Raw genomic sequence first — 56,705 nt, forward strand, 5'->3', positions numbered from 1 at the left:
TTGGAATCATGTATATGATCAAACTGGCTCACATGGTTGACGATAAACTTCACGCACGTTCAACTGGACCATACTCACTTGTTACGCAGCAGCCGCTGGGCGGTAAAGCACAGTTTGGTGGACAGCGTTTCGGAGAGATGGAAGTATGGGCACTTGAAGCTTACGGTGCAGCATATACACTTCAAGAAATCTTAACTGTAAAATCGGATGACGTTGTGGGTCGTGTGAAAACATACGAAGCGATCGTCAAAGGGGATAACGTACCTGAACCAGGTGTCCCTGAATCATTCAAAGTATTAATTAAAGAACTTCAAAGTTTAGGTATGGATGTGAAAATTCTATCTGGCGATGAAGAAGAGATAGAAATGAGAGATTTAGAAGACGATGAGGAAACGAAGAAAGCAGACGGATTAGCGTTATCTAATGACGAAGATGCTGCAGACCTCGCACCTGTCGATCTTGAACGTGACGCAGTCACAAAAGAATAGCAGAAACGATTAGAGCAAGTGACTAGGGTATAACCCGAAGATTAAAAGGGAGGTAGGCCCCTTGCTAGATGTGAACAATTTTGAGTATATGAACATCGGTCTCGCATCACCTGATAAAATCCGTTCTTGGTCTTTTGGTGAAGTGAAAAAGCCTGAAACGATTAACTATCGTACACTGAAACCGGAAAAAGATGGTCTCTTTTGTGAACGTATCTTCGGACCGCAAAAAGACTGGGAATGTCATTGTGGAAAGTATAAACGCGTTCGTTATAAGGGTGTTGTATGTGACCGTTGTGGTGTAGAAGTAACACGGGCAAAAGTCCGTCGTGAGAGAATGGGGCATATCGAACTGGCTGCCCCAGTTTCCCACATTTGGTATTTCAAAGGTATCCCAAGCCGTATGGGTCTTGTTCTAGATATGTCACCACGTGCGTTAGAAGAAGTGATTTACTTCGCTTCTTACGTCGTGACTGATCCGGGCAACACACCGCTTGAGAAGAAACAACTTCTTTCTGAGAAAGAATTCCGTGCTTATTTAGATAAATACGGTAACACCTTCCAAGCAGCTATGGGTGCAGAAGCAATTAACAAACTTCTTCAAGATATCGATCTTGTGAAAGAAGTAGATACACTCAAAGAAGAGCTGAAAACAGCTCAAGGACAGCGTCGTACACGTGCGATCAAACGCCTTGAAGTGTTGGAAGCTTTCCGTAACTCAGGAAACAAACCGTCTTGGATGATCCTTGATGTGCTTCCGGTTATTCCACCAGAATTACGTCCAATGGTTCAGCTTGATGGCGGACGTTTTGCTACTTCTGACTTGAACGACCTTTATCGTCGTGTCATCAACCGTAACAATCGTCTGAAACGTTTATTAGATCTTGGCGCGCCAAGCATCATCGTACAGAACGAGAAGCGTATGCTTCAAGAAGCTGTCGATGCCTTGATTGATAATGGACGTAGAGGCCGACCAGTAACAGGACCAGGAAATAGACCATTGAAATCTCTTTCTCACATGCTGAAAGGGAAACAAGGACGTTTCCGTCAAAACTTGCTTGGTAAACGTGTTGACTATTCTGGACGTTCCGTTATCGTCGTTGGACCACATTTGAAAATGTATCAGTGTGGACTTCCGAAAGAAATGGCTCTTGAACTATTCAAACCATTCGTGATGAAGGAGCTTGTTGAAAAAGGATTAGCTCACAACATTAAGAGCGCGAAACGTAAGATTGAGCGCGTGCAGCCGGAAGTTTGGGATGTTTTAGAATCAGTAATTCGTGAGCATCCAGTTTTACTAAACCGTGCACCAACTCTTCACAGACTTGGTATTCAAGCGTTTGAACCTACACTTGTGGAAGGACGCGCAATTCGTCTGCATCCACTTGTATGTACTGCCTACAACGCTGACTTTGATGGTGACCAAATGGCGGTTCACGTACCATTATCTGCTGAAGCTCAAGCTGAAGCTCGTATCTTAATGCTTGCTGCTCAAAACATTTTGAACCCGAAAGATGGAAAACCTGTTGTTACGCCATCTCAGGATATGGTGCTAGGTAACTACTACCTTACACTTGAACGTAAAGGTGCTATCGGAGAAGGTATGGTCTTCAAAGATACGAACGAAGCCCTTCTAGCTTATCAAAATGGGTATGTGCATCTTCATACACGTGTAGCTGTTGCAGCTAACTCGTTGAAAAATGTGACATTCACTGATGAACAGCGTTCTAAATTGTTGATTACAACAGTTGGAAAACTAATCTTTAACGAAATCTTACCGGAATCATTCCCTTACATGAATGAGCCGACAAAGAGCAATATTGAAGAAAAAACGCCTGACCGCTTCTTCCTTGAAAAAGGTGAAGATGTCAAAGCTGCGATCGAGAAACAAGAAATCAATGCGCCGTTCAAAAAAGGTATTTTAGGTAAAATCATTGCGGAAATCTTTAAGAGATTCCATATCACTGAGACATCTAAAATGCTTGACCGCATGAAAAATCTTGGTTTCAAATACTCTACTAAAGCGGGTATTACGGTTGGGGTGTCTGATATCGTCGTATTAGATGATAAACAGAAGATCCTCGAAGAAGCGCAAGCAAAAGTAGATAACGTCATGAAGCAATTCAGACGTGGTTTGATTACAGAAGAAGAGCGTTATGAGAGAGTCATTTCAATCTGGAGTTCTTCTAAAGATGTCATCCAAGGTAAACTGATGAAGTCCCTTGATGAAGTCAACCCAATCTACATGATGAGTGACTCTGGAGCGCGTGGTAACGCATCTAACTTCACTCAGCTGGCTGGTATGCGTGGTCTGATGGCCAACCCGGCTGGACGTATCATTGAACTTCCGATTAAATCTAGTTTCCGTGAAGGTTTAACAGTATTGGAATACTTTATTTCCACTCACGGAGCGCGTAAAGGTCTTGCCGATACAGCTCTTAAAACAGCTGACTCAGGTTACCTCACGCGTCGTCTCGTTGACGTTGCGCAGGATGTTATCATCCGTGAAACAGATTGCGGTACAGACCGTGGAATCTTGGCGAAGTCCATTAAAGAAGGAAATGAAATTATTGAGAAACTTGAAGAACGTCTTATCGGACGTTTTGCAAGAAAACCAATTGTTCATCCTGAAACGGGCGAAGTCATTGTTGGCGAAAACGAACTAATTGATGAAGATAAAGCACTTGAAGTAGTTGAAGCAGGAATCGAGGAAGTATGGATCCGTTCTGCATTTACATGTAACACGCCTCATGGTGTATGTAAACGATGCTACGGCCGTAACCTTGCAACTGGTACTGACGTTGAAGTCGGTGAAGCAGTTGGAATCATCGCTGCACAATCGATCGGTGAGCCAGGAACACAGCTTACAATGCGTACGTTCCACACCGGTGGGGTAGCAGGAGACGATATCACTCAAGGTTTACCTCGTATCCAAGAGTTATTTGAAGCGCGTAATCCGAAAGGGCAGGCAACCATTTCTGAAATTGATGGTGTCGTTGCTGAAATTAACGATGTTCGTGACAAGCAACAGGAAATTGTGGTTCAAGGCGAAGTTGAAACTCGCTCTTACACAGCTCCTTACAATGCACGTCTGAAAGTTGTTGAAGGTGACAAAGTCACTCGTGGTCAAGTACTGACAGAAGGTTCAATCGATCCGAAAGAACTTCTTAAAGTGACTGATATGACAGCTGTTCAAGAATATCTGCTTCATGAAGTACAAAAAGTATACCGTATGCAAGGGGTAGAGATCGGAGATAAGCACGTAGAAGTAATGGTTCGCCAAATGCTTCGTAAAGTGCGTGTCGCTGATGCAGGGGATACAGATGTATTACCAGGCACACTTCTTGATGTACACCAATTCACAGAAGCGAACAAAAAAGTACTATTCGAAGGCAAACGTCCTGCAACAGGCCGTCCAGTTCTTCTTGGTATCACAAAAGCATCGCTTGAAACAGACTCATTCTTGTCTGCAGCATCCTTCCAAGAAACGACTCGTGTCCTAACAGATGCGGCGATCAAAGGAAAACGTGATGAACTGCTTGGCTTGAAAGAGAATGTCATCATCGGTAAACTTGTTCCTGCTGGAACTGGAATGCCAAACTACCGTAAAGTTAAGCCGGTTTCACAAGTGCAGCCGTCTGACGATATGGTTCCTGTAGAGTAATCTTTCTCTTAAGATTTCTATAAAAATCATCAAAAAATGGTGAAGGATGTCAAGATTATCTGTCAAACGATATTGACATCCTTCTGCCATGATGATAATATAACCAAGGTGCTCAAAATAAAACCTGTTACTTTGGAGGATATTCGATGTCTTATGATAAAGTATCACAGGCTCAATCCATTATTATTGGTACGAAGCAAACAGTAAAAGCTCTGAAACGAGATTCAGTGAAGGAAATCGTCGTAGCGAAAGATGCTGATCCTACTTTAACTGCTAGTGTAATGAAACTAGCGCAAGAGAAGGGTGTAGACATTTTAGTGGTAGATTCCATGAAAAAGCTCGGCAAGGCCTGCGGAATTGAAGTTGGGGCAGCAGCTGTTGCCATTATGTTATAGCGTACTTGTTTTGTTTTTGCATGCTTAAAATGCAAAAGCATTGTTTTTTGCCTTTTGATGAACCACCTGGGTATGTGGGTTATAAAAAAAGTAATGAAGGGAGGAATAACAACATGCCTACAATTAATCAGCTAATACGCAAAGGACGCGTGAGTAAAGTTGAAAACTCAAAGTCTCCTGCACTTAACAAAGGATACAACAGTTTCAAAAAAGAGCACACTAACGTAACATCTCCACAGAAGCGCGGGGTTTGTACTCGTGTCGGTACAATGACACCGAAAAAACCAAACTCAGCACTACGTAAATATGCTCGTGTACGTTTGTCTAACCTGATTGAGGTAACAGCTTACATTCCTGGTATCGGACATAACCTACAAGAGCACAGTGTAGTACTTATCCGTGGCGGACGTGTAAAAGACTTACCGGGTGTACGTTACCACATCGTTCGTGGTGCGCTTGATACTGCCGGAGTTGACGGTCGTATGCAAGGACGTTCTAAATACGGAACAAAACGCCCTAAACAAAGCAAATAATATAAACAAACATAAGGGTTTTTAGAAGTTGAGTTCAGATCAGTGGAGTCAGGCAGCTGACAATGAAATTGAGATGAAAGACAGATAGAAATCCTTTTAAAAGAGAAGGGAGGCTATTCAGATGCCACGTAAAGGTCCTGTAGCAAAAAGAGACGTTTTGCCAGATCCAATTTACAATTCTAAACTTGTATCTCGTTTGATCAACAAAATGATGATCGACGGTAAAAGAGGAAAGTCACAAACTATTCTCTACAAGTCATTTGATATCATCAAAGAACGTACTGGTAATGAAGCGATGGAGGTTTTCGAACAAGCCTTGAAAAACATCATGCCAGTTCTTGAAGTTAAAGCACGTCGTGTAGGTGGAGCTAACTACCAAGTTCCTGTAGAAGTTCGCCCAGATCGTCGTACGACTTTAGGTCTTCGCTGGTTAGTAAACTACGCTCGTCTTCGTGGAGAAAAAACGATGGAAGAGCGTCTTGCTAACGAAATCCTTGACGCAGCTAACAACACTGGTGCTGCTGTTAAGAAACGTGAAGATACACACAAAATGGCAGAAGCGAACAAAGCATTCGCTCACTACCGCTGGTAGGATTTATACCAAACTAAAAAAACTATTCCCTAATAAGGAAGGAGAAATTACCCAATGGCAAGAGAGTTCTCCTTAGACAAAACTCGTAATATTGGTATCATGGCTCACATCGATGCCGGTAAAACGACAACGACTGAGCGTATCTTGTACTACACTGGTCGTATCCATAAAATTGGTGAAACTCACGAAGGAGCTTCACAAATGGACTGGATGGAGCAGGAGCAAGAACGTGGTATTACAATCACTTCTGCTGCTACTACAGCACAATGGAAAGGTTACCGTGTAAACATCATTGATACACCAGGACACGTAGACTTCACTGTTGAAGTTGAACGTTCTTTGCGTGTACTTGATGGTGCGGTTGCTGTTCTTGATGCACAATCAGGTGTAGAGCCTCAAACTGAAACAGTTTGGCGCCAAGCAACAACTTACGGAGTACCTCGTATCGTATTCGTTAACAAAATGGATAAAACCGGTGCGGACTTCCTATACTCTGTAAGCACATTAAGAGATCGTCTTCAAGCGAACGCTCATGCAATTCAATTGCCGATCGGCGCTGAAGATCAATTCGAAGGAATCATCGACCTTGTAGAAAACGTAGCATACTTCTACGAAGATGACCTTGGAACTCGCTCTGATGCACAAGAAATCCCTGCTGAGTATAAAGACAAAGCTGAAGAGCTTCGCAGCAGCTTAATCGAAGCTGTCGCTGAGCTTGATGAAGAGCTTATGGAAAAATACCTTGAGGGTGAAGAAATCACAATTCCTGAATTGAAAGCTGCAATCCGTAAAGGAACGTTGAATGTTGAATTCTACCCAGTTCTTGTTGGATCTGCTTTCAAAAACAAAGGTGTTCAGCTTGTACTTGACGCTGTGCTTGACTACCTTCCTGCACCAACTGATGTTGCTGCAATCAAAGGTACATTGCCAGATACAAATGAAGAAGTTGTACGTGAGTCTACTGATGACGCACCATTCGCAGCTCTTGCATTTAAAGTTATGACTGACCCTTATGTTGGGAAACTAACTTTCTTCCGCGTATACTCTGGAACACTTGATTCTGGTTCTTACGTGAAGAACTCTTCTAAGAACAAGCGTGAGCGTGTTGGACGTATCCTTCAAATGCACGCAAATAGCCGTGAAGAAATCTCTACTGTATATGCAGGGGATATCGCAGCAGCTGTTGGTCTTAAAGATACATCTACTGGTGATACTCTTTGTGACGAGAAAAATCTTGTTATCCTTGAGTCTATGGAATTCCCAGAGCCAGTTATCGATGTAGCAATCGAGCCTAAATCTAAGGCTGACCAAGATAAAATGGGTATCGCTTTAGCTAAACTAGCTGAAGAGGATCCAACATTCCGTACACAAACAAACACTGAAACTGGTCAAACGATCATCTCTGGTATGGGTGAGCTTCACCTTGATATCATTGTTGACCGTATGAAGCGTGAGTTCAAGGTTGAAGCTAACGTAGGAGCTCCTCAAGTTGCGTACCGTGAAACATTCCGTTCTAGCGCAAAAGTTGAAGGTAAATTCGTACGTCAGTCTGGTGGACGCGGTCAGTTCGGACACGTTTGGATCGAATTCGAACCAAACGAAGAAGGCGCAGGCTTCGAATTCACAAATGCAATCGTCGGTGGGGTTGTTCCACGTGAATACATTCCAGCAATTCAAGCAGGTCTTGAAGATTCACTAGAAAATGGTGTATTAGCTGGATTCCCATTAATCGACATCAAAGCAAAATTATTCGATGGATCTTACCACGATGTTGACTCTAACGAAATGGCGTTTAAAATTGCTGCATCTATGGCATTGAAAAATGCTGTCAGCAAATGTAACCCAGTTCTACTTGAGCCAATGATGAAAGTGGAAGTCGTTATCCCAGAAGAATACATGGGAGACATCATGGGTGATATCACATCTCGTCGTGGACGTGTAGAAGGTATGGAAGCTCGCGGTAACGCTCAAGTTGTTCGCGCTATGGTTCCACTTTCTGAAATGTTCGGATATGCAACTGCACTCCGTTCTAACACACAAGGACGCGGTACTTTCACTATGCACATGGATCACTACGAAGAAGTGCCTAAGAGCATCAGTGAAGAAATCATCAAAAAAAATAAAGGTGAATAATTGATTTTGCCTTTAAACTAAAGTATAACTACTATTGAAGATCAGAAAGTGGGAGGTAACTCTTCACTTTCTATCACTCATACCAAATACAATGAACCTTTAAGGAGGATTTTTAGAATGGCTAAAGAAAAATTCGACCGTTCCAAATCGCATGCTAACATTGGTACAATTGGACACGTTGACCATGGTAAAACAACTCTAACTGCTGCTATCTCAACAGTTCTTCATAAGAAATCTGGTAAAGGTACAGCTATGGCTTATGACCAAATCGATGGTGCTCCAGAAGAGCGCGAGCGTGGAATCACAATCTCAACTGCACACGTTGAGTACGAAACTGAAACTCGTCACTATGCACACGTAGACTGCCCAGGACACGCTGACTATGTTAAAAACATGATCACTGGTGCTGCTCAAATGGACGGCGCGATCTTAGTAGTATCTGCTGCTGATGGTCCAATGCCACAAACACGTGAGCACATCCTACTTTCTCGTAACGTAGGTGTTCCATACATCGTAGTATTCCTTAACAAATGTGACATGGTTGACGATGAAGAGTTACTTGAACTTGTTGAAATGGAAGTTCGTGACCTTCTTTCTGACTATGACTTCCCTGGTGATGATGTACCAGTTATCAAAGGTTCTGCTCTTAAAGCTCTTGAAGGTGATGCTGATTACGAAGCAAAAATCTTCGAACTTATGGATGCGGTTGATGAGTACATCCCAACTCCAGAGCGTGACACTGAGAAGCCATTTATGATGCCAGTTGAGGACGTATTCTCAATCACTGGTCGTGGAACAGTTGCTACTGGTCGTGTTGAGCGTGGACAAGTTAAAGTCGGTGACGAAGTTGAAATCATCGGTCTTCAAGAAGAAAACGGTAAAACAACTGTTACAGGTGTTGAAATGTTCCGTAAACTTCTTGACTATGCTGAAGCTGGTGACAACATCGGTGCACTACTTCGTGGTGTATCTCGTGAAGATATCCAACGTGGTCAAGTACTTGCTAAACCAGGTACAATCACTCCACATAGCCGTTTCAAAGCTGAAGTTTATGTACTTTCTAAAGAAGAGGGTGGACGTCATACTCCATTCTTCACTAACTACCGTCCGCAGTTCTACTTCCGTACAACTGACGTAACTGGTATCGTACATCTTCCAGAAGGTACTGAAATGGTAATGCCTGGCGATAACACTGAGATGGAAGTTGAACTTATCTCTACTATCGCTATCGAAGAAGGAACTCGTTTCTCTATCCGTGAGGGTGGACGTACTGTAGGTTCTGGCGTCGTTTCTACTATCATTAAGTAATAACTGATAAAAGAGACTCCTTGCAAAAGGGTCTCTTTTTTTGCTTTTCCAGTGCATAACGGCTACTATAAGCTATAGAATCTAAATGGAACCGAGAGGATCACTGGAATGGCGAAGACAATGTTGAAAAAGTGGCTGATTGGCGGGCTTGATCAATGGATTATGATAAAAGAAGATCAAGCAGAAAAAACAAAACCTGTTTTATTATTTTTACACGGTGGCCCTGGCTCAGCTCAAATGAGTTATATTGATTCCTTTCATAAGGAACTTGATCAAGACTTCACTGTTGTCCATTGGGACCAGCGCGGTGCAGGACTGTCTTATCAAAAAAACATTCCTGAGTCTTCTATGACCATTGGGCAATTCGTAGAGGATACGATTGAGCTTACAGAAAAACTGCTTTCTTATACTGATGAAGCGAAAATATACATTGCAGGTTATTCATGGGGATCATTAATTGCGATACAAGCTGTACATAAACGCCCAGATTTGTATCATGCCTATTATGGAATTAGTCAGGTGGTTGATGTATTAAAAGAGGATATTGTGTCGTACGAACTTCTCCTTAAAAAGTATCAAGGAAAGCATTTCTTCACTCGATGTCTAAGATTGCTGACACCACCCCCTTGGAAACGCACCTCTGCTCATGCTTTGTTCTCTCTATATAAAGAGTTCGCAAAAGTAGGGCTCACGCATAGGTGGAAGCCAATTTTTCAAATGCTGTTTGCATTTCTCGTTAGTAAGCATTATCAGCTAGTAGATAAGTGGAAATTCCTTATGGGACAGAAGTATAGCCAGGATATGCTGTGGGATGAGCTGATGAACGAAAGCATTCAATACCGAGTTTCTTCTATATTAATACCCTGCTACTTTATCATTGGGGAACATGACATGATTACACCAGCTGCTGTATCAAAACCATATGTTGATCAACTTACAGCACCAATAAAAGAATGGTTTACTTTTAATGAATCTGCGCATTCTCCGCATATTGAAGAGCCAGAAAAATTTATTCGTATCGTCAGGAAGACAGCTACACATCATCTTCAGGGAAAGCTTGATTTATAGGCTGAACCCCTGTATAATATGAAAAGTGTGCAAATCATAAATTTATCCGATTTATTATTGCAACACGCAGGCCAATTTGGTACAATAGTGCATGTTGGTCTTTGACTGCGATGAAGTGAGAGGTTGCTGACACACCCGGCCGCTTTGCCATGGCAAGGTGATCAGGTTTTTCTCACGGAGAACTGTCTAACGTAAGTAGGCGAAAAGGAGGGAAAATAATGGCAAAACAAAAAATTCGTATTCGTTTAAAAGCATATGATCATAGAATTCTTGATCAATCTGCTGAGAAGATTGTTGAAACGGCTAAGCGTTCTGGTGCTAGTGTATCTGGTCCAATCCCGCTTCCAACTGAAAAATCAGTTTACACAATCCTTCGTGCGGTGCATAAGTACAAAGATTCTCGTGAGCAATTTGAGATGCGTACTCACAAACGTCTAATCGACATCGTGAATCCAACTCCGCAAACAGTTGATGCACTTATGCGTTTAGATTTACCATCTGGTGTAGATATCGAAATCAAACTTTAATTCAAATAGAAAACACATATTATAGGAGGTGTGACTAATGACCAAAGGAATCTTAGGTAGAAAAATTGGTATGACGCAAGTATTCGCAGAAAACGGTGATCTTATCCCTGTAACTGTTGTTGAGGCTGCTGCTAACGTTGTTCTTCAAAAGAAGACTGTTGACACGGATGGCTATGAAGCAATCCAAATCGGTTTTGATGACAAACGTGAAAAGCTTTCTAACAAACCAGAGAAAGGCCACGTTGCTAAAGCGGAAACTGCTCCTAAGCGCTTCGTAAAAGAATTACGCGGTGCGGAGTTAGATGCGTATGAAGTTGGTCAGGAAGTCAAAGTTGATATTTTCGCAAATGGAGATATCGTAGATGTAACAGGAACATCAAAAGGTAAAGGATTCCAAGGGGCTATCAAACGCCACGGACAATCACGCGGACCAATGACTCACGGTTCACGTTATCACCGTCGTCCTGGTTCAATGGGACCTGTTGATCCAAACCGAGTATTCAAAGGTAAACTTCTTCCAGGTCGTATGGGCGGAGAGCAAATCACTGTCCAAAACCTTGAGATCGTTAAAGTTGATGCAGAACGCAATCTTCTATTGATCAAAGGTAACGTACCAGGAGCTAAAAAATCTCTAGTAACTGTAAAGAGTGCAGTTAAATCTAAATAACTCTCTTAGGAAAGGAGGAAACAAGTCATGCCAAAAGTAGCATTATTTAACCAAAACGGTTCTACTAACGGTGAAATCGAATTAAACGCTTCTGTGTTTGGTATCGAGCCAAACGAAAGCGTAGTATTCGATGCTATTCTTATGCAAAGAGCTTCCTTACGTCAAGGAACTCACAAAGTAAAAACTCGTTCTGAAGTACGTGGCGGAGGTCGTAAACCTTGGAGACAGAAGGGTACAGGTCGTGCTCGTCAAGGTTCTATCCGTTCACCACAATGGCGCGGAGGCGGTATCGTATTCGGTCCAACACCACGCAGCTATTCTTATAAATTACCTAAAAAAGTTCGCCGCTTGGCTATCAAGTCAGTATTGTCTTCTAAAGTAATCGACAACAACATCATCGTTCTTGAAGATCTTACTCTTGATGCAGTGAAAACGAAAGAATTCGCAGGCATCCTTAAAGGGTTATCTGTTGAGAAGAAAGCGTTGATCGTCACTGCGGATGCAAACGAAACAGTTGCTTTATCTGCTCGTAACATCCCTGGAGTAACAGTTGTTGAAGCTAACGGTATCAACGTTCTTGACGTTGTCAACCACGACAAACTTCTGATCACTAAAGCAGCGGTTGAAAAAGTAGAGGAGGGACTTGCATAATGAAAGATCCTCGTGATGTTCTAAAGCGCCCTATCATTACTGAACGTTCTGCTGATCTAATGACAGAGAAGAAGTACACGTTCGAAGTTGATATCAGAGCTAACAAGACAGAAGTGAAAGACGCTGTTGAAGAAATCTTTGGAGTGAAAGTTGAGAAAGTCAACGTTCAAAACTACAAAGGAAAATCTAAACGCGTTGGACGCTACACTGGTATGACTAGCCGTCGCAGAAAAGCGATTGTGAAATTAACTGCTGACAGCAAAGAAATCGAAATTTTTGAAGCGTAAATCTTAAAAAGAAGGAGGGAAATTCAAAATGGCGATTAAAAAGTATAAACCAACCAGTAATGGTCGTCGTGGCATGACTACTTCAGATTTTGCTGAAATCACGACTGACAAACCAGAAAAATCGTTGCTTGCACCGCTTCACAGAAAAGGCGGACGTAACAACCAAGGTAGATTGACTGTTCGTCATCAAGGTGGCGGTCATAAACGTCAATACCGTATCATCGACTTTAAGCGTGATAAAGACGGTATACCTGGACGCGTTGCTACAATCGAGTATGATCCAAACCGTTCAGCGAACATCGCTCTTGTAAACTATGCAGATGGTGAGAAACGTTATATTCTTGCTCCGAAAGGAATCCAAGTTGGTACTGAAGTTACTTCTGGACCAGAATCTGACATCAAACCAGGTAACGCTCTTCCACTTATCAACATCCCAGTTGGTACAGTTGTGCATAACATTGAATTAAAACCAGGTAAAGGTGGACAATTAGTTCGTTCTGCTGGTACTTCTGCTCAAGTTCTAGGTAAAGAAGGTAAATACGTTCTTGTACGTTTGAACTCTGGTGAAGTACGCATGATCCTTTCTGCTTGCCGTGCGACTATCGGTCAAGTTGGAAACGAACAACACGAACTAATCAACATCGGTAAAGCTGGACGTTCTCGCTGGAAAGGCGTACGCCCAACAGTTCGTGGTTCTGTAATGAACCCTAACGATCACCCACACGGCGGTGGTGAAGGACGCGCTCCAATCGGACGTAAATCACCAATGTCTCCATGGGGTAAACCGACTCTTGGATTCAAGACTCGTAAGAAAACCAACAAGTCTGATAAATTCATTGTACGTCGTCGTAAAAACAAGTAACGGGGTTGTCTACGGTTCATTTAGGACCGTAGTTCAATCACGAAGGGAGGTTCCACAATGGCTCGCAGCTTAAAAAAAGGACCATTTGTTGATGATCATTTGATGGCTAAAGTCGAGAAATTGAATGAAACTGACAAAAAGCAAGTCGTAAAAACTTGGTCTCGTCGTTCTACAATTTTCCCACAATTCATCGGTCACACAATCGCTGTCTATGACGGACGCAAACATGTACCTGTTTTCATTTCTGAAGATATGGTAGGTCACAAATTGGGCGAATTCGCACCAAGCCGTACTTACAAAGGTCATGCTAGTGACGATAAAAAAACAAGACGCTAATGAGAGGAGGCTTTTAAATGCAAGCTAAAGCTGTCGCAAGAACAGTCCGTATTGCTCCTCGTAAAGCACGTCTAGTAATGGACCTGATCCGAGGTAAGCAAGTAGGAGAAGCAGTTTCTATCTTAAACCTTACACCTAAGGCTGCTTCACCAATTATTGAAAAAGTATTAAAATCTGCTATCGCAAATGCTGAGCACAACTACGAGTTGGACGCTAACAGCCTAGTGATTACTCAAGCATTCGTTGACGAAGGTCCAACACTTAAGAGATTCCGTCCACGTGCTATGGGTCGTGCGAGCGCAATTAACAAACGTACTAGCCACATTACAATCGTTGTATCAGAAAAGAAGGAGGGATAATCCGTGGGTCAAAAGGTAAATCCAGTAGGTCTTCGTATTGGCGTCATTCGTGATTGGGAATCTAAATGGTTCGCAGGAAAAGATTACGCTGACTTCTTACATGAAGACTTGAAAATCCGTGAATTCATCAGCAAGCGTTTGTCTGACGCGTCTGTTTCTAAAGTAGAAATCGAACGTGCTGCAAACCGCGTAAATATCACAATCCACACGGCTAAACCAGGTATGGTAATTGGTAAAGGCGGATCTGAAGTTGAAGCACTTCGTAAAGCTCTTAACAGCCTAACTGGCAAACGTGTACACATCAACATTCTTGAAATCAAGAGAGCAGATCTTGATGCTCAGCTAGTTGCTGAAAACATCGCTCGTCAACTTGAAAATCGTATTTCATTCCGTCGTGCACAAAAACAAACAATCCAACGCACAATGCGTGCTGGAGCACAAGGAATCAAAACAATGGTTTCTGGTCGTCTTGGCGGTGCAGATATTGCTCGTTCTGAATATTACAGTGAAGGTACTGTTCCATTGCACACACTTCGTGCTGACATCGACTATGCTACTGCTGAAGCTGATACTACTTATGGTAAGCTTGGCGTAAAAGTATGGATCTACCGTGGAGAAGTCCTTCCAACTAAGAAGAATACTGCGGAAGGAGGAAAATAATATGTTATTGCCAAAACGCGTGAAGTATCGTAGAGAACATCGTGGAAAAATGCGTGGTCGTGCAAAAGGCGGTACTGAAGTACATTTCGGTGAGTTCGGTATCCAAGCTCTTGAAGCTTCTTGGATCACTAACCGTCAAATCGAAGCTGCTCGTATTGCTATGACTCGTTACATGAAACGTGGCGGTAAAGTTTGGATCAAAATTTTCCCTTCTAAGCCATACACAGCTAAACCTCTAGAGGTCCGCATGGGTTCCGGTAAAGGTGCTCCAGAAGGCTGGGTAGCTGTAGTAAAACCGGGCAAAGTTTTATTTGAAATTTCTGGTGTGTCTGAAGAAGTTGCTCGTGAAGCTCTTCGTCTTGCATCTCACAAGTTGCCAATTAAAACGAAGTTCGTAAAACGTGAAGAAATTGGTGGTGAATCAAATGAAAGCTAATGAAATTCGTGACCTTACCACTGCTGAAATTGAACAAAAAGTAAAGTCTCTTAAAGAAGAACTTTTCAATCTTCGTTTCCAATTAGCGACTGGGCAGCTTGAAAACACTGCTCGCATTCGTGAAGTGCGTAAATCAATCGCACGCATGAAAACTGTGATTCGTCAAAGAGAAATCGCTGCTAATAAATAATAATTAGAGGGGAGGCCCCGCAAACATGAGCGAACGTAACCAACGTAAAGTGTATCAAGGTCGTGTTGTTTCTGACAAAATGGATAAAACCATCACTGTTGTAGTTGAAACATACAAAAAGCATTCACTTTATGGCAAACGTGTAAGATACTCTAAAAAGTTCAAAGCACATGATGAAAACAACCAAGCAAAAATCGGAGACATCGTAAAGGTCATGGAAACTCGTCCATTATCTGCGACTAAACGCTTTCGTCTAGTTGAAGTTGTCGAAGAAGCTGTTATTATCTAATAAAGTTCGGATTTCTTTTTCCGAAGGGAGGTAACATTAATGATTCAACAGGAGACTCGTTTAAAAGTAGCTGACAACTCTGGCGCACGCGAAGTACTAACGATTAAAGTTCTTGGTGGCTCTGGACGTAAGACGGCTAACATCGGTGATGTCATTGTTTGTACGGTTAAACAAGCAACACCAGGAGGCGTTGTCAAAAAAGGTGAAGTTGTGAAAGCAGTTATCGTTCGTACAAAGAGCGGAGCTCGCAGAAACGATGGATCTTACATCAGTTTTGATGAAAATGCATGTGTCATCATCCGTGACGACAAGAGCCCACGTGGAACTCGTATCTTCGGACCAGTAGCACGTGAACTTCGTGACAACAACTATATGAAAATTGTTTCTCTAGCACCAGAAGTACTTTAATGAATACAATCCGCGACTCAAGGAGGTGCGATTAAATGCATGTTAAAAAGGGCGATAAAGTAGTGGTTATCTCTGGTAAAGATAAAGGTAAACAAGGTGTCATCCTTGCTGCTTTCCCTAAAAAGGAACGTGTTTTAGTAGAAGGTATTAACCTTGTGAAAAAACACTCTAAACCAACCCAAGCTAACCCTCAAGGCGGAATTTCTGAACAAGAAGCGCCGATCCACGTATCAAACGTAATGCCGCTTGATCCTAAAACGGGTGAAGTGACACGTGTTGGGTATAAAGTTGAGGACGGAAAGAAAGTCCGTGTAGCGAAAAAATCTGGGCAAGTTCTAGATAAATAGTAAATAAGGAAGGGAGGTCTTTCTCATGAACCGCCTTAAAGAAAAGTATGTAAAAGAAATTACACCTGCATTAGTTTCTAAGTTTGAATACAAATCAGTAATGCAAGTGCCAAAAATCGAAAAAATCGTGATCAACATGGGTGTTGGTGACGCCGTTCAAAACGCTAAAGCAATCGATACTGCTGTTGAAGAATTAACGTTTATCGCTGGTCAAAAACCTGTCGTTACTCGTGCGAAGAAGTCTATTGCTGGATTCCGTCTACGTGAAGGAATGCCAATCGGTGCGAAAGTAACACTTCGCGGAGAGCGCATGTATGATTTCCTTGATAAACTTATTTCTGTATCTTTACCACGTGTACGTGACTTCCGCGGGATTTCTAAGAAATCTTTCGACGGTCGTGGAAACTACACGCTTGGTATTAAAGAACAGTTAATCTTCCCAGAAATTGATTACGATAAAGTAACAAAAGTCCGCGGTATGGATATCGTTATCGTTACGACTGCCAATACGGACGAAGAAGCACGTGAGTTATTAACTCAAGTAGGTATGCCGTTCCAGAAATAATCAATGAAAGGGAGGCGAAATCGTGGCTAAAAAGTCTATGATTGCGAAACAACAACGCAAACAAAAGTTTAAAGTTCAAGAGTATACGCGCTGCGAACGTTGTGGACGTCCACATTCAGTAATTCGCAAGTTTAAACTTTGCCGTATTTGTTTCCGCGAACTTGCATATAAAGGACAAATTCCTGGCGTTAAAAAAGCCAGCTGGTAATCCCCATAAATGGGAAGGAGGTTATTAAATAATGGTTATGACAGATCCGATTGCAGATTTGCTGACTCGTATTCGCAATGCGAACATGGTACGTCATGAGAAGCTAGAAGTACCGGCTTCAAAAATCAAAAGAGAAATTGCTGAAATCTTAAAGCGTGAAGGTTTTATCCGTGACGTTGAGTACGTCGAAGACAGCAAACAAGGAATTATCCGTTTGTTCCTTAAATACGGCCAAAACAACGAACGTGTTATCACTGGTCTTAAAAGAATCAGTAAACCTGGTTTACGCGTATATGCGAAATCAAATGAAGTACCACGTGTACTTAACGGACTTGGAATCGCAATTATTTCTACATCACAAGGTGTTTTATCGGACAAAGAAGCCCGTGCTAAACAAGCTGGTGGAGAAGTACTTGCTTACGTATGGTAAAAAAAGTTTAAGATGAATGGAGGTGCTTGGCATGTCTCGTATAGGTAAAAAGCTAATCGAGATCCCTTCAGGAGTAACTGTGACAAACAACGATAACACAGTGACAGTAAAGGGACCAAAAGGTGAACTAACTCGTGCATTTCACCCTGATATGGAAATTAAAATTGAGGACAACGTCTTAACTGTAAGCCGTCCGTCTGAAAATAAAGAACACCGTGCATTACATGGTACAACACGTAGCTTAATTGCAAACATGGTTGAAGGTGTATCTAAAGGTTTCGAAAGAGGTTTAGAACTAATCGGTGTCGGTTACCGTGCAGCTAAATCTGGAAACAAACTTGTTCTTAACGTTGGATACTCTCACCCAGTTGAAATCGTTCCTGAGGCTGGAGTTGAAGTAGAAGTTCCATCTCAAACGAAAGTAATCGTTAAAGGTATCGATAAAGAGCGTGTGGGAGCTCTAGCTTCTAACATCCGCGCTGTCCGTTCTCCAGAGCCTTACAAAGGTAAAGGAATTCGTTACGAAGGTGAATTCGTTCGCCGTAAAGAAGGAAAAACTGGTAAGTAAGATCGCTTAATGTGAAGAAAGGAGTGACTCGGATGATTACGAAAACTAGCAAAAACGCTACTCGTCTTAAAAGACACGCTCGTGTTCGTGCGAAACTTTCAGGTACTGCTGAAAGACCTCGCCTAAACGTTTTCCGTTCTAACAAGAACATCTACGCTCAAGTAATTGATGATGTTAACGGTGTAACACTTGTAAGTGCTTCTACTCTTGATAAAGAGTTAAAGATCGAGAATAGTTCTGACGCTGCAGCTGCTACTAAAGTTGGCGAACTTGTTGCAAAACGTGCTGTTGAAAAAGGCATCTCTAACGTGGTATTTGACCGCGGAGGATACTTATATCATGGACGTGTAAAAGCTCTAGCTGAAGCTGCTCGTGAGGCTGGACTTAAATTTTAATAAAAGAAGGAGGGACACATCCGAATGAGTCGTATTGACCCAAGCAAATTAGAGTTAGAAGAACGCTTAGTTACGGTTAACCGGGTAGCGAAAGTTGTTAAAGGTGGACGTCGTTTCCGTTTTGCAGCTTTAGTTGTTGTCGGTGACAAAAACGGTCATGTAGGATTCGGTACTGGTAAAGCACAAGAAGTACCAGAAGCGATCCGCAAAGCTGTTGAAGACGCGAAAAAGAATTTAATTGAAGTACCAATGGTTGGAACTACAATTCCACATGAAATCATCGGTCGATTCGGTGCAGGAAACGTTCTATTGAAGCCTGCTTCAGAAGGTACAGGAGTTATCGCTGGAGGCCCAGTGCGTGCGGTACTTGAGCTTGCTGGTCTAGCTGATATCCTTTCTAAATCTCTAGGTTCTAATACACCGATCAACATGATCCGCGCAACACTTCAAGGTTTAAGTGAACTTAAACGTGCTGAAGATGTAGCGAAGCTTCGTGGAAAATCTGTAGAAGACCTGTTAGGATAAGGAGGGAACAATAATGGCAAATAAATTAGAAATTACCCTCAAACGCAGTGTAATCGGTCGCCCAGAAGATCAGCGTGTCACTGTTCGTACTCTTGGTCTAAAGAAAACAAACCAAACAGTCGTACATGAAGACAATGCAGCGATCCGCGGCATGATTAACAAGGTGTCTCATTTAGTTTCTGTTAAAGAACAATAAAACATTTTTAATCGATAAGGAGGTGCCCAAATGAAACTTCATGAATTGAAGCCTTCAGAAGGTTCACGTAAAGTACGCAACCGTGTTGGTCGTGGTATTGGATCAGGTAACGGTAAAACTTCTGGTAAAGGTCATAAAGGTCAAAACGCTCGTTCTGGCGGCGGTGTACGCCCTGGATTCGAAGGTGGTCAAATGCCTTTATTCCAACGCCTTCCAAAACGTGGTTTTACAAACATCAACCGTAAAGATTACGCGGTAATCAACTTAGACAGATTAAACAGTTTTGACGAAGGAACGGAAGTCACTCCTGAACTTCTTCTAGAGACTGGTGCAATAAGCAAGTTAAAAGCAGGAGTAAAAATTCTTGGCAACGGTAAATTAGAAAAAAAATTAACTGTAAAAGCCAATAAATTCTCTGCTTCTGCTAAAGAAGCGATTGAAGCTGCTGGCGGTACAGCCGAGGTGATCTAACTTGTTTAAGACAATCTCCAATTTTATGCGCGTGAAAGATATACGGAATAAGATTATATTTACACTTTTAATGTTAGTCGTCTTTCGTATAGGTGCTTTCATCCCTGTGCCTAATGTGAACGCCGAAGTTCTCCAGGCACAGGATCAAATGAGTGTTTTCGGAATCCTCAACACGTTTGGGGGCGGGGCACTTTTCCAATTCTCCATTCTTGCAATGGGGATTATGCCGTATATCACTGCTTCGATCATCATCCAGCTCTTGCAGATGGATGTTGTACCGAAGTTTACTGAGTGGTCAAAGCAAGGAGAGGTTGGCCGCCGAAAATTAGCACAATTCACAAGGTATTTTACAATTGTTCTAGGATTTATCCAGGCGTTAGGAATGTCATATGGATTTAACAATATGGCAGGAGGCTTGCTGATTGAAAACCCAGGTGTTTCAACGTATCTCTTAATTGCGGTCGTACTCACTGCGGGAACAGCATTTTTAATGTGGCTGGGAGAGCAGATTACTGCTCACGGTGTTGGTAACGGTATTTCGATTATTATCTTTGCCGGTATCATCGCAGGTATCCCTCAAACATTAAAGCAAGTGTACGCTCAGCAATTTGTAGGTGGAGATGGACAGCTGTTCATGCAAATCCTGAAAATTGCCCTTATTGTGATTGCTATTCTTGTCATTGTTATCGGTGTTATTTACATTCAAATGGCAGTGAGAAAGATTGCGATTCAATATTCAAAAGGAACTGGCCGTGCACAAATGTCTGCTAGTCAAGCAACGCACCTTCCATTGAAAGTGAATCCAGCAGGGGTGATTCCAGTCATCTTTGCCGTTTCGTTCATTATTACTCCGCAGACGATCGCATCGTTCTTCGGAACAAATAATGTGACAACCTGGATAACTAACAACTTTGACTATACTAAGCCAATCGGTATGACGATTTATGTAGCACTGATTGTTGCTTTCACATATTTTTATGCCTTTGTCCAAGTAAACCCTGAACAAATGGCTGAAAATCTGCAAAAGCAGGGTGGCTATATCCCGGGAGTTCGTCCAGGGAAAATGACTCAAGATAGAATTACGAGCATTTTGTACCGACTCACGTTTGTGGGCGCCATTTTCTTAGCCGTGATTTCAATACTTCCTATCTTTTTCATTCAATTCGCTGGATTACCTTCCGCTGCACAAATTGGCGGCACAAGTCTTCTCATTGTTGTAGGTGTTGCACTTGAAACAATGAAACAGCTTGAAAGCCAATTAGTGAAACGAAACTACCGTGGATTTATGAAATAAAACAGAGGGCTGGGCTCCTGCCCAACCTCTCTAAGTAAGGAAGGGGAAATCCGAAATGAACTTAGTCTTAATGGGGCTTCCGGGTGCTGGTAAAGGCACTCAGGCAGAACGAATTGTTGATGATTATGGGATCCCTCATATCTCAACAGGAGATATGTTCCGTGCTGCTATGAAAGAGGAGACACAACTTGGGCTCGAAGCAAAATCCTTTATCGATAAAGGAGAGCTTGTTCCTGATGAGGTCACAATCGGTATTGTTAGAGAAAGACTTGGCAAGAATGATTGTGAACAAGGTTTTCTTCTGGACGGATTTCCGCGAACTGTCGCTCAGGCTGAAGCTTTAGAAGACATTCTAAAGGACCTTGGCAGAACGATTGATTATGTCATTAATATTAAAGTCGATAAAGATGCTTTGATGGAGCGTCTGACTGGCCGAAGAATTTGCAAAGATTGCGGAGCAACATATCATTTAGTATTTAATCCACCTGCGAAAGAAAATGTTTGTGACAAGTGTGGAGGCGAGCTTTATCAACGTGCAGATGATAATGCAGAAACCGTTTCGACAAGACTTGAAGTGAACTTAAAGCAGACTGAACCTTTACTGAATTTTTATTCAGAAAAAGGATATCTTGCAAACATTGATGGTGCGAAGCACATTAACGATGTTTACGCTGATATCAAGGACCTGCTTGGGGGATTAAATAAATGATTATCTGTAAAACTCCTCGCGAGCTTGAGATTATGAGAGAAGCTGGACGCATTGTCGCACTGACTCATGAAGAGCTGAAGAAACACATAAAACCAGGTATTTCGACAAAAGAATTGGATCAAATTGCCGAACGTTTTATTACAAAGCAGGGTGCAATCCCATCTTTTAAAGGGTATAATGGTTTTCGCGGGAGCATTTGCGTTTCGGTGAATGAAGAACTCGTTCACGGTATTCCTGGTAAACGGGTTTTACGTGATGGAGACATCATTAGTATCGATATCGGCGCAAAGTTAAATGGCTATCATGGTGACTCTGCTTGGACTTATCCAGTTGGGGTAATCAGTGATGAGGACCGCAAACTACTGGAAGTCACAGAGGAATCTCTATATAAGGGCTTACAGGAAGCAAAGCCAGGTGAACGTCTGTCAAACATTTCCCATGCCATACAAACGTATGTTGAAGGTGAGAATTTCTCAGTTGTTAGAGAATATGTTGGACATGGGGTCGGACAGGATCTTCATGAGGACCCTCAAATTCCTCATTATGGTCCGCCGAACAAAGGCCCACGGCTCAAACCTGGAATGGTGTTGGCCATCGAACCGATGGTGAACGCAGGCAGCCGATATGTGAAAACACTGGCTGATAACTGGACGGTTGTAACGGTTGATGGGAAAAAGTGTGCTCACTTTGAGCATACGATTGCGATTACAGATACAGGTTTTGATATACTGACTAAGATTTAGGTCTTCACTGAAGCCTTTCAGGCCCAAATCGGGCAGGTTGTCTGTATAGTCCAAGGAAAGAACAAGATCAGTATACAGTTGTCATCGGCGTGTTCGATGGCTGTCATGTACTAATCGCAGACGGAGAAAAGCGTAAATTCATTCTCCTAAGAAAAAATATCAATCATTTAACCTTTTATGATTGCGTATCTCCGGAAGTTCAGAACAGTATATTCAAAACAGGTCGGGTGATAGATGGACAATTGAGAACATCTCATTTGGACATTTATCAGAGAGCAAGTTACTGATTTGAAGAAGGGAGAACACTTGAATGGCGAAAGACGATGTAATTGAAGTGGAAGGTACTGTAGCAGAAACTTTGCCAAATGCAATGTTCAAAGTTGAACTAGAGAATGGTCATACAGTTTTGGCTCATGTATCAGGAAAAATCCGTATGCACTTCATTCGCATTTTACCTGGAGACAAAGTTACGGTAGAATTATCTCCATATGACTTAACTCGTGGTAGAATTACGTACCGTTACAAATAAAGCAACTCCGGAAGAAGGAGGTTGGAAACACATGAAAGTGAGACCATCTGTTAAACCTATCTGTGAAAAATGTAAAGTGATTCGCAGAAAAGGAAAAGTAATGGTGATCTGTGAAAACCCAAAACATAAACAAAAACAAGGCTAATAACAAGGAGGTGCCCAAATCATGGCTCGTATTGCTGGTGTAGATATTCCACGTGATAAGCGTGTTGTCATTTCTTTAACATATGTTTTTGGAATTGGTCGTACGACGGCTCAACAAGTCCTTAAAGAAGCAGGTGTTTCTGAAGACACTCGCGTTCGCGATCTAACTGAAGACGAACTAGGTAAAATCCGTGATATCATTGACAAACTTAAAGTAGAAGGTGACCTTCGTCGTGAAGTTTCACTTAACATTAAGCGTCTAATTGAAATCGGAAGCTACCGCGGAATCCGTCATCGTAGAGGACTTCCTGTTCGTGGACAAAACACAAAAAACAACGCGCGCACTCGTAAAGGTCCGCGTCGTACTGTAGCTAACAAGAAAAAATAAGTAAAGGAGGTAGTTAAAGAATGGCTGCTGCTCGTAAACAAAATACGCGTAAACGTCGCGTGAAAAAGAATATTGAAGCTGGAATCGCTCATATCCGTTCCACTTTCAACAACACGATTGTAACGATTACTGATGTTCATGGAAACGCAATTTCTTGGTCAAGTGCTGGTGCATTAGGATTCAGAGGTTCTCGTAAATCTACTCCTTTCGCTGCACAAATGGCTGCTGAAACTGCTGCTAAAGGTTCTATCGAACATGGTCTTAAAACACTTGAAGTAACTGTTAAAGGTCCTGGTTCTGGTCGTGAAGCTGCAATTCGTGCGCTTCAAGCTGCAGGTCTTGAAGTTACTGCAATCAGAGACGTAACTCCAGTTCCTCATAACGGATGCCGTCCACCAAAACGTCGCCGCGTGTAATTTGTTTGTATAGATTTTGTGTCCCTGTCAATAATGGGTTATGATACAGTTATTTATGAGACGAATACACGACTCGTTGCCTGAGCACATACGGGACTAAACAATGAGGAATTTCGGATGGAATCTCATATGATTCTATTCGAGGTTTCGACGTTTTGAAGGAGGGTTTTATTAGATGATCGAAATTGAAAAACCAAAAATCGAAACGGTTGAAATCAGCGACGATGCCAAGTATGGCAAGTTTGTCGTAGAGCCACTTGAGCGTGGATATGGTACCACTTTAGGGAACTCCCTTCGTCGTATCCTTTTATCCTCACTTCCTGGTGCAGCTGTAACATCGATCCAGATAGATGGTGTCTTACACGAATTCTCAACGATCGAAGGCGTGGTTGAAGATGTTACAACGATTATCTTAAACATTAAAAAGCTTGCACTCAAAATCTACTCTGAAGAAGAGAAGACGCTTGAAATTGATGTACAAGATGAAGGAACTGTAACAGCTGCTGATATTACACACGACAGCGATATTGAAATCTTAAATCCAGATCTTCACATCGCAACTCTTGGCAAAAATGCGAGCTTCCGTGTTCGTTTGACTGCACAAAGAGGTCGCGGGTATAATCCTGCTGATGCAAACAAAAGAGACGATCAGCCTATCGGCGTGATTCCGATCGACTCAATCTATACACCTGTATCTCGTGTAACTTATCAAGTGGAGAACACCCGTGTTGGGCAAATCACAAACTATGATAAATTAACACTAGATGTATGGACTGATGGAAGCACAGGACCGAAAGAAGCGATCGCTCTAGGTTCTAAGATTTTAACTGAACACCTAAATATTTTCGTTGGGTTAACTGACGAAGCTCAGCATGCAGAAATCATGGTTGAAAAAGAAGAAGACCAAAAAGAAAAAGTGCTTGAAATGACAATTGAAGAGCTTGATCTTTCTGTTCGTTCTTACAACTGTTTGAAGCGTGCGGGTATTAACACTGTTCAAGAGCTTGCTAACAAGACAGAAGAGGATATGATGAAAGTTCGTAACCTTGGACGTAAATCTCTTGAAGAAGTGAAAGCGAAACTAGAAGAACTTGGACTGGGTCTTCGTAAAGACGATTGACTAGTTTCATTGTGAACTAGGATTTTCGTGTGTTTTTTATTCATACAGCATCTCTAATTAAGGAGGGGACATCACATGGCATACAGAAAGCTAGGACGCACTAGTGCACAACGTAAAGCAATGCTTCGTGACCTAACGACTGATTTGATCATCAACGAACGCATCGAAACAACTGAAACACGTGCGAAAGAACTTCGCTCTGTAGTTGAAAAAATGATCACTCTTGGCAAACGCGGAGATCTTCATGCTCGCCGTCAAGCTGCAGCTTACATTCGTAACGAAGTAGCTAACGCTGAAACAAACCAAGATGCACTTCAAAAATTATTCGCTGACGTTGCAACTCGCTACGAAGATCGCCAAGGTGGATACACTCGTATCATGAAGCTTGGACCTCGTCGCGGCGATGGCGCACCAATGGCTGTCATTGAATTAGTTTAATCACATATCGTGTATCTAAGAAAGGGCGGGACAGTTCATAACTGGATCTATGCCCTTTTTTAGATACTACGGCTTTTTAGCAATAGGCAAAGTAGAGGTTGAGCTGAGAGGAGGTCCGGTAGAGATGGAGAAGACATTAATTGACGTAAAAGACATTGTATTTCGTTATCACAAAGATGCGGACAAGCCCGCTTTAGATCAAGTGTCATTGCATGTGAATCAAAATGAATGGCTTGCCATTGTTGGCCACAACGGTTCAGGTAAATCCACACTTGCCCGTGTACTGAATGGGCTCATTTTACCGGATGCAGGAACGGTCAAGGTTGGTGAGATTGAGCTGAAAGAAGAAAGTGTTTGGGATATTCGCAAAAAGGTCGGCATGGTCTTTCAAAACCCAGACAACCAATTCGTTGGCTCAACAGTTCGTGATGATGTGGCTTTTGGTTTAGAAAATAACGGGGTTGAGCGGGAATTGATGATAGAACGTGTAGATTGGGCTGTCAAACAGGTCAATATGCAGGAGTTTCTTGATCAAGAGCCGCATCATCTATCAGGCGGGCAAAAGCAGAGAGTAGCAATCGCAGGTGTACTTGCCGCAAGCCCTGACATCATGATCTTGGATGAAGCAACATCAATGCTCGATCCGATTGGCCGTGAAGAAGTGTTAGAAACCGTCAGACTGCTGAAGGAACAAGGAACGGTCACGGTCATTTCCATCACACATGATTTAGACGAGGCTGCGAAGGCAGACCGTGTCATTGTGATGAATGGCGGGAAGAAATTTGCCGAGGGAACACCAGAGGAAGTATTTGAACTAGATGAACAGCTGGTTCAGATTGGACTTGATCTGCCATTTTCCTACCGGTTGAGTAAGCAATTGAAGCAGCAAGGTGTGCCGCTTGCAAATGCCCATTTGACACAAGAAGGATTGGTGAAAGAGCTATGGACATTACGATCAAAGAATTAGAGCATCGTTATCAAATGAAAACGCCGTTTGAGCGTCTCGCTTTGTATGATGTCAATGCTTCCATCAAAGAAGGCAGCTATGTTGCTGTTATCGGTCATACGGGTTCTGGCAAGTCGACATTGCTGCAGCACTTAAATGGACTGCTCAAACCAACAAAAGGGAGCATTGCGCTTGGAGATACGGTCTTACAAGCCAATAAGAAGCAGAAGGAACTGAAATCTCTTCGCAAAAAGGTAGGTATCGTGTTTCAGTTTCCTGAACATCAGCTCTTTGAGGAGACGATTCTGAAGGATATCTGTTTTGGTCCGATGAACTTCGGCGTTCCAAAAGAAAAGGCAGAAGCCAAGGCTAAAGAGATGCTGAAGCTTGTAGGCCTTCCTGAATCCTTGTTATCTCGATCACCCTTTGAATTAAGCGGTGGTCAAATGAGACGTGTGGCGATTGCAGGTGTACTAGCGATGGAGCCAGAAGTGCTTGTGCTTGACGAGCCGACTGCGGGATTAGATCCACGCGGACGTAAAGAAATCATGGACATGTTCTATGAGCTTCATCAAAAAGCCAACCTGACGACGATCCTTGTGACACACAGTATGGAAGATGCCGCTCATTATGCGGATCAAATGATTGTGATGCACAAAGGAACAGTAAAGGCGACAGGTACGCCGAGGGAGCTATTTGCCAATCGTACGGACATGTCTTCTTTTGGACTGGACCTCCCGGAAACGATAAAATTCCAGCAGGCTGTCGAAGAAAAGCTGGGGATGACGTTTCCAAGACCGCTTCTGACCATGGATGAAATGGCAGAAGCCTTAACAGCTTTATATCAGGAGGACACGACATCATGATGGATAGTATGATTATCGGCAAATATGTGCCAGGTACATCCTTTGTCCATCGTCTTGATCCGAGGACAAAGCTGTTATCAATTTTCTTTTTTGTCTTTATTGTCTTTTTTGCGAATAACTACATCACTTATGGGCTTTTAGGTGTCTTCACTATTCTTGTGGTGATGGTGTCTCAGGTGCCGCTGTACTTTATTCTCAAAGGAATGAAACCCATCCTTTGGATTGTTCTGTTTACCTTTATTCTGCATATCTTCATGACAAAGGATGGCGCTTTGCTCTTTCACTTTGGTTTTCTGAATATTTATGAAGAAGGTCTAAAACAGGGGATTTTCATTTCACTCCGTTTTGTCTATCTCATCATGATGACAACACTTCTGACGTTGACGACAACACCTATTGAAGTGACAGACGGTATGGAGAAGCTGTTGCATCCTTTCCGTAAAATCAAGCTTCCTGTTCATGAGCTTGCTCTTATGATGTCTATCTCTCTTCGATTTATTCCGACTTTACTCGAAGAAACAGACAAAATCATGAAAGCACAAATGGCAAGAGGTGTTGATTTTACAAGCGGACCCGTGAAAGATCGTTTAAAAGCGATTGTTCCATTGCTTGTCCCGCTTTTCGTCAGTGCGTTTAAGCGTGCGGAGGAATTGGCGACCGCTATGGAAGCGAGAGGCTACCGCGGGGGAGAAGGGCGCACGAAATACCGTCAGCTTGTCTGGGGAATGAAAGACACGTTCACGCTGCTTCTATTCATCCTGTTAACAGCACTCCTTGTGCTGCTTAGAAATTAGGTGATGCCTAGATGAAAGTAAAATGTACCGTATCATACGATGGGACACATTTTAAAGGGTATCAAGTGCAACCAGGACAGCGAACCATTCAGACGGAGATTGAATCTGCCCTTGCTAGAATGCATAAACAAGATGAACTAATTCCGATTGTGGCTTCCGGCCGGACAGACAGTGGCGTTCACGCAAAGGGGCAGGTCATCCATTTTGACACCCCGCTCGCCATTCCGATGGAGAGATGGCCGTTTGCTCTCAATAGCTTGCTGCCAGATGACATTCGTGTTCTAAAGGCTGAGGAAGTGGATGAGTCATTTCATGCTAGATTTGGTGCCGTTTCAAAGGAGTACCGTTATAGGGTCTCAACGGAAACGCACCAAAATGTGTTCACGAGACAGTATGCATGCCACTATCCTTACCCGCTGGATGTCGACAAAATGAGAGAAGCTGCTGAACACCTGATTGGCACACATGATTTCACAAGCTTTTGTGCGGCCAATACAGAGGTTCAAGACAAGGTGAGGGAGATTTACACCCTTGAGTGGAGAAACGTCTCAAACGGGCTTGAAATGCGTGTGAGAGGGAATGGCTTTTTATACAACATGGTGCGAATTATAGCCGGCACGTTACTTGAAATTGGTGCTGGTAAATTTCACCCTGAGGAGATAAAAGCCATGCTTGCCGCCCGAAATCGCGAAGCGGCAGGCAAGACTGCGCCCAGTCACGGACTGTATTTATGGGAAGTTTTCTATGACAACTAAACCAGGTGTAACATGTTCTTGACACAGGAAGCAGAAAGTTATAAGATATCATATGGTATGTATTTCAACCCCACAAATAAGCCCCGGAAGACTTATCTGTGTTTTGAAATAGAACGTAGCATTTGATTCAGGAAAATTCATTGATTTATTTAGGAGGGAAACTCATGCGTACAACACCAATGGCGAACGCAAGCACAATTGAGCGCAAATGGCTAGTGGTTGATGCGGCAGGCAAGACTCTAGGTCGTCTTTCTACTGAAGTAGCATCACTTTTGCGCGGTAAGCACAAACCAACTTATACACCACACGTTGACACAGGTGATCACGTGATCATCATCAATGCTGAGAAAATCGAATTAACTGGTAAGAAATTGACGGACAAAATTTACTACCGTCATACGATGCACCCAGGTGGTTTGAAACAAAGAACTGCTCTTGAGATGCGTACAAACTACCCTGAAAAAATGTTGGAACTTGCTATCAAAGGTATGCTTCCAAAGGGTCCACTAGGTCGTCAAATGTTCAAAAAATTAAATGTGTACCGTGGTTCTGAGCATCCACATCAAGCACAACAACCTGAAGTTTACGAACTTCGCGGTTAATTATAAGGGAGGTTAACAATTTGGCACAGGTTCAATATTACGGTACAGGTCGTCGTAAAAGTTCTGTAGCGCGCGTTCGCTTAGTTCCAGGTGAAGGCCGTATCGTCGTTAATAATCGTGAAATTACTGAATACATTCCATTCGCTGCTTTAATCGAAGACGTGAAACAGCCTTTGAACATCACAGAAACAGCTAACAGCTACGATGTTCTTGTAAATGTTCACGGTGGTGGATTCTCTGGTCAAGCTGGAGCAATTCGTCACGGTATCTCTCGTGCTCTTCTAGAAGTAGATCCTGAGTACCGTACACCACTTAAACGTGCTGGACTTCTTACTCGTGACTCTCGTATGAAAGAGCGTAAGAAATACGGTCTTAAAGGCGCACGTCGCGCACCTCAGTTCTCAAAACGTTAATCAATTTTATATTGTATGGACGTTTTACAAAGGTTTGTTACAAACAAACCTTATAAAAAAAGCATCAGCTTCGTGCTGGTGCTTTTTTTTGTGCCTTTTTATGAAGATAAATCATGACTGGTCTCTTCCTCTTGAATACGTATAAAATATGAGTATAGAAGTTTTCTGTTAAAAAAGATGGAGGTTGTCCTATGAATCTAACGACAGAAAGATGTCTCATTCGACCATTTACGGATGATGATTGGCAGGATGTCTATGCCTATACATCTGATCCGGTCGTGATGAAGTATATTCCGGAAGATGTATTTTCTAAAGATGATGCGCAGAAATTTGTCAAAGATAATCGTCATGAAGATGCTAAGTATGTCGCTGTTCTATTAAAAAATTATCATACATGCATCGGGCATATCGCATTTCATCCTTACTTTGGTGATCACACGTATGAAATTGGCTGGGTCTTCAATCCTGCATATCAAAACAAAGGCTATGCATCTGAAGCGGCGTATGCTGTCCTACATCATGGTTTTCACGCAATGAATTTACATCGAATTATTGCCACTTGTCAGCCTGAAAATGTGCCATCTTGGAGAGTGATGGAGAAAATGGGGATGAGAAGAGAAGGATACTTTAAAAAGTGTATCCCACAAGAAAATGAGTGGTGGGATGAGTTTTATTATGCCATCTTACGAGAGGAATGGAAAACTTGATAAGTTTTCATGATATGAAGTAATTCGTCATTCCAAATATCCCTTGGCTTGCACTATTGATATAATCAGGTCAAATAAGCAGAAGAGGGGCGCGGGCATGAGGATCTTTGATGCACATTTTCATATCATTGATTTTGATTTTCCTATTCAAGAAAACCAAGGATATACACCGCCGAGTTATGTAGTGAATGATTATAGGAGAGAGACGGCTGATCTGGGGGTTATTGGTGGAGCGATTGTGTCAGGGTCATTTCAGGGTTTTGATCAAGGTTATTTGTTGAAAGCACTCGATGAAATGGGACCAGCTTTTTGCGGTGTGACACAATTACCTTTTACAGCAACTGACGATGAGATTGTTCAATTGAATCAACAAGGGGTAAAGGCTTTACGTTTTAATGTGAAGCGGGGCGGTTCGGAGGATATTTCAAAGCTCGATTATTTTGCGAGAAGGGTGTATGAGCTGGTCGGCTGGCATAGTGAGATCTACATAGACGCTAAGCAGCTTCCTGACATCTCCTCTACGCTTGAACAGCTGCCGGCCGTTTCAATTGATCATCTAGGCTTATCGGAAGAAGGTTTGCCATATTTGCTCAAGCTGGTTGAAAAAGGGGTTCGTGTGAAAGCAACGGGTTTTGGACGTGTTGATTTAAACGTCGAACATGCATTGACGTCCATTTATCAAACGAATCCTGATGCACTGATGTTTGGTACAGACCTTCCGTCTACAAGGGCGAAACGTCCATTTGAATACGGTGATATTGAATTGATTCAACATCTTTTTGATGAGGAAGCAGCGGATAAAATTTTATATGAAAACGCTGTTAATTGGTATTTTGGCGAATGAATAAAAATTTCCGTTCCATTATAGGAGGTGTGTTCATTGAATCTGAATCAATTGACATTTAGAGAAGCTGTCCAAGGAGACCTGGACAAAATCGTTTTTATGCTTTCGGATGACAAATTAGGCCAAAAGAGAGAACGCTACACTCGTCCATTATTAGAAAGCTACCTCAATGCCTTTCATTCGATCGAAGCGGATTCCAATATTGAACTAATCGTAGCTTGTGATCGGGAAGAGGTAGTCGGTGTTCTCCAATTAACAATGACTCCATTTCTAACGTATCAAGGTGGATGGAGAGCTTCAATAGAAGGGGTTCGTACAGCCTCGACTCATAGAGGAAGAGGAATTGGCACATTGTTGATCAGACGGGCTATTCAACGCGCAAGTAACCGCGGCTGCCATATGATTCAGCTTTCAACAGACAAACAAAGGCCAGAAGCACGACGTTTTTATGAAAAATTAGGGTTTGAAGCCACGCATGATGGGATGAAGTTGCAGCTTGATTTCAAATAAAAAGCAGAGTGCGGCATCTCTCTGCTTTTTTATGATTGTTTCACCGGAAACGCTTTGTATACATCTTGACGTTTATCTTTTGACTTCACAACTCCATCAACCAGTTTCTTTTGCCAAAGCGCTGTATCGTCTTTGTAAACTTTAAAAGAGTGAGGCAGCATTTTTTCTAGCTGTTTTCTTTTAAACGTGACGGATGGCTCGTCGTTAGTGCTCATCTTGAGTGTCACTTGCTCTACGTTATCGATAAGAATAAAAAGTGCCAATGCATTATATAAGTAGTTTTTTTCAATGGTATCCTTCTTATCAAACCAAAATGTATCAAATTGTTCTTCTGTATAATTGGTGTTTTCTTTCACGCCGTATGTCACTTTTAGCGCTTTTCCATCTACGATTTCATACTCGCGAATCACGTTACCTGGAAGATCTGATATATAGCGCCGACTGCTCGTTGTCTCCAATATAAGAATTTTTGTGCTTAGAAAGCTGTTTTAAGGAAATGTCTTCTATTCCTCTAATGTTGCTCTCTTTCTCACTGGCTTGACTACTGCAAGCGGATAGAATGACTGTCATTAGTAGTAGGATATACATCCACTTTTTCATTTATTTTGCCCCTTTATCATTCTTTCTATATAAAAACCCATTTTATCACAGTATCCCATTTCCACCACTTATTTCATCATTTCCATTTACTGAACTGCATGTTTTGTTCAAACCAACGAACAATACAAAGAAAAAAAGGAGTTCAGTCCATGGCAGAAGTTCTTTCATTTTATCAATTGAAAACAAAACGAGATGTCACGCTTGAAAAGAAGTTGTTGCGTACATTGTCTCTTCAACAGGTGACGGTCGCTTCCGAGAAATTCACGAGGAAGCTGTTCCCATTTGCAGATGATCCAGCTGGGATTATGAGTGATGGCTGTATTGATTTCGCCATTGAGGCTTTTTTAGCAGGTGGGAGATACGGTGAGTCGAGTAAGTATGGTGAATCATTCGATGATATAAAAAAGCGGTCAGTTCATGAAGAAGATGAGCTGGTTGAGGAGCTAGCAGGGTGTTTGCAATCGTGGGGGAATATGTTCCGAATGGAGCGTAAGATGTCGTGTCTGTATCCATTTGCGAAGGAATTTTTAAGCATATGGTGGCAGGAAGGCTTTCGGGAATCAGAAAAAAGGCATAAGCTTCGACTGCACTAAGCATATTTCCAGCCCTTGTCCCATATCTATAAAATAATGGTGTATGGGAGGGACAGGGATGAAAAGAAAGCTGAAATGGACAGGGTTTTTAATCGGGTTTATTGTCCTCTTATTCTTATTCAGATTTCAGTTTCTAAATGATGATTCGTGGAAATCGTGGAACTTGCCTTTGAGCGGCAAGATCATCTATTTAGATCCGGGTCACGGCGGTCCAGATGGCGGGGCCGTAGGAGGAGAGCTGCTCGAAAAAGAGATTGCACTGGATGTGTCCATGAAGATAAGAGACTATTTGCAGGAGCAGGGAGCGCTTGTTCTCATGACCCGGGAAGATGATTCTGATTTATCATCAAAGAATACAAAGGGATATGCCCGGAAGAAAGCGGAGGATTTAAGAAACCGTGTGAAAGTCATCAATGAGTCTGAAGCGGATCTCTATTTAAGTATTCATTTAAATGCGATCCCATCGAACAAATGGAGCGGGGCACAGACGTTCTTTTACGGAAAGTATGAAGAGAATGAAAAAGCAGCGAAGTTCATTCAAGATGAATTGCGCAACAACCTTGAAAACACAGATCGCAAGGCGAAGCGAATCAATGGGATTTATTTAATGCAAAATGTCACGAAGCCAGGAGCGCTTGTCGAAATCGGATTTTTATCGAATCCAAAAGAGGCTGGTCAGCTGGCGACTCCTAAATATCAGGATCAAATTGCTGCTTCGATTTATAAAGGCATTCTCAGATATTTAACAGAGCAAAAAGAGCCGCCTGAATAAGGGGCTTTTTCCTGTTTATCGCAGGCAAAGAGGACAGACATTGTAAGGATATGTATGATATACTTGGATTGTAAACGAATTCAATAAAGGGTGAGGTTCTGCTATGATCGGACAAGATGATGTGAGAAAACTAGTTGGGAAGATGGACGAACCTTTCCTTCATATACCGCTTGGTGAGCTGGATGCCATCAAGGAAATCAGCCTAAAGCCTGAAAAAGAGCATGTGAGCTTAAAAGTGGCGATTGCCAAAACAGGCACTGCTGAGCAGATGAAGCTGCAGCAAGACATCGTACAAGCATTAAAAGCAGCGGGCGCGAACACTGTAGGACTTCGTTTTGAAGAACTGCCTCAAGAAACGCTTGAAAAGTTTATGCCGTCACAGGATGAGGAAGAAAATTTGCTCAACTCTAAAAATCCGCCTGTGTTCTTAGCGATTGCGAGTGGAAAAGGCGGAGTTGGGAAATCAACTGTTTCCGTTAACCTGGCTGTGGCACTGGCTCGTCTAGGGAAAAAAGTGGGACTGATCGATGCTGATATTTACGGCTTTAGCGTACCGGATATGATGGGAATCACCGTCAGACCGACAGTTAAAGGGGAAAAGATTATTCCTGTGGAACGCTTTGGCGTCAAAGTGATTTCAATGGGCTTTTTTGTTGAAGAAAACGCACCGGTCATTTGGAGAGGACCGATGCTTGGTAAAATGCTAAATAACTTCTTCCACGAAGTAGAGTGGGGAGAATTAGATTACTTACTATTAGACCTTCCGCCTGGAACAGGTGATGTGGCACTTGATATTCATACGATGCTTCCGAGCTGTAAAGAAATCATTGTGACGACACCGCATCCAACAGCGGCTTTTGTTGCGGCTAGAGCAGGCGCGATGGCACTGCAAACAGATCACGAGGTGCTAGGGGTCGTTGAGAATATGAGTTACTATGAAAGCAAAAAAACAGGTGAGAAGGAATATGTCTTTGGAAAGGGCGGCGGGGACAAGCTGGCGGAGGAGCTACGCGTATCAGTTCTTGGTCAAATCCCTTTAAGACAGCCTGATTGGAATGAGGACGATTTTGCACCTTCTGTCTATGATGCGAGTCATCCGACAGGGGAAGTGTATCAACACATTGCCAATAAAGTCATTGAACAATTAACAGTGAAAGCATAATGAAATCCCGAGTGACCTTGTGCCACTCGGGTGATGTTTAACTGCCGCTTCCTTGTGAACCGGAATCACTGCTGCTTTCAGAGACTGCTTTTTTTAGCTCATCTTCGAATTTCTTCTTATAGAGAGGGCTGCTTAATGTTTCTGTGATGACTTTCTCTAAGTGTTTTCTGAACTCTTTGCTTTTGACCAGTTCTCCGTATTTCTTTTCCATTTCAGGATCCTTGAGAATATCCATCATCATTTGTTGATAGTCAGGGTCCTTCATCAATTGTTTTAACAACTTTTCATGCTGTTGCTGCATGGATTTTGCGAAAGTCTCGGCAAATTTAGAATCCTCAAAGACCTTCTTCCAGAACTCTTTGCCTTTATCAGAAGTCAGTGTTTTCTCTATTGTTTTTTTCACAGTTTGTTCATCCATTACCAAAGCTTCATTCATTGCCTCGTCATTTAATAACTGTTGAATGGCCTTTTTACCGTCATCTGTTTTCAAAATATCGACGACCATTTTTTTCGTTTCGTCATAGTCCATATTAGATGAGGATTGGGTTTTGGGAGCACAAGCTGTTAGAGATAAAAGAAGAAAACAGCTCATTATACGCAAGATGCCTTTTGACATACTGTGGCTCCTTTCGTTACATGTCTTACTTTTAATATGAATGTTTCACGTGAATTTATACATAACAAAAATAGGGGTTGGGTCAATTCAATGAAAAGTCGGGATTTAGTTCGTTTTTTCTTCTCTGTGCTGGCTGTTGGAGCGGTCATTACAAGCGTGGTAGGTTTTGCGCTTGAGTGGGGGAAATATCAGAAGCTGTTTGTATCGTTTGAGATTTTAGAGATTGCGTCTGTGTTATTTTGGTTTATTGGCGTGGGGATGATCTTTAGTGTAATCAGTCAAATGGGGTTTGTTGTCTTTTTGACAGTGCACCGGTTTGCGCTGGAGATTTTCAGGTCGCATTCTTTATGGAATACCATTCAGTTATTTCTTGTGATTTTCGTGCTGTTTGATTTAGCTTATTTGCGGTTTTTGTTTTTCGGGGAGAATGAATCATTTCTTCCATACTTGTGGCTACCTGTTTTTATCGGTGTGTTTGCATTGATCGTGTCTTATTTTAAACAGCAGCAGTCCTCTAAGAAAACATTTATTTCTGCAATGTTTCTCATGGTCGTCATTACGTCGTTAGAATGGTTTCCGGCGCTTAGAGTCAATGAAGAGGACTGGCTATATTTAATGCTATTCCCGCTATTAGGTTGTAATGCGTTTCAGTTATTAGCTATGCCGCGGTTTTCAAAGGCAAAAGCTACTTAACCTCAGTTGACTTTGTTTTTGTATTAGAGATAAGCTCGCCAACCGTGACGTTTCTTAAATTTTGATTTTTTAAGTGTTTTAAAATAGCTGGTAAGGCTTGAGCGGTTTGGGTGGCTGAATCTGAGGCGTGAAGGAGAATGATGTCTCCGCTTTTCATTCGATCATTTACATTATGAACAATCTGGTCCACGCCTGGGTTCAGCCAATCTTGAGAATTGATGCTGTAATGGACAACGGTATAGCCATACTGTGTTGCAATTTTCAATACCGTTTCATTAAATTGCCCAGTTGGCGGTCTTAATAATTGAATGTCTTCCAGTCCAAGCTTTTGGAATGTATTTTGTGCACGGACAAGATCACGCTTAATTTCGTTTTCTTCCAGCTGGCTATAATTTTTATATGCATAGCCAAGGCTGCCGATTTGATGGCCGTCCTCTTTAATCCTTTTCACAATATCTGGGTGACGCTCAGCCCAAGAAGCAGACAGAAAGAAAGTGGCGTTCTTTATATCGTACTCTCGGAGGACATTTAAAATAGGAACAGCCTTCTCGTCTCCCCAGCCAATATTAAACGTAAGGGATGCATGTTTTGATGAGGTCTCTCCTTTAAAAATCGCTCGGGGTCCTTGTTCTGTTTTAAATACCGACAGCGGCGGTGCCTTCTGTACATAAAAAAAGGTTGCAGCTGCAAGGGCTGCTACAAGAATAATGACTACTTGCTTCAGCCGTTTAATAGGCAACACATATAATCGACTCAATTCAAACACTCCTGCCTTGTCCAAGATTGTTACTTGATTGTATGCAGGACAAGGGTTTGACATGCACGATAAAACTATTTTAAAAAAAGTTCTGAAAAGACGTTGACCAATAGAATGTTTTCGTGATATATTATTAATCGTCGCTGACACACAGTGACAAACACAAACGCTTCGGGAAATAAACTTGAAAAAAGTTGTTGACATAAGATGAAGCGAAATGTTATATTATTAAAGCCGCTAAGAACGGCGAAGATGATCTTTGAAAACTAAACAAGACAAAACGTACCTGTTAATTCGAGTTTTTATAAAAAAATCCTATGATACTTCATAGGTAGTCAGTCAAACTGGCGAGGCAGGAAATGATCACATGCTAAGTTCGCTACATCGTGTAGCAACGCATGTGTGATATGCATCCTGCATACCTCGGAGAGTTTGATCCTGGCTCAGGACGAACGCTGGCGGCGTGCCTAATACATGCAAGTCGAGCGGACAGAAGGGAGCTTGCTCCTGGATGTTAGCGGCGGACGGGTGAGTAACACGTGGGTAACCTGCCTGTAAGACTGGGATAACTCCGGGAAACCGGAGCTAATACCGGATAGTTCCTTGAACCGCATGGTTCAAGGATGAAAGACGGTTTCGGCTGTCACTTACAGATGGACCCGCGGCGCATTAGCTAGTTGGTGAGGTAACGGCTCACCAAGGCGACGATGCGTAGCCGACCTGAGAGGGTGATCGGCCACACTGGGACTGAGACACGGCCCAGACTCCTACGGGAGGCAGCAGTAGGGAATCTTCCGCAATGGACGAAAGTCTGACGGAGCAACGCCGCGTGAGTGATGAAGGTTTTCGGATCGTAAAGCTCTGTTGTTAGGGAAGAACAAGTGCAAGAGTAACTGCTTGCACCTTGACGGTACCTAACCAGAAAGCCACGGCTAACTACGTGCCAGCAGCCGCGGTAATACGTAGGTGGCAAGCGTTGTCCGGAATTATTGGGCGTAAAGGGCTCGCAGGCGGTTTCTTAAGTCTGATGTGAAAGCCCCCGGCTCAACCGGGGAGGGTCATTGGAAACTGGGAAACTTGAGTGCAGAAGAGGAGAGTGGAATTCCACGTGTAGCGGTGAAATGCGTAGAGATGTGGAGGAACACCAGTGGCGAAGGCGACTCTCTGGTCTGTAACTGACGCTGAGGAGCGAAAGCGTGGGGAGCGAACAGGATTAGATACCCTGGTAGTCCACGCCGTAAACGATGAGTGCTAAGTGTTAGGGGGTTTCCGCCCCTTAGTGCTGCAGCTAACGCATTAAGCACTCCGCCTGGGGAGTACGGTCGCAAGACTGAAACTCAAAGGAATTGACGGGGGCCCGCACAAGCGGTGGAGCATGTGGTTTAATTCGAAGCAACGCGAAGAACCTTACCAGGTCTTGACATCCTCTGACAACCCTAGAGATAGGGCTTTCCCTTCGGGGACAGAGTGACAGGTGGTGCATGGTTGTCGTCAGCTCGTGTCGTGAGATGTTGGGTTAAGTCCCGCAACGAGCGCAACCCTTGATCTTAGTTGCCAGCATTTAGTTGGGCACTCTAAGGTGACTGCCGGTGACAAACCGGAGGAAGGTGGGGATGACGTCAAATCATCATGCCCCTTATGACCTGGGCTACACACGTGCTACAATGGACAGAACAAAGGGCTGCGAGACCGCAAGGTTTAGCCAATCCCACAAATCTGTTCTCAGTTCGGATCGCAGTCTGCAACTCGACTGCGTGAAGCTGGAATCGCTAGTAATCGCGGATCAGCATGCCGCGGTGAATACGTTCCCGGGCCTTGTACACACCGCCCGTCACACCACGAGAGTTTGTAACACCCGAAGTCGGTGAGGTAACCTTTATGGAGCCAGCCGCCGAAGGTGGGACAGATGATTGGGGTGAAGTCGTAACAAGGTAGCCGTATCGGAAGGTGCGGCTGGATCACCTCCTTTCTAAGGATATATGGAGCAGCGTACGTTTTTCGTCTTGTTTAGTTTTGAAGGATCAACCCTTCAAAACATGTCTCTAGCGAGACAGGATTGTTCTTTGAAAACTAGATAACAATAAGTAATACATTCACATTGAATGCAATGCAAAGTTCATCACACATAGTGATTCTTTCTAAAGTAAGAAATGGTTAAGTTAGAAAGGGCGCACGGTGGATGCCTTGGCACTAGGAGCCGATGAAGGACGGGACGAACACCGATATGCTTCGGGGAGCTGTAAGCAAGCTTTGATCCGGAGATTTCCGAATGGGGAAACCCACTGCTCGTAATGGAGTAGTATCCATACTTGAATACATAGAGTATGAGAAGGCATACCCGGGGAACTGAAACATCTAAGTACCCGGAGGAAGAGAAAGCAAATGCGATTCCCTGAGTAGCGGCGAGCGAAACGGGAACAGCCCAAACCAAGAGGCTTGCCTCTTGGGGTTGTAGGACACTCTATACGGAGTTACAAAGGAACGATATAAGCGAAGAGGTCTGGAAAGGCCCGCCAAAGAAGGTAACAGCCCTGTAACTGAAATGTTGTTCTCTCCAGAGTGGATCCTGAGTACGGCGGAACACGTGAAATTCCGTCGGAATCCGGGAGGACCATCTCCCAAGGCTAAATACTCCCTAGTGACCGATAGTGAACCAGTACCGTGAGGGAAAGGTGAAAAGCACCCCGGAAGGGGAGTGAAATAGATCCTGAAACCGTGTGCCTACAAGTAGTCAGAGCCCGTTAACGGGTGATGGCGTGCCTTTTGTAGAATGAACCGGCGAGTTACGATCCCGTGCAAGGTTAAGCAGAAGATGCGGAGCCGCAGCGAAAGCGAGTCTGAATAGGGCGCATGAGTACGTGGTCGTAGACCCGAAACCAGGTGATCTACCCATGTCCAGGGTGAAGTTCAGGTAACACTGAATGGAGGCCCGAACCCACGCACGTTGAAAAGTGCGGGGATGAGGTGTGGGTAGGGGTGAAATGCCAATCGAACCTGGAGATAGCTGGTTCTCTCCGAAATAGCTTTAGGGCTAGCCTCAAGGTAAGAGTCTCGGAGGTAGAGCACTGATTGGACTAGGGGCCCCTACCGGGTTACCGAATTCAGTCAAACTCCGAATGCCGATGACTTATCCTTGGGAGTCAGACTGCGAGTGATAAGATCCGTAGTCGAAAGGGAAACAGCCCAGACCGCCAGCTAAGGTCCCAAAGTATACGTTAAGTGGAAAAGGATGTGGAGTTGCTTAGACAACCAGGATGTTGGCTTAGAAGCAGCCACCATTTAAAGAGTGCGTAATAGCTCACTGGTCGAGTGACTCTGCGCCGAAAATGTACCGGGGCTAAACGTATCACCGAAGCTGCGGACTGTTCTTACGAACAGTGGTAGGAGAGCGTTCTAAGTGCAGTGAAGTCAGACCGGAAGGACTGGTGGAGCGCTTAGAAGTGAGAATGCCGGTATGAGTAGCGAAAGACGGGTGAGAATCCCGTCCACCGAATGCCTAAGGTTTCCTGAGGAAGGCTCGTCCGCTCAGGGTTAGTCGGGACCTAAGCCGAGGCCGAAAGGCGTAGGCGATGGACAACAGGTTGATATTCCTGTACCACCTCCTCACCATTTGAGCAATGGGGGGACGCAGGAGGATAGGGTAAGCGCGGTATTGGATATCCGCGTCCAAGCAGTTAGGCTGGGAAATAGGCAAATCCGTTTCCCGTGAAGGCTGAGCTGTGATGGCGAGCGAAATTTAGTAGCGAAGTTCCTGATTCCACACTGCCAAGAAAAGCCTCTAGCGAGGTGAGAGGTGCCCGTACCGCAAACCGACACAGGTAGGCGAGGAGAGAATCCTAAGGTGATCGAGAGAACTCTCGTTAAGGAACTCGGCAAAATGACCCCGTAACTTCGGGAGAAGGGGTGCTTCTTAGGGTGTTAAAGCCCCGAGAAGCCGCAGTGAATAGGCCCAGGCGACTGTTTAGCAAAAACACAGGTCTCTGCGAAGCCGTAAGGCGAAGTATAGGGGCTGACGCCTGCCCGGTGCTGGAAGGTTAAGAGGAGCGCTTAGCGTAAGCGAAGGTGCGAATTGAAGCCCCAGTAAACGGCGGCCGTAACTATAACGGTCCTAAGGTAGCGAAATTCCTTGTCGGGTAAGTTCCGACCCGCACGAAAGGCGCAACGATCTGGGCACTGTCTCAACGAGAGACTCGGTGAAATTATAGTACCTGTGAAGATGCAGGTTACCCGCGACAGGACGGAAAGACCCCGTGGAGCTTTACTGCAGCCTGATATTGAATGTTGGTACAGCTTGTACAGGATAGGTAGGAGCCTTGGAAACCGGAGCGCTAGCTTCGGTGGAGGCATCGGTGGGATACTACCCTGGCTGTATTGACCTTCTAACCCGCTGCCCTTATCGGGCAGGGAGACAGTGTCAGGTGGGCAGTTTGACTGGGGCGGTCGCCTCCTAAAATGTAACGGAGGCGCCCAAAGGTTCCCTCAGAATGGTTGGAAATCATTCGCAGAGTGTAAAGGCACAAGGGAGCTTGACTGCGAGACCTACAAGTCGAGCAGGGACGAAAGTCGGGCTTAGTGATCCGGTGGTTCCGCATGGAAGGGCCATCGCTCAACGGATAAAAGCTACCCCGGGGATAACAGGCTTATCTCCCCCAAGAGTCCACATCGACGGGGAGGTTTGGCACCTCGATGTCGGCTCATCGCATCCTGGGGCTGTAGTCGGTCCCAAGGGTTGGGCTGTTCGCCCATTAAAGCGGTACGCGAGCTGGGTTCAGAACGTCGTGAGACAGTTCGGTCCCTATCCGTCGCGGGCGCAGGAAATTTGAGAGGAGCTGTCCTTAGTACGAGAGGACCGGGATGGACGCACCGCTGGTGTACCAGTTGTTCTGCCAAGGGCATCGCTGGGTAGCTATGTGCGGACGGGATAAGTGCTGAAAGCATCTAAGCATGAAGCCCCCCTCAAGATGAGATTTCCCATTCCGCAAGGAAGTAAGATCCCTGAAAGATGATCAGGTTGATAGGTCTGAGGTGGAAGCGTGGTGACACGTGGAGCTGACAGATACTAATAGATCGAGGACTTAACCTATATTCTAATGTGAAGCTTGAACATTGTTATCTAGTTTTGAGAGAACATTCTCTCCATCAGGTTTGGTGGCGATAGCGAAGAGGTCACACCCGTTCCCATACCGAACACGGAAGTTAAGCTCTTCAGCGCCGATGGTAGTTGGGGGTTTCCCCCTGTGAGAGTAGGACGCCGCCAAGCTTTTTGTTTATATCCTTCCAATGGAAGAAGTTACTTTATCCATTCCGCAGTAGCTCAGTGGTAGAGCTATCGGCTGTTAACCGATCGGTCGTAGGTTCGAGTCCTACCTGCGGAGCCATGCTTCCATAGCTCAGTAGGTAGAGCACTTCCATGGTAAGGAAGAGGTCAGCGGTTCGAGCCCGCTTGGAAGCTTTCCTCTATATGATAATGGTAAATGTTAAGGTTTCTCGTTGATGAGAAGGCTTTTTTTGTTTGTTTTAAAATAAATTGACGTTTATTGATCTTAGTTAGGCTCATGAAACTAGAAAATGACTCGAGCGATTTTGATGGAAGTTTTGCCTTAGCTTTCTACATACTCCTTCTATTTGTTCTTGATTCTTCGGCGTATTTCTTTTATCCTTACTAAAGTGATGACTTCCTCTCTTACAAAAGACTCTGTACGTTCCTCTTTTTCCCCGAAATTGAATGGTTATTGTTTTTTCCTTTCTGTATCTCCGGTTTTTATTCGCCTTCTTTTTCCTTGTACGGTATGTATATAAAAAGGAGTAGATGGTTTGAAAGATTTATTTGTAAAGCAAGAATGGTTTGGACATGTGCGTCAGGATGTGCTGGCGGGTATTTTAGTGGCCTTGGCTTTGATTCCTGAAGCGATTGCGTTTTCGATTATTGCGGGCGTTGATCCTAAGGTCGGTTTGTATGCTTCGTTTTGTATTGCGATTGTGATTTCGTTTGTTGGTGGACGGCCAGGTATGATCTCTGCCGCTACTGGGGCTATGGCGCTGGTTATGGTCAATTTGATTGCAGATCATGGATTGCAGTATTTGTTTGCGGCTACGATTTTAACAGGCTTGATTCAAATTGTGTTTGGAATGTGTCGTATTTCTCGTCTGATGAAATTTATTCCAAGGTCTGTGATGGTTGGTTTTGTTAATGCATTGGCAATTATGATCTTCATGGCACAGCTGCCGCATTTCGTTGGGGAATCCATGGCTATGTATGTCATGACAGGTGGCGCTTTGTTCATCATTTATGTATTACCGATGGTCATCAAAGTCGTTCCCTCTCCACTCATTGCAATTATTGTGATGACGATGATTGCTGTATTTGGGCATATTGATGTCAGAACGGTTGGGGACATGGGAGAGCTTCCTAGCTCTTTGCCAACTTTTCTTATTCCCAATGTACCGTTTAGCTGGGAAACACTTGCTATCATTTTTCCTTATTCCTTAGCACTTGCGATGGTTGGTTTACTTGAATCTTTATTAACAGCACAGATTGTAGATGATATGACAGAAACGTCTAGTCGTAAAAATAAGGAAGCGAGAGGCCAAGGAATTGCCAATGTGGTGGCAGGATTTTTTGGCGGTATGGCTGGCTGTGCGATGATTGGTCAATCTGTGATTAATACAAAGGCAGGGGGACGAGGCAGGCTTTCTACCTTTGTGGCTGGTGCATTTTTAATGGTATTGATTTTTGTTTTGGGTGATGTAGTCGTTCAAATTCCGATGGCTGCTCTTGTGGCTGTCATGATCATGGTTTCTATTGGTACCTTTGATTGGAGTTCATTCCAGCAGCTGAAAAAGAACCCAAAAACAGATTCTCTTGTGATGCTTGTCACGGTCGTGACGGTGGTGTTCACTCATGATTTATCTAAGGGTGTTTTTGCAGGCGTGCTGCTTAGTGCGGTATTTTTTGTTTCTAAAATATCAAAACTTCATATTACCTCTACAGAAAGCCAAGCTGGTACTTGGGTTTATCGAATTAAGGGGCAAATTTTCTTTGCTTCCGTGACTGATTTGATTCAAGCCTTCCATCATGGAAACGACCTGCAAACGGTTGTGATTGATTTGTCTGAAGCGCGTATATGGGACGAATCAGGTGTGGCAGCGATTGAACGTGTGAAGGAAAAATATCGTACAGCTGGTGTAGAGGTGGACGTAGTTGGAATGGATACGTCTAGTCAAAAGCTTGTGAAACAAGTGATTGGATCTTAAAAAACTTTTCTGTTTGTTACAATAGAACAAGGAAGAAAGTGAAGGATGGAGGTGGCCGGCATGCTTGACCGTTTGAATCAGGTGCTCGGCCGGATGATGCCGCTTATTACGCCTGTCAGTGTGCTACTTGGTGTATTATTGGCGGCGTATTTAAAAGATTTGACCTTTTTGGTGCCTTGGGTGTTTGCTGTGATGACATTTGCAGGAAGTCTGTCTGCTACCTTTTCAGCTTTAAAGCATACGGTGATGCATCCATTGCCTTTAATTTTAACGTTTTTGATTTTGCATGTGTTGATGCCCCTTTACGCTTGGTCAGCGGGGCATCTGATCTTTGCGGGTGACTCCATGACGATCACCGGTTTGACACTTGCCATGGTGATTCCTACAGGGGTTTCTAGTTTAATATGGGCAGCGATGTATAAAGGGAATGTTGGATTAACGTTATCCATTATTTTAATCGATACTTTGCTGTCGCCATTTATCGTACCTGCTAGTCTGTCACTTCTCGTCGGTTCACAGGTCCATATGGACATGATGGCCATCATGAAAGGGCTATTTGGTATGGTGGTGCTTCCATCTATTTTAGGGATGCTCGTACATCAATATGCAAAGCCGGCGGTGACGAAAAAGATCAGTCAGACTCTGTCTCCTTTTTCAAAAATAGGCTTGTTTGTTGTGGTCTCGATCAATAGTTCTGTTGTGGCTCCCTATTTACGTGAACTAGATGCTGCGTTTTTTAGTAAAACAGCCCTTGTATTTTTCATTGCAATGAGTGGATATTCTTTTGCGTGGTTCATTGGGAAGGCGATGAAATGTACTCAAGGAGAAATTGTGGCGATTGTGTATACGGGCGGTATGCGGAACATTAGTGCGGGTGCTGTGCTTGCTATTAGCTTTTTCCCGCCTGCTGTTGCTGTCCCTGTCGTGATTGGCATGCTGTTTCAGCAAGTACTTGCTGCCTTGTTTGGTTTTTTACTCAATCGATTTGAGCTGAAAGCACCTGCTGTGATTAAGTCTTTATCATGAAAAAGCCTCCATCCTTTAGGGACTGACCCCCGTTTTTGAGACAGGAATCAAAACACCTTTATGAAACAGCCAGTTGCCGAAACTCTTTTGGTGACTGGTTGTTTAATTTCAATTGAATTCGGATATTGTTATAATAATCAATATACTCCCTGACTGTTTTTTCTACAATGGCTGTTGTAGTGTTTGTCAGGTGGTGGAGATAGAATCCTTCTGATTTTAAACTGGAGTGGAAGGATTCGATGGGGGCATTATCAGCGGGCATTCCCTTACGGACATGCTCATGGTAATGCTTTTTTCCTTTATCTCCTTTTGATAAGCATAAGAAGTGTAGACCGAACCTTGATCACTATGAAGTACGCAGCCTTTAGGTAATGTCTGTAACTGCTTCAATGTATCTAAAACAAGCGAAACATCCTGTTTATCACCAATCGTATAAGCCATAATCTCACTTGTATATAAATCTTTTATGCTAGATAGATAAAGTATTTTTTGGCCAAAGGGCAAATACGTTATATCTGTCACCAGTTTTTCAAGTGGCTTTGTCGCAGTAAAATCCTGTTTTAAGTGATTTTCTGCAATATAATAAGGTTGACCAGTCTGTTTACGCTTTTTTACTTTCACACGACACTGTAAACCGTAGGTTTGCATAATACGTTGTACGGTCTTATGGTTCATTTTCATTTCTTTTCGCAGTAGAGCCGTTATTTTACGATAACCGTACGTATATTGGTGTGACTCACAAACGATGAATGTCTCCAGATTTATACCATTTCATCCATGTTTTAAGTTGGGTCACATTCCGAATATTTAATTCCTCCAACACTTTTTTAACTGGTACTCCCGCCAATCGCATTTCAATTGCCTTCATCTTCACTTCAAATGGATAACTAACTCTTGAACCCATAGAAAAACACCTCCAAATTGTTTTCAGGTATTCTATACCCGATTTTCAACTTAAAGGTGTTTTTATCTGTCTCACTTTATGGGGTCAGTCCCCTTTAAGGTGGAGGCTTTTTTTGCGATTAATAGATGAGATATTTTTTCCGTTTCTTTTCAAATGTTTTCAGGTCATGGTGGTATTGTTTCATGATGTGTTTTATGGGAGTGCCTTTATTGATTTCTTCTTTGATCCAGCTATTCCCGATGAGTTTATCAAAGCTGCCTGTTTGTAGGAATTGAAAGTCATTAGGATACAAGTCATGTATTGCTTTGATGATGGATAGACCTGTTTTGACTGCTTCGAATGATTTTCGGTCTGTGACATAAAGCTGTACCCCGTGAGACAAAGTCCCAGCATGTTTTGAAAAGGTAGGGGTAAATGAGACAGGTCTAAATTGAACGCCTTTTAGTTTTAACCCATTTAAATGATCTGCTAGCTCATTGCTATTGATATATGGAGCGCCAATGAGTTCGAACGGTTTTGTCGTTCCTCTGCCTTCAGAAACGTTTGTGCCTTCGATTAATCCTGTTGCTGGGTAAACAAAGGTACTATCAACGGTCGGCATATTAGGTGAAGGGAGGACGAACGGTAGCTTCGTGTCATCGAACGTCATGGATCGTTTCCAATGTTTCATTTTGATCACTTTTACATCAGCGTTGATATGAAACTCTTTGTTAAACATGTATGCAAGTTCTCCAGTTGTCATCCCATGTCTTAAGGGGATGGGATAGAGACCTACAAAAGAGGCGTGTTCTGGCTCTAATACGGGTCCTTCTACTTTTAGCCCGCCTATTGGGTTTGGACGATCTAAGACAACAAATGGAATGTTGTTTTCCTTAGCTGCTTCCATTGCATAGGCCATCGTGTAAATATAGGTGTAATAACGAGTACCAACGTCTTGAATATCAAATAGCAGGACATCTACATTTTTGAGCATTTCAGGAGTTGGCTTTCTTGTTTTTCCATAAAGAGAGTAAACAGGCAGGCCCGTTTTTTCGTCGGTATACGATTCGACGCCTTCTCCTGCTTGTGCATCACCACGGACGCCATGTTCAGGCCCATACAAGGCAGTCAGTTTAATATCGGGGTGTTCAAATAGCAGATCGACACTGCTTTTCATGTTTGCATCAATGCCTGTAGGATTCGTAATAAGCCCTACTTTTTTCCCTTTAAGCCAAGAGAGGTTACTTGAGAGTAATGTTTCGATACCTGTTTTGACTGTTGCTTTTTTTCCTTTTGTATCTGTTCGTTCTGAATCTGCGGGGGAGGCGGCGGTCAATGTGCTAATCATGAGAATGCTAGCGAGTATCAAGCTTGCTGTCTTTTTCAAGAGAATCCCTCCTATTTGATCTGTTTGCCTTTTAAATTGAGCCCATAGCCAAATGGGTAAATGGTTTGGTTAGGATGAGTGACTGATGGGATAGCGACTGGTAATTTCCCTTTAGGTGAGGCCGCTCCAAAAATCACTTCTAGTCCCGCAGGAATATTTGGTTGATTGAATTGTCCGTTTGAGTACCCTTTAAAACCGTAAACAGCCAGTAAGGCATCGGCTTCCTCGAAATTTGCAGCATCATATGGGTTTCGGAGACTCATGATGACCAATTTTTTGTTTTGTGCTGCTGCTTCTTTCATGACAGCACGAGGGAAGGCCGTTGCCCATTTTTTCGGATCCTGTACACCGTCATCAATGACGCCATCATTCACAGCCGGGTCATTTTGGACAACGTAAGAGCCGGTAATGACATAGTCAGCATCTTGAATGAGTTTGGCTGTTTCTTTGGAGAAGCTCTTATCTGCAAATGCGTATGATTGGATTTGTACAGGTTTGATCTTTTTCTGTTTGATCAGAGATTCAATTGTAACGGACATTGCTTTTGTTTGATCTTCGTACGGTGCCATGAGCACGATTTTGTCATTCTTTTTAGGCTTAAAAGGCAAGGTTTTGTCGTTGTTTTTAAGGAGAGTGATTCCTTCACGTGCCATTTTCTGTTCTGCTTTTCGGTGCGACTTTTGACCAACGAGCTGAGTGGCTTTTTTGATTTTCTTCTCAAGGCTTACTGATTTATTGGCGGAAATGATGCCGCGTTTGATCTTTAATTGAAGGATTTTTTCGACAGATTGATTGATCTGAGATATCGGAATTTCGTTTGTGAAAACTGCTCTTTTTAAAGCATTGAACACATTCTCAAGGTTTTTTTCTGTCTTTAAGGACGTGACAGGTGCTGGCATGAGGGCAATGTCGACGCCTGCTTTAATAGCCATTACCACAGCTTCTTCCTGTCCGAAGTTATCTGCAATCGCTTTCATATTGAGGGCGTCTGTTACAACCACTCCTTGAAAGCCCATGTCTTCTTTTAATAAGTTTGTGATGACTTTTTTTGATAAGGTTGCTGGAACCATAATGTCCTCGCCATCTTTTTTGCTTTTATACGTTGTGTCATCAATGGCGGGGAATTGAACATGAGCGGTCATGACCATATCTGCCCCTGCGTTGATTGCTTGTTGAAATGGATACAGCTCCACCTTTTTAAGACGATCTAGATCATGTTCTACAAGCGGAAGTCCGTAGTGACTATCAATAGCTGTATCACCATGTCCCGGGAAATGCTTTAATGTGGAAATGGTCTTTTCCTTTTGAAGTCCTTTCATGGTTTGAAGACCAAGTCTCGTGACAAGTTCAGGGTCAGAGCTAAAGGAACGGACACCGATGACGGGGTTATTCGGGTTATTATTTACATCAAGAACAGGAGAGAAATTTGTATTGATACCTAGAGCGTTTAATTCTTTGCCGATGATTTTTCCAGTGTCATAAGCATTTTTCTTACTTCGAGAGGCACCAATCGACATATTTCCTGGGAAATGTGTTCCCTTTTGTAGTCTTGTGACGATTCCGCCTTCTTGATCAATGGAAATGAGTAAAGGAATGTTGGGTGATGCTTGTTGAAATTCATGTGTGAGTTTGACGGTTTGTTTCGTATCAACGACATTTTCTGCAAATAAGATGACACCGCCTAAATGATATTTCTCTACAAGACGAGAGACTTCTTTATTCATTTTTGTGAAGCCTGTAGGAGCGGATTCACCTTCTGCTTGCCAATTGCGAAAGTCTGGCATGAGCATTTGGCCAATTTTTTGATCCAGTGACATGTCTTGAACCATTTGTTTGGCAGTTGGGAGAGGGGCAGAGCTCACCTTTTCCGTTGGAATGGAAGAGGTGAGCAGGGCCAAAACGAGTGCAGCGGGGAACAGAGCTTTTAACATCGAATTCCTCCTTTTACTTAAAAGATTCGTAGATTGCAGTCATGATGCTTCCATAAGTACCAGTTGGGAAAAGGTCACCTTCAAATTGATTTGGGTTGACTTCAGGTGAAACGACGGGTGAATGCTTTTTATTTGTCAGCAAGACGACGCCTAGATTGTGTTTTGGATCAATCAATGTCATCGTTCCGGTCCAGCCTGTGTGTCCATACGCTTCTTTACTTGCGTACTTCCCAAACATCCATTCCATGTCAGTATTGCCGTTTTTCCGCCAGCCTAGCCCGTAAGTTGGGTTCGTGTCTGATGATTCCGTAAAGAGATCGATAGAAGCTTGGTCAAAGATGGTTGTTTTCCCATAGCCTCCTTTATTGAGCATCAGCTGAAGCAGTACGGCCATATCTGATGTATTAGAGAAAAGTCCAGCATGTCCGGAGACACCTGCCATTGAGTAGTAGGCTTTCTCATCGTGGACTTCACCTAGCAAGGTATACCTGCGAATGTTTTCAAAATCAATGACACCATCTCTTGTATTGCCTAGACGCTCGGTTGCTGCAAAATGCTTTGGCTTGAATCCCTTTTTCAGCGGATTGAACATGGTATGTTTGAGACCAAGCGGTCGATAAATCGTTGACTCTACATATTGATCAAGTGGCATACCGGTTTTTTTCTCGATGATCATGCCTAACAGCATGTAATCAATATCACTATAAATATGCTGAGTGCCTGGCTTGTATTGCAGGGGCACCTTTGGCAGCCATTTCATGGTTGTTTGTCTATCTTGGGAGAAAAAAGAGCCCGCTTGCTCTTTGCTATAAAATAAAACACTGGAAGGAAGTCCGGCAGAATGGGTGAGAAGATCCTTGACTCGAAGCTGATCTTTGCCGGTTACCTTTGCATCTGGTTCATCTTGAAAGTCAGGCAGGATGGTTTGTATTTTTTCATTTACATCTAGTTTTTGTTCATATACAAGCTTTTGCAGGGCATAGTTGGTGGCATACATTTTTGTATTGGATGCCAAATCGAACAGTGTGTTCTTTTTCATTTTCTTATAGAATTTGAGTTCGGTTGTCCCTTTATATTTTTGTCTGTAGCCATAGGCTTTTTGATGGACGATCTGACCATCCTTGATAATGATGAGTGCTGCCCCTGGAAATCCTGCTTTGATATCGTTTTGAATCATGTGATCAACCTTCCTAAGCTGCCTAGAAGAAAAACCTACTTGTTCCGGTCGTTTTGCTTTTTTTAAGACGGGATATTCTTCAGGTGCTGTTTTAGACAAAGACGATACAGGATGGGAGCTAGTTGCAAATGTTTGTACTGGTAACCCAAGGAGCATGAACAGACTTGTGATGATGAGAAAATATTTCTTCAAGAGCTAGACCTCCTATTGCTTATTTTCCTCGAATTCAACAGCCATATCATCATGAAATCCAAATAAGTATGTGAAGATAAATCCAGCGACATATGCAATGAAGAGTCCTATTAAGTAAAGTAGCATTTGATGTGTGTGAACGATAAAGGTTAATGGGAGACCTGATACCCCGATTGCTTTAGTGGCGATTTGGAAATAGGCTTGAAATGCTCCGCCGATTCCAGCGCCGAGACAAGCAGTGAGGAAGGGTCTTCCGAGCGGGAGTGTGACACCGAAAATGAGCGGTTCTCCAATTCCAAGCATTCCTGAAGGAAGTCCGCCTGCAATGGCTCTTTTCAGCTTTTTCTTTTTTGTTTTCATATAAATGGCAAAGGCAGCACCGACCTGTCCTGCGCCTCCCATAGCGAGGATTGGCAGAAGCGGGTCATCTCCAATTGAATGAATCAGTTCCATATGAATAGGTGTTAGGCCTTGGTGAAGTCCAGTTACAACAAGAGGAAGGAAGGTCGCACCAAGAACAAATCCGGCAAAAATACCGCCAATGTTTAATAGATAAGTAAGTCCAGAGGTGATGGCATCAGATATAAATCCGCCGACTGGCATGAAGATAACGTACGTGAAAATGCCTGTAATGAGTAGTGTGATGGTTGGTGTGACGATGATATCGAGTGATTGCGGGACGAAGCGTCTGATCCGGGTCTCAACAAGTGCCATAAAAATAGCTGCAAGAAGAACACCGATGAGTCCGCCTCTACCTGGTAGAATATTAGTGCCAAATAACATAATATCAGCGGCAGCTGGGTTAATGATGAGAATACCTGCTAATGCGCCTAATGCAGGAGAGCCACCAAATTCTTTTGCGGCGTTTGTTCCTACTAATATACCGAGATAAGCAAACAAGCCTGAGCCTATAACGGTTAGGATAATCGCAGCTTGAGATTTTTCATCGAGCCAGCCTGCTTGCACGACCGCTTTTGTAATACCCGTTATAAGACCCGATGCAACGAGTGCTGGAATAATGGGAATGAAAATGCTGGCGATCCGCCGTAAGAACAGCTTGAATGGTGTGCGGTTCTTTTGTGAAATGGCTTGTTTGTTTTTCTGTGCTTCGTTGTTTAAGTCATATGAACCTGAGGCGTTGAGCAGCTGTTCAAACGCACTTGATACTTGGTTGACAACACCTGTGCCTAAAATGATTTGCAGTGTTTCCGCTTCGACGACGCCAATGACGCCATCGAGTTCTTTGATCGCGGTGGTTTGCACGTTTTCACGATCAATGGGTGTAATTCGGAGACGTGTCATACAATGTGTGTGGGAAGAGATGTTTTCAGAACCACCACAGAGTGAAAGGATCTCTTTCGCCAACTGCTGATATTTTTTTTGATGACTCATGTTGAATCCCCCTTTGCTTTTCGTTTCATGGAGCGGATGGCATGCCTTGTTTTGTCAATATATTGTGCTGTCTGTTCATATTGACGGGAGGCTAAACTGAGGAACAAGACATCGATTAAATAGAGCTGTGCCATTCTAGAGGAAGTGGCAGCACTGCGAAAAGGTGCTTCATTGGAACCGGACGTTGATAGATGGACATCACACAATGCAGAAACGCTTGTATGCCCTGGATGCGTTAAAGCAATGGTTTTTACTTCATTTTCTTTGGCGAGCTGAAGGGCTTGGATGATGTCTAATGTTTCTCCTGAGAAGGATATACCGAACACAATGTCATTCTTTCCAGCATTTGCGATGACCGTAGATGCGATGTGCATGTCAGTGAAGGCTGTGGCTGCATAATTGATTCTGAGAAATTTCTGCTGGGCATCAGCTGCGACGATGCCAGATGCACCCACACCGATAAAATGGATTTGGTTTGCATTCAGCAGCAGTTGAACAGCTTTTTCTAAAGCTTCTACATTTAAAATAGAGGCTGTATCTTTGATCGATTGAATGGTGTTTCCTGCTGTCTTTTGAATAATGGATTGAAGTGGTTCATCTTGTTCGATATCCCGGTAGCCTTGTTTATCAGTGTGCATTAAATCTCCAGCGATCCGCATTTTCAAATCGTGATAGCCATCCAGCCCGAGAGACTTACAGAGGCGGATGACGGCAGAGCTGCTTGCACCGGCAGCCTGACTGATTTCATGCACTGTGCTTTTAATGACTTTGTCAGGATGGGCAAGGATATAGTCTGCAATGATTTTTTCAGATTGGGGAAGCTTTGATTTCATTGTGTGTAGTAGGGTGAGTCCGCCTGCTGACATGAGTTTCCTCCTTTAAGATTGATGACGTAAGATGGCTTTGTCGATGTGACCATCTTCTTTGTTGAGCAGGTCTTTGGCTGTCTTTTTATCTGTTTTGGTTTGGAGCATGACGATGGCTGTTTTAACTTCTAAATCGGCTGCTTCAAGGGCTTTTATGGCTTGTTCGTAGGAAGCATTGGTCACATGTTGAATGATGGTGATGGCGCGTTCTTTTAGTTTATGATTGCTTACTTTTACATCTACCATCAGGTTTTCATATACTTTGCCTTGTCTGATCATGACAGAGGTGGAAAGCGTATTTAAAATCATTTTATGAGCGGATGCGGCTTTCATTCGTGTTGACCCAGTGATGACTTCTGGTCCTACGACGACTTCAATGGCGCAGTCTGCTAGTTCGCTAATCTCTGCTTGTTCATTGCAGCTGAGGGCTACTGTTTTTGCTCCAATGGTTCTAGCATAGTTTAAAGCGCCAATGATATAGGGTGTTCTACCGCTCGCCGCGATGCCGACAACCGTATCTTTTGATGTCAGGTGGATGTGTTCTAAATCTTTTTGACCAGCTTCTTCACTGTCTTCCACATCTTCTGCTGCATGTGAAAAGGCAGAGTCTCCACCAGCCATGATGCCTACGATGACATCAGGTGAAATGCTATAGGTAGGTGGACATTCGACCGCATCCATTACCCCAATTCTGCCGCTTGTTCCAGCGCCTAGATAAATGAGTCTGCCCCCATTCGAGATGGATTCAAAGGCAAAGTCACTTGCTGTCTTTACGTCTTGAAGGACACGGTTGACGGCGTGAGCGACTTTCATATCTTCCTCATTCATCATTTGGAGCATTTCTAGCGGGTTTGCTTGTGAAATTCCCATGGTGTTAGGGTTTCTTGATTCTGTTGTCAAAGAACGCAGTTGAGATGGCTGCATGTGATATACCTCCTTATTTCTTCACTTTCAGTATATTGAGTATGATATGAAATTTCAATATTATATTTAAATACTGAAATTATATTTCAGTTGAAATGTTGTGCTGATGAGGGTTGAATAGTTAGAAAATAAAAAAAATAAAAATCCCCTTTACAAAAGGGGGACAACCTGTATATAATAACTTTTGTCAGCTTCACGGAAACAGTAAACTTGACAAATTGGCCCGTTGGTCAAGCGGTTAAGACACCGCCCTTTCACGGCGGTAACACGGGTTCGAATCCCGTACGGGTCACCATGATGTGGAGGATTAGCTCAGCTGGGAGAGCATCTGCCTTACAAGCAGAGGGTCGGCGGTTCGAGCCCGTCATCCTCCACCATATGCCGGTGTAGCTCAACTGGTAGAGCAACTGACTTGTAATCAGTAGGTTGGGGGTTCAAGTCCTCTTGCCGGCACTGTTTTTCTTTTATCAATTCCATATGTGGAGGGGTAGCGAAGTGGCTAAACGCGGCGGACTGTAAATCCGCTCCCTCCGGGTTCGGCGGTTCGAATCCGCCCCCCTCCACCATTTTTGGGCTATAGCCAAGCGGTAAGGCAACGGACTTTGACTCCGTCATGCGTTGGTTCGAATCCAGCTAGCCCAGTTAAGACACCTTTTTCAAAAAGGTGTCTTTTTTTATTTTGACGATTGGAATGTATAACTATTCAAAATATTGTTGAGTTGAGTCAGAAGGCACCGAGAAAGTAAAATATAAGCATGAACGGAAAGGGGATGTACATATGGGAGATCAAAAGAAGGTCACGATTGTCGGGGTGCCGATGGATCTCGGTCAAATGAGAAGAGGCGTCGATATGGGGCCGAGTGCCATTCGCTGTGCTGGTGTAAAAGGAAAATTGGAATCGCTTTCATTTGATGTTGAAGATCTAGGGGATATTCCTGTTGAGCAAAGGGATGATGAGAAAGGTCTCTATACAAGTGAAAAACTGAAAAACTTAACGGAGAACGCTGGCGCAAACCAGCTTCTTGCTGAAAAGGTTAGCAGTATTGTGCAGTCAGGTTCGTTTCCGCTGATTTTAGGCGGGGATCATAGCATTGCAATTGGTACACTAGCCGGTGTAGCCAAGCATTATGAAAATTTGGGTGTCATTTGGTATGATGCGCACGGTGATTTAAATACAGAGGAAACCTCTCCTTCTGGAAATATTCATGGGATGCCGCTTGCTGTCAGTCTCGGCTTTGGGCATGCTGATCTAATCAATATTGGCGGTTATACCCCTAAAGTAAAGCCTGAGAATGTGATCTTGATCGGTGCTCGTTCTTTAGATGAAGGAGAGCGGGCATTGATTAGAGAAAAAGGCATTAAAGTGTATACGATGCATGAAATCGATCGATTAGGGATGACGAGAGTAATGGAGGAAGCCATTGCGTATTTAAAAGAAAGAACAGATGGTGTTCATTTGTCGCTTGATTTAGATGGCCTTGATCCAGCGGAGTGCCCTGGCGTGGGAACGCCGGTTGCTGGCGGCATCAGTTATAGGGAGAGTCATCTTGCAATGGAGCTTTTAGAGGAAGCAGGTATTTTGACTTCTGCTGAGTTTGTTGAGGTGAATCCGGTATTAGATGAGAAAAATAAAACAGCAGAAGCGGCAGTTGCATTAATAGGTTCTTTAATGGGTGAAAAGCTATTATAGAGCGGGACTTGTTCCCGTTCTTTTTTTAATTTTGGGGAAATTTAAGGATATGTTAAGGTTTTTACCGGCTGATAAGCGTAACATGCTGTCAAAAATTTGTTACACTATTTTTTAGAGGAGAATGAAACCTTTTGGAACGAGGTTCGTATACATAAAGACCGGTGAAGGCAGAGGTTGAATATACTATGGAAACAATGATTAAAAAGAGAATTAAGCAAGTGAAAAAAGGCGACCAGAACGCATTTGCAGACATCGTAGACCTGTATAAAGACAAAATTTATCAGCTGTGCTACCGTATGCTTGGGAATGCACATGAAGCAGAAGATATTGCGCAGGAGGCGTTTATTCGTGCCTATGTGAATATTGAGAGCTTTGATGTGAATCGTAAGTTTTCCACGTGGCTGTACCGCATTGCAACCAACCTGACCATCGACCGTATTCGTAAAAAAAAGCCGGATTATTATTTAGATGCAGAGGTGGCAGGGACAGAAGGACTGAATATGTATTCTCAAATTGCGGCTGACGGCATTTTGCCAGAGGACGAGGTGGTGTCGCTTGAATTATCGAGCACCATTCAGCAAAAAATTTTAAGATTACCCGATAAATATCGATCGGTCATCGTATTAAAGTATATTGATGAACTCTCGTTAAAAGAAATTAGTGAGATTCTGAATATACCAGTTGGTACGGTGAAAACGAGAATACACAGGGGTAGAGAGGCTCTCCGGAAACAGTTGAGAGACCTTTGAGTGAGGTGATTTTGATGAGCTGTCAGGAAAAAATCGTCCTGCTTATGCATCAGTATTTAGACGGGGACATAGAGCCCGAAGATGAAAAAGAATTAAAGAGCCATCTGCAATCGTGTGAGGAATGCCGTACTCATTTTCAACAAATTGAGAAATCCATCGCGCTCGTGCAGAGTACATCTCATATAGAAGCACCATCTGATTTCACTGCAAAGGTGATGGCAGGTCTTCCAAAGGAGAAAAAGCGTGTGTCGATTCAAAGATGGATCAA

The 56,705-nt window shown here is 43.2% G+C and carries 65 protein-coding genes, 7 tRNA genes, 3 rRNA genes and 1 pseudogene (2 of these 76 running past the window's edge); 66 read left to right on the plus strand and 10 right to left on the minus strand.

What is annotated here, in order from left to right; translation table 11 throughout:
• From rpoB to NST57_RS00925, 47 genes are all read left to right on the plus strand, one after another.
• On the plus strand, positions 1-488 hold the end of the coding sequence (gene rpoB / locus NST57_RS00695) for a DNA-directed RNA polymerase subunit beta (protein WP_007496297.1). 3,094 nt of this gene lie to the left of the window's left edge; only the last 488 of its 3,582 coding nucleotides appear in the window; the start codon falls outside the window, past its left edge; its stop codon occupies positions 486-488.
• 61 nt (positions 489-549) lie between these two features.
• Entirely contained in the window at positions 550-4,149 is a 3,600-nt protein-coding gene (rpoC, locus tag NST57_RS00700; RefSeq protein ID WP_007496298.1) for a DNA-directed RNA polymerase subunit beta', read from the plus strand.
• A gap of 146 nt (positions 4,150-4,295) precedes the next feature.
• Positions 4,296-4,544, plus strand: coding sequence for a 50S ribosomal protein L7ae-like protein (locus tag NST57_RS00705; RefSeq protein WP_034323232.1), 249 nt, complete (start codon positions 4,296-4,298; stop codon positions 4,542-4,544).
• Between the two features lie 113 nt (positions 4,545-4,657).
• Complete coding sequence (gene rpsL, locus NST57_RS00710) at positions 4,658-5,077, plus strand: 30S ribosomal protein S12 (protein ID WP_003216962.1); 420 nt, start codon at positions 4,658-4,660, stop codon at positions 5,075-5,077.
• 121 nt (positions 5,078-5,198) lie between these two features.
• On the plus strand, positions 5,199-5,669 hold the full coding sequence (gene rpsG / locus NST57_RS00715; RefSeq protein ID WP_003216884.1) for a 30S ribosomal protein S7: 471 nt from the start codon (positions 5,199-5,201) through the stop codon (positions 5,667-5,669).
• 54 nt (positions 5,670-5,723) lie between these two features.
• Positions 5,724-7,802 (plus strand): elongation factor G, encoded by a 2,079-nt coding sequence (gene fusA, locus NST57_RS00720; protein WP_007496301.1) that lies wholly within the window; start codon positions 5,724-5,726, stop codon positions 7,800-7,802.
• A 117-nt stretch (positions 7,803-7,919) separates the two neighbouring features.
• On the plus strand, positions 7,920-9,110 hold the full coding sequence (tuf, locus tag NST57_RS00725) for an elongation factor Tu (protein WP_007496302.1): 1,191 nt from the start codon (positions 7,920-7,922) through the stop codon (positions 9,108-9,110).
• Between the two features lie 108 nt (positions 9,111-9,218).
• A complete protein-coding gene (locus NST57_RS00730; protein WP_341297832.1) occupies positions 9,219-10,178 on the plus strand; it encodes an alpha/beta fold hydrolase in 960 nt (319 codons plus the stop codon).
• Positions 10,179-10,396: 218 nt separating this feature from the next.
• Positions 10,397-10,705: a 30S ribosomal protein S10 gene (rpsJ, locus tag NST57_RS00735; RefSeq protein ID WP_003156464.1), complete on the plus strand. Its 309-nt coding sequence runs from the start codon at positions 10,397-10,399 to the stop codon at positions 10,703-10,705.
• Between the two features lie 37 nt (positions 10,706-10,742).
• Positions 10,743-11,372, plus strand: coding sequence for a 50S ribosomal protein L3 (rplC, locus tag NST57_RS00740; protein WP_024425597.1), 630 nt, complete (start codon positions 10,743-10,745; stop codon positions 11,370-11,372).
• Between the two features lie 27 nt (positions 11,373-11,399).
• Positions 11,400-12,023, plus strand: coding sequence for a 50S ribosomal protein L4 (rplD, locus tag NST57_RS00745; RefSeq protein WP_007496312.1), 624 nt, complete (start codon positions 11,400-11,402; stop codon positions 12,021-12,023).
• A complete protein-coding gene (gene rplW, locus NST57_RS00750) occupies positions 12,023-12,310 on the plus strand; it encodes a 50S ribosomal protein L23 (protein WP_008356532.1) in 288 nt (95 codons plus the stop codon). The genes rplD and rplW overlap by 1 nt, the downstream gene beginning before the upstream one ends.
• Positions 12,311-12,338: 28 nt before the next feature.
• The gene (gene rplB, locus NST57_RS00755; RefSeq protein WP_142153613.1) at positions 12,339-13,172 is read left to right on the plus strand and encodes a 50S ribosomal protein L2; all 834 of its coding nucleotides are present in this window, start codon (positions 12,339-12,341) and stop codon (positions 13,170-13,172) included.
• Between the two features lie 57 nt (positions 13,173-13,229).
• Positions 13,230-13,508 carry a 30S ribosomal protein S19 gene (rpsS, locus tag NST57_RS00760; RefSeq protein WP_003216920.1) on the plus strand — a complete coding sequence of 93 codons (279 nt, stop codon included), beginning with the start codon at positions 13,230-13,232 and terminating at the stop codon, positions 13,506-13,508.
• 17 nt (positions 13,509-13,525) lie between these two features.
• Positions 13,526-13,867 carry a 50S ribosomal protein L22 gene (gene rplV / locus NST57_RS00765; RefSeq protein WP_007496316.1) on the plus strand — a complete coding sequence of 114 codons (342 nt, stop codon included), beginning with the start codon at positions 13,526-13,528 and terminating at the stop codon, positions 13,865-13,867.
• Positions 13,868-13,870: 3 nt separating this feature from the next.
• Positions 13,871-14,527, plus strand: coding sequence for a 30S ribosomal protein S3 (rpsC, locus tag NST57_RS00770; RefSeq protein ID WP_003217241.1), 657 nt, complete (start codon positions 13,871-13,873; stop codon positions 14,525-14,527).
• Between the two features lies 1 nt (position 14,528).
• Positions 14,529-14,963, plus strand: coding sequence for a 50S ribosomal protein L16 (gene rplP / locus NST57_RS00775; protein ID WP_003225801.1), 435 nt, complete (start codon positions 14,529-14,531; stop codon positions 14,961-14,963).
• The gene (gene rpmC, locus NST57_RS00780) at positions 14,953-15,153 is read left to right on the plus strand and encodes a 50S ribosomal protein L29 (RefSeq protein ID WP_003217155.1); all 201 of its coding nucleotides are present in this window, start codon (positions 14,953-14,955) and stop codon (positions 15,151-15,153) included. Before rplP ends, rpmC begins: the two co-directional genes overlap by 11 nt.
• A 25-nt stretch (positions 15,154-15,178) precedes the next feature.
• Positions 15,179-15,442, plus strand: a complete 264-nt coding sequence (gene rpsQ, locus NST57_RS00785) for a 30S ribosomal protein S17 (RefSeq protein WP_003216906.1) — start codon at positions 15,179-15,181, stop codon at positions 15,440-15,442.
• A gap of 39 nt (positions 15,443-15,481) precedes the next feature.
• Positions 15,482-15,850 carry a 50S ribosomal protein L14 gene (gene rplN / locus NST57_RS00790; protein ID WP_012008706.1) on the plus strand — a complete coding sequence of 123 codons (369 nt, stop codon included), beginning with the start codon at positions 15,482-15,484 and terminating at the stop codon, positions 15,848-15,850.
• A gap of 35 nt (positions 15,851-15,885) precedes the next feature.
• Positions 15,886-16,197, plus strand: coding sequence for a 50S ribosomal protein L24 (rplX, locus tag NST57_RS00795; RefSeq protein WP_008356538.1), 312 nt, complete (start codon positions 15,886-15,888; stop codon positions 16,195-16,197).
• A gap of 25 nt (positions 16,198-16,222) precedes the next feature.
• The gene (rplE, locus tag NST57_RS00800) at positions 16,223-16,762 is read left to right on the plus strand and encodes a 50S ribosomal protein L5 (RefSeq protein ID WP_003217159.1); all 540 of its coding nucleotides are present in this window, start codon (positions 16,223-16,225) and stop codon (positions 16,760-16,762) included.
• Positions 16,763-16,784: 22 nt separating this feature from the next.
• Complete coding sequence (gene rpsN, locus NST57_RS00805; protein ID WP_008356542.1) at positions 16,785-16,970, plus strand: 30S ribosomal protein S14; 186 nt, start codon at positions 16,785-16,787, stop codon at positions 16,968-16,970.
• 31 nt (positions 16,971-17,001) lie between these two features.
• The gene (gene rpsH, locus NST57_RS00810; protein ID WP_007496327.1) at positions 17,002-17,400 is read left to right on the plus strand and encodes a 30S ribosomal protein S8; all 399 of its coding nucleotides are present in this window, start codon (positions 17,002-17,004) and stop codon (positions 17,398-17,400) included.
• Positions 17,401-17,431: 31 nt separating this feature from the next.
• Positions 17,432-17,968 carry a 50S ribosomal protein L6 gene (rplF, locus tag NST57_RS00815; RefSeq protein WP_142153615.1) on the plus strand — a complete coding sequence of 179 codons (537 nt, stop codon included), beginning with the start codon at positions 17,432-17,434 and terminating at the stop codon, positions 17,966-17,968.
• A 32-nt stretch (positions 17,969-18,000) separates the two neighbouring features.
• A complete protein-coding gene (rplR, locus tag NST57_RS00820) occupies positions 18,001-18,363 on the plus strand; it encodes a 50S ribosomal protein L18 (protein ID WP_003216951.1) in 363 nt (120 codons plus the stop codon).
• 24 nt (positions 18,364-18,387) lie between these two features.
• The gene (gene rpsE, locus NST57_RS00825) at positions 18,388-18,888 is read left to right on the plus strand and encodes a 30S ribosomal protein S5 (protein ID WP_007496332.1); all 501 of its coding nucleotides are present in this window, start codon (positions 18,388-18,390) and stop codon (positions 18,886-18,888) included.
• 13 nt (positions 18,889-18,901) lie between these two features.
• On the plus strand, positions 18,902-19,084 hold the full coding sequence (gene rpmD / locus NST57_RS00830; RefSeq protein WP_003217067.1) for a 50S ribosomal protein L30: 183 nt from the start codon (positions 18,902-18,904) through the stop codon (positions 19,082-19,084).
• A 30-nt stretch (positions 19,085-19,114) separates the two neighbouring features.
• Positions 19,115-19,555 (plus strand): 50S ribosomal protein L15, encoded by a 441-nt coding sequence (rplO, locus tag NST57_RS00835; RefSeq protein ID WP_003216888.1) that lies wholly within the window; start codon positions 19,115-19,117, stop codon positions 19,553-19,555.
• Between the two features lies 1 nt (position 19,556).
• Positions 19,557-20,849, plus strand: coding sequence for a preprotein translocase subunit SecY (gene secY, locus NST57_RS00840; RefSeq protein WP_142153617.1), 1,293 nt, complete (start codon positions 19,557-19,559; stop codon positions 20,847-20,849).
• 55 nt (positions 20,850-20,904) lie between these two features.
• A complete protein-coding gene (locus NST57_RS00845; protein WP_007496336.1) occupies positions 20,905-21,558 on the plus strand; it encodes an adenylate kinase in 654 nt (217 codons plus the stop codon).
• Positions 21,555-22,301 (plus strand): type I methionyl aminopeptidase, encoded by a 747-nt coding sequence (gene map / locus NST57_RS00850; RefSeq protein WP_007496338.1) that lies wholly within the window; start codon positions 21,555-21,557, stop codon positions 22,299-22,301. The genes NST57_RS00845 and map overlap by 4 nt, the downstream gene beginning before the upstream one ends.
• A 310-nt stretch (positions 22,302-22,611) precedes the next feature.
• Positions 22,612-22,830, plus strand: coding sequence for a translation initiation factor IF-1 (gene infA, locus NST57_RS00855; protein WP_003217190.1), 219 nt, complete (start codon positions 22,612-22,614; stop codon positions 22,828-22,830).
• Positions 22,831-22,861: 31 nt separating this feature from the next.
• Positions 22,862-22,975, plus strand: coding sequence for a 50S ribosomal protein L36 (gene rpmJ / locus NST57_RS00860; protein ID WP_003156543.1), 114 nt, complete (start codon positions 22,862-22,864; stop codon positions 22,973-22,975).
• 21 nt (positions 22,976-22,996) lie between these two features.
• Positions 22,997-23,362: a 30S ribosomal protein S13 gene (gene rpsM, locus NST57_RS00865; protein ID WP_003217023.1), complete on the plus strand. Its 366-nt coding sequence runs from the start codon at positions 22,997-22,999 to the stop codon at positions 23,360-23,362.
• Between the two features lie 20 nt (positions 23,363-23,382).
• Positions 23,383-23,778, plus strand: coding sequence for a 30S ribosomal protein S11 (gene rpsK, locus NST57_RS00870; protein WP_003217231.1), 396 nt, complete (start codon positions 23,383-23,385; stop codon positions 23,776-23,778).
• Between the two features lie 175 nt (positions 23,779-23,953).
• Entirely contained in the window at positions 23,954-24,898 is a 945-nt protein-coding gene (locus NST57_RS00875) for a DNA-directed RNA polymerase subunit alpha (RefSeq protein ID WP_003217009.1), read from the plus strand.
• 75 nt (positions 24,899-24,973) lie between these two features.
• On the plus strand, positions 24,974-25,336 hold the full coding sequence (rplQ, locus tag NST57_RS00880) for a 50S ribosomal protein L17 (RefSeq protein WP_003216944.1): 363 nt from the start codon (positions 24,974-24,976) through the stop codon (positions 25,334-25,336).
• Positions 25,337-25,460: 124 nt separating this feature from the next.
• Positions 25,461-26,303: an energy-coupling factor ABC transporter ATP-binding protein gene (locus NST57_RS00885; protein WP_008345218.1), complete on the plus strand. Its 843-nt coding sequence runs from the start codon at positions 25,461-25,463 to the stop codon at positions 26,301-26,303.
• Positions 26,279-27,148, plus strand: coding sequence for an energy-coupling factor ABC transporter ATP-binding protein (locus NST57_RS00890; protein WP_007496346.1), 870 nt, complete (start codon positions 26,279-26,281; stop codon positions 27,146-27,148). The genes NST57_RS00885 and NST57_RS00890 overlap by 25 nt, the downstream gene beginning before the upstream one ends.
• Positions 27,145-27,942 carry an energy-coupling factor transporter transmembrane component T family protein gene (locus NST57_RS00895; protein ID WP_008345215.1) on the plus strand — a complete coding sequence of 266 codons (798 nt, stop codon included), beginning with the start codon at positions 27,145-27,147 and terminating at the stop codon, positions 27,940-27,942. The genes NST57_RS00890 and NST57_RS00895 overlap by 4 nt, the downstream gene beginning before the upstream one ends.
• 11 nt (positions 27,943-27,953) lie before the next feature.
• Positions 27,954-28,697 (plus strand): tRNA pseudouridine(38-40) synthase TruA, encoded by a 744-nt coding sequence (gene truA / locus NST57_RS00900; protein WP_341297833.1) that lies wholly within the window; start codon positions 27,954-27,956, stop codon positions 28,695-28,697.
• A 164-nt stretch (positions 28,698-28,861) separates the two neighbouring features.
• Entirely contained in the window at positions 28,862-29,299 is a 438-nt protein-coding gene (rplM, locus tag NST57_RS00905; RefSeq protein ID WP_003217042.1) for a 50S ribosomal protein L13, read from the plus strand.
• Between the two features lie 20 nt (positions 29,300-29,319).
• Positions 29,320-29,712, plus strand: coding sequence for a 30S ribosomal protein S9 (gene rpsI, locus NST57_RS00910; RefSeq protein WP_007496354.1), 393 nt, complete (start codon positions 29,320-29,322; stop codon positions 29,710-29,712).
• 191 nt (positions 29,713-29,903) lie between these two features.
• Positions 29,904-30,419, plus strand: a complete 516-nt coding sequence (locus tag NST57_RS00915) for a GNAT family N-acetyltransferase (protein WP_142153625.1) — start codon at positions 29,904-29,906, stop codon at positions 30,417-30,419.
• A 97-nt stretch (positions 30,420-30,516) separates the two neighbouring features.
• Entirely contained in the window at positions 30,517-31,263 is a 747-nt protein-coding gene (locus NST57_RS00920; protein ID WP_142153627.1) for an amidohydrolase family protein, read from the plus strand.
• A gap of 36 nt (positions 31,264-31,299) precedes the next feature.
• The gene (locus NST57_RS00925; RefSeq protein ID WP_142153629.1) at positions 31,300-31,773 is read left to right on the plus strand and encodes a GNAT family N-acetyltransferase; all 474 of its coding nucleotides are present in this window, start codon (positions 31,300-31,302) and stop codon (positions 31,771-31,773) included.
• Between the two features lie 29 nt (positions 31,774-31,802).
• On the opposite strand, the gene NST57_RS00930 is transcribed toward NST57_RS00925, so the two are convergent.
• Positions 31,803-32,231 carry a DUF4825 domain-containing protein gene (locus NST57_RS00930; RefSeq protein WP_341297834.1) on the minus strand — a complete coding sequence of 143 codons (429 nt, stop codon included), beginning with the start codon at positions 32,229-32,231 and terminating at the stop codon, positions 31,803-31,805.
• A 291-nt stretch (positions 32,232-32,522) separates the two neighbouring features.
• Here NST57_RS00930 and NST57_RS00935 point away from each other — a divergent pair, with 291 nt between their 5' ends.
• The 3 genes from NST57_RS00935 (at position 32,523) to NST57_RS00945 (ending at position 34,900) form a co-directional block, all read left to right on the plus strand.
• A complete protein-coding gene (locus NST57_RS00935) occupies positions 32,523-32,966 on the plus strand; it encodes a YbaK family protein (protein ID WP_052320835.1) in 444 nt (147 codons plus the stop codon).
• Between the two features lie 58 nt (positions 32,967-33,024).
• Positions 33,025-33,738, plus strand: a complete 714-nt coding sequence (gene cwlD, locus NST57_RS00940) for an N-acetylmuramoyl-L-alanine amidase CwlD (RefSeq protein ID WP_017359175.1) — start codon at positions 33,025-33,027, stop codon at positions 33,736-33,738.
• A 103-nt stretch (positions 33,739-33,841) separates the two neighbouring features.
• Positions 33,842-34,900 carry an Mrp/NBP35 family ATP-binding protein gene (locus NST57_RS00945; RefSeq protein WP_008345199.1) on the plus strand — a complete coding sequence of 353 codons (1,059 nt, stop codon included), beginning with the start codon at positions 33,842-33,844 and terminating at the stop codon, positions 34,898-34,900.
• A gap of 37 nt (positions 34,901-34,937) precedes the next feature.
• Here the strand turns inward: NST57_RS00945 and gerD are convergent, their stop codons facing one another.
• Positions 34,938-35,516, minus strand: a complete 579-nt coding sequence (gene gerD / locus NST57_RS00950) for a spore germination lipoprotein GerD (RefSeq protein ID WP_341297835.1) — start codon at positions 35,514-35,516, stop codon at positions 34,938-34,940.
• Between the two features lie 90 nt (positions 35,517-35,606).
• Between gerD and NST57_RS00955 the strand changes: the two genes are divergently transcribed.
• Positions 35,607-36,209: a KinB-signaling pathway activation protein gene (locus tag NST57_RS00955; RefSeq protein ID WP_008345196.1), complete on the plus strand. Its 603-nt coding sequence runs from the start codon at positions 35,607-35,609 to the stop codon at positions 36,207-36,209.
• On the opposite strand, the gene pdaB is transcribed toward NST57_RS00955, so the two are convergent.
• A complete protein-coding gene (pdaB, locus tag NST57_RS00960; protein ID WP_341297836.1) occupies positions 36,202-36,966 on the minus strand; it encodes a polysaccharide deacetylase family sporulation protein PdaB in 765 nt (254 codons plus the stop codon). The genes NST57_RS00955 and pdaB overlap by 8 nt on opposite strands.
• 420 nt (positions 36,967-37,386) lie before the next feature.
• Here pdaB and NST57_RS00965 point away from each other — a divergent pair.
• The 7 genes from NST57_RS00965 to NST57_RS00995 all read left to right on the plus strand — a co-directional run bounded on the left by NST57_RS00965 (position 37,387) and on the right by NST57_RS00995 (position 45,246).
• A 16S ribosomal RNA gene (locus NST57_RS00965) occupies positions 37,387-38,935 on the plus strand.
• 183 nt (positions 38,936-39,118) lie between these two features.
• Positions 39,119-42,049: ribosomal RNA gene (locus NST57_RS00970) — 23S ribosomal RNA — on the plus strand.
• A gap of 61 nt (positions 42,050-42,110) precedes the next feature.
• Positions 42,111-42,226 (plus strand): 5S ribosomal RNA (rrf, locus tag NST57_RS00975).
• Together the 16S, 23S and 5S rRNA genes with 2 tRNA genes alongside form the textbook arrangement of a ribosomal RNA operon.
• Before the next feature lie 43 nt (positions 42,227-42,269).
• Positions 42,270-42,344, plus strand: a tRNA-Asn gene (locus NST57_RS00980).
• A 1-nt stretch (position 42,345) separates the two neighbouring features.
• Positions 42,346-42,418 (plus strand) — tRNA-Thr (locus NST57_RS00985).
• A 362-nt stretch (positions 42,419-42,780) separates the two neighbouring features.
• Positions 42,781-44,220 (plus strand): SulP family inorganic anion transporter, encoded by a 1,440-nt coding sequence (locus NST57_RS00990; RefSeq protein WP_142153638.1) that lies wholly within the window; start codon positions 42,781-42,783, stop codon positions 44,218-44,220.
• A gap of 60 nt (positions 44,221-44,280) precedes the next feature.
• Entirely contained in the window at positions 44,281-45,246 is a 966-nt protein-coding gene (locus NST57_RS00995; RefSeq protein WP_341297837.1) for a bile acid:sodium symporter family protein, read from the plus strand.
• Positions 45,247-45,304: 58 nt separating this feature from the next.
• Here the strand turns inward: NST57_RS00995 and NST57_RS01000 are convergent.
• The 7 genes and pseudogenes from NST57_RS01000 to murQ form a co-directional block, all read right to left on the minus strand.
• Positions 45,305-46,150: pseudogene (locus NST57_RS01000) on the minus strand (IS3 family transposase).
• A 118-nt stretch (positions 46,151-46,268) separates the two neighbouring features.
• Positions 46,269-47,477, minus strand: coding sequence for an exo-beta-N-acetylmuramidase NamZ family protein (locus NST57_RS01005; RefSeq protein WP_445818808.1), 1,209 nt, complete (start codon positions 47,475-47,477; stop codon positions 46,269-46,271).
• Positions 47,478-47,527: 50 nt separating this feature from the next.
• On the minus strand, positions 47,528-49,447 hold the full coding sequence (locus tag NST57_RS01010) for a glycoside hydrolase family 3 protein (protein ID WP_341297839.1): 1,920 nt from the start codon (positions 49,445-49,447) through the stop codon (positions 47,528-47,530).
• Positions 49,448-49,460: 13 nt separating this feature from the next.
• Positions 49,461-50,816: a penicillin binding protein PBP4B gene (pbp4b, locus tag NST57_RS01015; protein ID WP_060832001.1), complete on the minus strand. Its 1,356-nt coding sequence runs from the start codon at positions 50,814-50,816 to the stop codon at positions 49,461-49,463.
• Between the two features lie 12 nt (positions 50,817-50,828).
• Positions 50,829-52,208, minus strand: a complete 1,380-nt coding sequence (locus NST57_RS01020; RefSeq protein WP_142153646.1) for a PTS transporter subunit EIIC — start codon at positions 52,206-52,208, stop codon at positions 50,829-50,831.
• Positions 52,205-53,074, minus strand: a complete 870-nt coding sequence (locus NST57_RS01025) for a MurR/RpiR family transcriptional regulator (RefSeq protein ID WP_341297840.1) — start codon at positions 53,072-53,074, stop codon at positions 52,205-52,207. Before NST57_RS01025 ends, NST57_RS01020 begins: the two co-directional genes overlap by 4 nt.
• Positions 53,075-53,086: 12 nt before the next feature.
• Entirely contained in the window at positions 53,087-53,998 is a 912-nt protein-coding gene (gene murQ / locus NST57_RS01030) for an N-acetylmuramic acid 6-phosphate etherase (RefSeq protein WP_341297841.1), read from the minus strand.
• A 220-nt stretch (positions 53,999-54,218) separates the two neighbouring features.
• Here murQ and NST57_RS01035 point away from each other — a divergent pair.
• The 8 genes from NST57_RS01035 to rsiW all read left to right on the plus strand — a co-directional run.
• A tRNA-Glu gene (locus NST57_RS01035) sits at positions 54,219-54,293 on the plus strand.
• 6 nt (positions 54,294-54,299) lie between these two features.
• Positions 54,300-54,375 (plus strand) — tRNA-Val (locus tag NST57_RS01040).
• A 3-nt stretch (positions 54,376-54,378) separates the two neighbouring features.
• Positions 54,379-54,451 (plus strand) — tRNA-Thr (locus NST57_RS01045).
• Positions 54,452-54,479: 28 nt separating this feature from the next.
• A tRNA-Tyr gene (locus NST57_RS01050) sits at positions 54,480-54,564 on the plus strand.
• 4 nt (positions 54,565-54,568) lie between these two features.
• A tRNA-Gln gene (locus NST57_RS01055) sits at positions 54,569-54,640 on the plus strand.
• 136 nt (positions 54,641-54,776) lie between these two features.
• Positions 54,777-55,688 carry an arginase gene (gene rocF, locus NST57_RS01060; protein ID WP_341297842.1) on the plus strand — a complete coding sequence of 304 codons (912 nt, stop codon included), beginning with the start codon at positions 54,777-54,779 and terminating at the stop codon, positions 55,686-55,688.
• 185 nt (positions 55,689-55,873) lie between these two features.
• Positions 55,874-56,437 (plus strand): RNA polymerase sigma factor SigW, encoded by a 564-nt coding sequence (sigW, locus tag NST57_RS01065; protein WP_007498553.1) that lies wholly within the window; start codon positions 55,874-55,876, stop codon positions 56,435-56,437.
• Positions 56,438-56,451: 14 nt separating this feature from the next.
• Positions 56,452-56,705, plus strand: the 5' end (the start) of a protein-coding gene (rsiW, locus tag NST57_RS01070) for an anti-sigma-W factor RsiW (protein WP_008344028.1). The gene runs 373 nt beyond the window's last position; the window shows 254 of its 627 coding nt (coding positions 1-254); it begins with the start codon at positions 56,452-56,454; its stop codon lies beyond the right edge, outside the window.

This window comes from Bacillus sp. FSL M8-0077, assembly GCF_038050255.1.
GTDB lineage: Bacteria > Bacillota > Bacilli > Bacillales > Bacillaceae > Bacillus > Bacillus altitudinis.

Coding starts and splice junctions, on each gene's coding strand:
- NST57_RS00705 (WP_034323232.1), top strand. CDS start 4,296: ATGTCTTATGATAAAGTATCACAGGCTCAATCCATTATTATTGGTACG.
- rpsL (WP_003216962.1), top strand. CDS start 4,658: ATGCCTACAATTAATCAGCTAATACGCAAAGGACGCGTGAGTAAAGTT.
- rpsG (WP_003216884.1), top strand. CDS start 5,199: ATGCCACGTAAAGGTCCTGTAGCAAAAAGAGACGTTTTGCCAGATCCA.
- fusA (WP_007496301.1), top strand. CDS start 5,724: ATGGCAAGAGAGTTCTCCTTAGACAAAACTCGTAATATTGGTATCATG.
- tuf (WP_007496302.1), top strand. CDS start 7,920: ATGGCTAAAGAAAAATTCGACCGTTCCAAATCGCATGCTAACATTGGT.
- NST57_RS00730 (WP_341297832.1), top strand. CDS start 9,219: ATGGCGAAGACAATGTTGAAAAAGTGGCTGATTGGCGGGCTTGATCAA.
- rpsJ (WP_003156464.1), top strand. CDS start 10,397: ATGGCAAAACAAAAAATTCGTATTCGTTTAAAAGCATATGATCATAGA.
- rplC (WP_024425597.1), top strand. CDS start 10,743: ATGACCAAAGGAATCTTAGGTAGAAAAATTGGTATGACGCAAGTATTC.
- rplD (WP_007496312.1), top strand. CDS start 11,400: ATGCCAAAAGTAGCATTATTTAACCAAAACGGTTCTACTAACGGTGAA.
- rplW (WP_008356532.1), top strand. CDS start 12,023: ATGAAAGATCCTCGTGATGTTCTAAAGCGCCCTATCATTACTGAACGT.
- rplB (WP_142153613.1), top strand. CDS start 12,339: ATGGCGATTAAAAAGTATAAACCAACCAGTAATGGTCGTCGTGGCATG.
- rpsS (WP_003216920.1), top strand. CDS start 13,230: ATGGCTCGCAGCTTAAAAAAAGGACCATTTGTTGATGATCATTTGATG.
- rplV (WP_007496316.1), top strand. CDS start 13,526: ATGCAAGCTAAAGCTGTCGCAAGAACAGTCCGTATTGCTCCTCGTAAA.
- rplP (WP_003225801.1), top strand. CDS start 14,529: ATGTTATTGCCAAAACGCGTGAAGTATCGTAGAGAACATCGTGGAAAA.
- rpmC (WP_003217155.1), top strand. CDS start 14,953: ATGAAAGCTAATGAAATTCGTGACCTTACCACTGCTGAAATTGAACAA.
- rpsQ (WP_003216906.1), top strand. CDS start 15,179: ATGAGCGAACGTAACCAACGTAAAGTGTATCAAGGTCGTGTTGTTTCT.
- rplN (WP_012008706.1), top strand. CDS start 15,482: ATGATTCAACAGGAGACTCGTTTAAAAGTAGCTGACAACTCTGGCGCA.
- rplX (WP_008356538.1), top strand. CDS start 15,886: ATGCATGTTAAAAAGGGCGATAAAGTAGTGGTTATCTCTGGTAAAGAT.
- rplE (WP_003217159.1), top strand. CDS start 16,223: ATGAACCGCCTTAAAGAAAAGTATGTAAAAGAAATTACACCTGCATTA.
- rpsH (WP_007496327.1), top strand. CDS start 17,002: ATGGTTATGACAGATCCGATTGCAGATTTGCTGACTCGTATTCGCAAT.
- rplF (WP_142153615.1), top strand. CDS start 17,432: ATGTCTCGTATAGGTAAAAAGCTAATCGAGATCCCTTCAGGAGTAACT.
- rplR (WP_003216951.1), top strand. CDS start 18,001: ATGATTACGAAAACTAGCAAAAACGCTACTCGTCTTAAAAGACACGCT.
- rpsE (WP_007496332.1), top strand. CDS start 18,388: ATGAGTCGTATTGACCCAAGCAAATTAGAGTTAGAAGAACGCTTAGTT.
- rpmD (WP_003217067.1), top strand. CDS start 18,902: ATGGCAAATAAATTAGAAATTACCCTCAAACGCAGTGTAATCGGTCGC.
- rplO (WP_003216888.1), top strand. CDS start 19,115: ATGAAACTTCATGAATTGAAGCCTTCAGAAGGTTCACGTAAAGTACGC.
- NST57_RS00845 (WP_007496336.1), top strand. CDS start 20,905: ATGAACTTAGTCTTAATGGGGCTTCCGGGTGCTGGTAAAGGCACTCAG.
- map (WP_007496338.1), top strand. CDS start 21,555: ATGATTATCTGTAAAACTCCTCGCGAGCTTGAGATTATGAGAGAAGCT.
- infA (WP_003217190.1), top strand. CDS start 22,612: ATGGCGAAAGACGATGTAATTGAAGTGGAAGGTACTGTAGCAGAAACT.
- rpmJ (WP_003156543.1), top strand. CDS start 22,862: ATGAAAGTGAGACCATCTGTTAAACCTATCTGTGAAAAATGTAAAGTG.
- rpsM (WP_003217023.1), top strand. CDS start 22,997: ATGGCTCGTATTGCTGGTGTAGATATTCCACGTGATAAGCGTGTTGTC.
- rpsK (WP_003217231.1), top strand. CDS start 23,383: ATGGCTGCTGCTCGTAAACAAAATACGCGTAAACGTCGCGTGAAAAAG.
- NST57_RS00875 (WP_003217009.1), top strand. CDS start 23,954: ATGATCGAAATTGAAAAACCAAAAATCGAAACGGTTGAAATCAGCGAC.
- rplQ (WP_003216944.1), top strand. CDS start 24,974: ATGGCATACAGAAAGCTAGGACGCACTAGTGCACAACGTAAAGCAATG.
- NST57_RS00885 (WP_008345218.1), top strand. CDS start 25,461: ATGGAGAAGACATTAATTGACGTAAAAGACATTGTATTTCGTTATCAC.
- NST57_RS00890 (WP_007496346.1), top strand. CDS start 26,279: ATGGACATTACGATCAAAGAATTAGAGCATCGTTATCAAATGAAAACG.
- NST57_RS00895 (WP_008345215.1), top strand. CDS start 27,145: ATGATGGATAGTATGATTATCGGCAAATATGTGCCAGGTACATCCTTT.
- truA (WP_341297833.1), top strand. CDS start 27,954: ATGAAAGTAAAATGTACCGTATCATACGATGGGACACATTTTAAAGGG.
- rplM (WP_003217042.1), top strand. CDS start 28,862: ATGCGTACAACACCAATGGCGAACGCAAGCACAATTGAGCGCAAATGG.
- NST57_RS00915 (WP_142153625.1), top strand. CDS start 29,904: ATGAATCTAACGACAGAAAGATGTCTCATTCGACCATTTACGGATGAT.
- NST57_RS00920 (WP_142153627.1), top strand. CDS start 30,517: ATGAGGATCTTTGATGCACATTTTCATATCATTGATTTTGATTTTCCT.
- NST57_RS00935 (WP_052320835.1), top strand. CDS start 32,523: ATGGCAGAAGTTCTTTCATTTTATCAATTGAAAACAAAACGAGATGTC.
- cwlD (WP_017359175.1), top strand. CDS start 33,025: ATGAAAAGAAAGCTGAAATGGACAGGGTTTTTAATCGGGTTTATTGTC.
- NST57_RS00945 (WP_008345199.1), top strand. CDS start 33,842: ATGATCGGACAAGATGATGTGAGAAAACTAGTTGGGAAGATGGACGAA.
- gerD (WP_341297835.1), bottom strand. CDS start 35,516: ATGTCAAAAGGCATCTTGCGTATAATGAGCTGTTTTCTTCTTTTATCT.
- NST57_RS00955 (WP_008345196.1), top strand. CDS start 35,607: ATGAAAAGTCGGGATTTAGTTCGTTTTTTCTTCTCTGTGCTGGCTGTT.
- NST57_RS00995 (WP_341297837.1), top strand. CDS start 44,281: ATGCTTGACCGTTTGAATCAGGTGCTCGGCCGGATGATGCCGCTTATT.
- NST57_RS01005 (WP_445818808.1), bottom strand. CDS start 47,477: ATGATTAGCACATTGACCGCCGCCTCCCCCGCAGATTCAGAACGAACA.
- NST57_RS01010 (WP_341297839.1), bottom strand. CDS start 49,447: ATGTTAAAAGCTCTGTTCCCCGCTGCACTCGTTTTGGCCCTGCTCACC.
- NST57_RS01020 (WP_142153646.1), bottom strand. CDS start 52,208: ATGAGTCATCAAAAAAAATATCAGCAGTTGGCGAAAGAGATCCTTTCA.
- NST57_RS01025 (WP_341297840.1), bottom strand. CDS start 53,074: ATGTCAGCAGGCGGACTCACCCTACTACACACAATGAAATCAAAGCTT.
- murQ (WP_341297841.1), bottom strand. CDS start 53,998: ATGCAGCCATCTCAACTGCGTTCTTTGACAACAGAATCAAGAAACCCT.
- rocF (WP_341297842.1), top strand. CDS start 54,777: ATGGGAGATCAAAAGAAGGTCACGATTGTCGGGGTGCCGATGGATCTC.
- sigW (WP_007498553.1), top strand. CDS start 55,874: ATGGAAACAATGATTAAAAAGAGAATTAAGCAAGTGAAAAAAGGCGAC.